The sequence below is a fragment of the Chloroflexota bacterium genome (assembly GCA_014360805.1).
Classification (GTDB): domain Bacteria; phylum Chloroflexota; class Anaerolineae; order DTLA01; family DTLA01; genus DTLA01.
In genome coordinates this window covers 1-57,634 of the sequence record JACIWU010000012.1, presented here as the reverse complement: position 1 = coordinate 57,634, position 57,634 = coordinate 1, and the positions used below count along the sequence as shown (strand labels likewise).

The 57,634-nt window shown below is 65.7% G+C and carries 53 protein-coding genes; 29 read left to right on the top strand and 24 right to left on the bottom strand.

Features of this window, described 5'->3' with window-relative positions:
• The first annotated feature begins 88 nt into the window (after window positions 1–88).
• From H5T65_03640 to H5T65_03620, 5 genes are all read left to right on the top strand, one after another.
• Window positions 89–2,479, top strand: coding sequence for a transporter substrate-binding domain-containing protein (locus tag H5T65_03640; protein ID MBC7258318.1), 2,391 nt, complete (start codon window positions 89–91; stop codon window positions 2,477–2,479).
• 74 nt (window positions 2,480–2,553) lie between these two features.
• On the top strand, window positions 2,554–3,633 hold the full coding sequence (locus H5T65_03635; protein MBC7258317.1) for an ABC transporter permease: 1,080 nt from the start codon (window positions 2,554–2,556) through the stop codon (window positions 3,631–3,633).
• A 3-nt stretch (window positions 3,634–3,636) separates the two neighbouring features.
• Window positions 3,637–4,545, top strand: coding sequence for an ABC transporter permease (locus H5T65_03630; GenBank protein MBC7258316.1), 909 nt, complete (start codon window positions 3,637–3,639; stop codon window positions 4,543–4,545).
• A 15-nt stretch (window positions 4,546–4,560) separates the two neighbouring features.
• Window positions 4,561–5,418, top strand: coding sequence for an amino acid ABC transporter permease (locus H5T65_03625; protein ID MBC7258315.1), 858 nt, complete (start codon window positions 4,561–4,563; stop codon window positions 5,416–5,418).
• Window position 5,419: 1 nt separating this feature from the next.
• Window positions 5,420–6,142 carry an amino acid ABC transporter ATP-binding protein gene (locus H5T65_03620; protein MBC7258314.1) on the top strand — a complete coding sequence of 241 codons (723 nt, stop codon included), beginning with the start codon at window positions 5,420–5,422 and terminating at the stop codon, window positions 6,140–6,142.
• Between the two features lie 65 nt (window positions 6,143–6,207).
• On the opposite strand, the gene H5T65_03615 is transcribed toward H5T65_03620, so the two are convergent.
• Window positions 6,208–7,449, bottom strand: coding sequence for an MFS transporter (locus H5T65_03615; GenBank protein ID MBC7258313.1), 1,242 nt, complete (start codon window positions 7,447–7,449; stop codon window positions 6,208–6,210).
• 385 nt (window positions 7,450–7,834) lie between these two features.
• Here H5T65_03615 and H5T65_03610 point away from each other — a divergent pair, with 385 nt between their 5' ends.
• Window positions 7,835–8,227, top strand: a complete 393-nt coding sequence (locus tag H5T65_03610; protein ID MBC7258312.1) for a Neelaredoxin — start codon at window positions 7,835–7,837, stop codon at window positions 8,225–8,227.
• Window positions 8,228–8,322: 95 nt separating this feature from the next.
• Here the strand turns inward: H5T65_03610 and trxB are convergent, their stop codons facing one another.
• Window positions 8,323–9,267 (bottom strand): thioredoxin-disulfide reductase, encoded by a 945-nt coding sequence (gene trxB, locus H5T65_03605; protein MBC7258311.1) that lies wholly within the window; start codon window positions 9,265–9,267, stop codon window positions 8,323–8,325.
• Between the two features lie 79 nt (window positions 9,268–9,346).
• Window positions 9,347–9,580: a 4Fe-4S binding protein gene (locus tag H5T65_03600; GenBank protein MBC7258310.1), complete on the bottom strand. Its 234-nt coding sequence runs from the start codon at window positions 9,578–9,580 to the stop codon at window positions 9,347–9,349.
• Window positions 9,581–9,779: 199 nt separating this feature from the next.
• Here H5T65_03600 and H5T65_03595 point away from each other — a divergent pair, with 199 nt between their 5' ends.
• On the top strand, window positions 9,780–10,145 hold the full coding sequence (locus tag H5T65_03595) for a hydroxymethylglutaryl-CoA reductase (protein ID MBC7258309.1): 366 nt from the start codon (window positions 9,780–9,782) through the stop codon (window positions 10,143–10,145).
• Window positions 10,146–10,343: 198 nt separating this feature from the next.
• Here H5T65_03595 and H5T65_03590 read toward each other — a convergent pair whose 3' ends face one another.
• Entirely contained in the window at window positions 10,344–12,281 is a 1,938-nt protein-coding gene (locus H5T65_03590; protein ID MBC7258308.1) for a hypothetical protein, read from the bottom strand.
• Between the two features lie 225 nt (window positions 12,282–12,506).
• Here H5T65_03590 and H5T65_03585 point away from each other — a divergent pair, with 225 nt between their 5' ends.
• From H5T65_03585 to H5T65_03565, 5 genes are all read left to right on the top strand, one after another.
• Window positions 12,507–13,670, top strand: a complete 1,164-nt coding sequence (locus tag H5T65_03585; GenBank protein ID MBC7258307.1) for a hypothetical protein — start codon at window positions 12,507–12,509, stop codon at window positions 13,668–13,670.
• Window positions 13,671–13,770: 100 nt separating this feature from the next.
• The gene (locus H5T65_03580) at window positions 13,771–14,490 is read left to right on the top strand and encodes a hypothetical protein (protein ID MBC7258306.1); all 720 of its coding nucleotides are present in this window, start codon (window positions 13,771–13,773) and stop codon (window positions 14,488–14,490) included.
• Between the two features lie 362 nt (window positions 14,491–14,852).
• Window positions 14,853–15,131 carry a metal-sensitive transcriptional regulator gene (locus tag H5T65_03575; protein ID MBC7258305.1) on the top strand — a complete coding sequence of 93 codons (279 nt, stop codon included), beginning with the start codon at window positions 14,853–14,855 and terminating at the stop codon, window positions 15,129–15,131.
• 15 nt (window positions 15,132–15,146) lie between these two features.
• Complete coding sequence (locus tag H5T65_03570) at window positions 15,147–15,353, top strand: heavy-metal-associated domain-containing protein (protein ID MBC7258304.1); 207 nt, start codon at window positions 15,147–15,149, stop codon at window positions 15,351–15,353.
• 116 nt (window positions 15,354–15,469) lie between these two features.
• On the top strand, window positions 15,470–17,866 hold the full coding sequence (locus tag H5T65_03565; protein MBC7258303.1) for a copper-translocating P-type ATPase: 2,397 nt from the start codon (window positions 15,470–15,472) through the stop codon (window positions 17,864–17,866).
• Window positions 17,867–18,022: 156 nt separating this feature from the next.
• On the opposite strand, the gene H5T65_03560 is transcribed toward H5T65_03565, so the two are convergent.
• The 3 genes from H5T65_03560 to H5T65_03550 form a co-directional block, all read right to left on the bottom strand.
• Window positions 18,023–19,102, bottom strand: coding sequence for a hypothetical protein (locus H5T65_03560; GenBank protein MBC7258302.1), 1,080 nt, complete (start codon window positions 19,100–19,102; stop codon window positions 18,023–18,025).
• Window positions 19,103–19,120: 18 nt separating this feature from the next.
• Window positions 19,121–19,423 (bottom strand): hypothetical protein, encoded by a 303-nt coding sequence (locus tag H5T65_03555; GenBank protein MBC7258301.1) that lies wholly within the window; start codon window positions 19,421–19,423, stop codon window positions 19,121–19,123.
• Between the two features lie 168 nt (window positions 19,424–19,591).
• Complete coding sequence (locus H5T65_03550) at window positions 19,592–20,701, bottom strand: rhodanese-like domain-containing protein (protein ID MBC7258300.1); 1,110 nt, start codon at window positions 20,699–20,701, stop codon at window positions 19,592–19,594.
• Between the two features lie 511 nt (window positions 20,702–21,212).
• Here H5T65_03550 and H5T65_03545 point away from each other — a divergent pair.
• The 14 genes from H5T65_03545 to H5T65_03480 all read left to right on the top strand — a co-directional run bounded on the left by H5T65_03545 (window position 21,213) and on the right by H5T65_03480 (window position 32,396).
• Window positions 21,213–22,160 (top strand): zinc ribbon domain-containing protein, encoded by a 948-nt coding sequence (locus tag H5T65_03545; GenBank protein MBC7258299.1) that lies wholly within the window; start codon window positions 21,213–21,215, stop codon window positions 22,158–22,160.
• A gap of 126 nt (window positions 22,161–22,286) precedes the next feature.
• The gene (locus tag H5T65_03540) at window positions 22,287–22,733 is read left to right on the top strand and encodes a cytochrome c maturation protein CcmE (protein ID MBC7258298.1); all 447 of its coding nucleotides are present in this window, start codon (window positions 22,287–22,289) and stop codon (window positions 22,731–22,733) included.
• Between the two features lie 78 nt (window positions 22,734–22,811).
• Window positions 22,812–24,779: a heme lyase CcmF/NrfE family subunit gene (locus H5T65_03535; protein ID MBC7258297.1), complete on the top strand. Its 1,968-nt coding sequence runs from the start codon at window positions 22,812–22,814 to the stop codon at window positions 24,777–24,779.
• Complete coding sequence (locus tag H5T65_03530; protein MBC7258296.1) at window positions 24,776–25,225, top strand: zinc-ribbon domain-containing protein; 450 nt, start codon at window positions 24,776–24,778, stop codon at window positions 25,223–25,225. Before H5T65_03535 ends, H5T65_03530 begins: the two co-directional genes overlap by 4 nt.
• A 414-nt stretch (window positions 25,226–25,639) precedes the next feature.
• A complete protein-coding gene (locus H5T65_03525; protein MBC7258295.1) occupies window positions 25,640–26,848 on the top strand; it encodes a hypothetical protein in 1,209 nt (402 codons plus the stop codon).
• 7 nt (window positions 26,849–26,855) lie between these two features.
• Window positions 26,856–27,554 carry a heme ABC exporter ATP-binding protein CcmA gene (ccmA, locus tag H5T65_03520; protein ID MBC7258294.1) on the top strand — a complete coding sequence of 233 codons (699 nt, stop codon included), beginning with the start codon at window positions 26,856–26,858 and terminating at the stop codon, window positions 27,552–27,554.
• A gap of 3 nt (window positions 27,555–27,557) precedes the next feature.
• A complete protein-coding gene (locus tag H5T65_03515) occupies window positions 27,558–28,232 on the top strand; it encodes a heme exporter protein CcmB (protein ID MBC7258293.1) in 675 nt (224 codons plus the stop codon).
• A gap of 3 nt (window positions 28,233–28,235) precedes the next feature.
• Window positions 28,236–28,934, top strand: coding sequence for a cytochrome c biogenesis protein CcsA (ccsA, locus tag H5T65_03510; GenBank protein MBC7258292.1), 699 nt, complete (start codon window positions 28,236–28,238; stop codon window positions 28,932–28,934).
• 166 nt (window positions 28,935–29,100) lie between these two features.
• Window positions 29,101–29,238: a CcmD family protein gene (locus H5T65_03505; GenBank protein MBC7258291.1), complete on the top strand. Its 138-nt coding sequence runs from the start codon at window positions 29,101–29,103 to the stop codon at window positions 29,236–29,238.
• Entirely contained in the window at window positions 29,238–29,954 is a 717-nt protein-coding gene (locus H5T65_03500) for a sulfite exporter TauE/SafE family protein (GenBank protein ID MBC7258290.1), read from the top strand. The genes H5T65_03505 and H5T65_03500 overlap by 1 nt, the downstream gene beginning before the upstream one ends.
• Before the next feature lie 8 nt (window positions 29,955–29,962).
• Window positions 29,963–30,529: a TlpA family protein disulfide reductase gene (locus H5T65_03495; protein MBC7258289.1), complete on the top strand. Its 567-nt coding sequence runs from the start codon at window positions 29,963–29,965 to the stop codon at window positions 30,527–30,529.
• Window positions 30,530–30,541: 12 nt separating this feature from the next.
• Window positions 30,542–31,135, top strand: a complete 594-nt coding sequence (locus H5T65_03490; protein MBC7258288.1) for a DUF2085 domain-containing protein — start codon at window positions 30,542–30,544, stop codon at window positions 31,133–31,135.
• A gap of 63 nt (window positions 31,136–31,198) precedes the next feature.
• Entirely contained in the window at window positions 31,199–31,480 is a 282-nt protein-coding gene (locus H5T65_03485; GenBank protein ID MBC7258287.1) for a 30S ribosomal protein S20, read from the top strand.
• Window positions 31,481–31,595: 115 nt separating this feature from the next.
• On the top strand, window positions 31,596–32,396 hold the full coding sequence (locus H5T65_03480) for a biotin--[acetyl-CoA-carboxylase] ligase (protein MBC7258286.1): 801 nt from the start codon (window positions 31,596–31,598) through the stop codon (window positions 32,394–32,396).
• A gap of 10 nt (window positions 32,397–32,406) precedes the next feature.
• Here the strand turns inward: H5T65_03480 and H5T65_03475 are convergent, their stop codons facing one another.
• The 12 genes from H5T65_03475 to H5T65_03420 form a co-directional block, all read right to left on the bottom strand.
• The gene (locus H5T65_03475; GenBank protein MBC7258285.1) at window positions 32,407–33,390 is read right to left on the bottom strand and encodes a sodium:calcium antiporter; all 984 of its coding nucleotides are present in this window, start codon (window positions 33,388–33,390) and stop codon (window positions 32,407–32,409) included.
• Window positions 33,390–33,752, bottom strand: a complete 363-nt coding sequence (locus H5T65_03470; protein ID MBC7258284.1) for a hypothetical protein — start codon at window positions 33,750–33,752, stop codon at window positions 33,390–33,392. Before H5T65_03470 ends, H5T65_03475 begins: the two co-directional genes overlap by 1 nt.
• Window positions 33,753–34,043: 291 nt before the next feature.
• The gene (locus H5T65_03465; protein MBC7258283.1) at window positions 34,044–35,024 is read right to left on the bottom strand and encodes a glycosyltransferase; all 981 of its coding nucleotides are present in this window, start codon (window positions 35,022–35,024) and stop codon (window positions 34,044–34,046) included.
• Between the two features lies 1 nt (window position 35,025).
• A complete protein-coding gene (locus H5T65_03460; protein ID MBC7258282.1) occupies window positions 35,026–37,416 on the bottom strand; it encodes a glycosyltransferase family 39 protein in 2,391 nt (796 codons plus the stop codon).
• Window positions 37,413–39,137, bottom strand: coding sequence for a cellulase family glycosylhydrolase (locus tag H5T65_03455; protein MBC7258281.1), 1,725 nt, complete (start codon window positions 39,135–39,137; stop codon window positions 37,413–37,415). Before H5T65_03455 ends, H5T65_03460 begins: the two co-directional genes overlap by 4 nt.
• A gap of 151 nt (window positions 39,138–39,288) precedes the next feature.
• Window positions 39,289–40,692: an ATP-binding protein gene (locus H5T65_03450; protein MBC7258280.1), complete on the bottom strand. Its 1,404-nt coding sequence runs from the start codon at window positions 40,690–40,692 to the stop codon at window positions 39,289–39,291.
• Window positions 40,679–41,353, bottom strand: a complete 675-nt coding sequence (locus tag H5T65_03445; protein ID MBC7258279.1) for a DnaD domain protein — start codon at window positions 41,351–41,353, stop codon at window positions 40,679–40,681. Before H5T65_03445 ends, H5T65_03450 begins: the two co-directional genes overlap by 14 nt.
• Window positions 41,350–42,726: a replicative DNA helicase gene (gene dnaB / locus H5T65_03440; GenBank protein MBC7258278.1), complete on the bottom strand. Its 1,377-nt coding sequence runs from the start codon at window positions 42,724–42,726 to the stop codon at window positions 41,350–41,352. The genes H5T65_03445 and dnaB overlap by 4 nt, the downstream gene beginning before the upstream one ends.
• Window positions 42,723–43,238, bottom strand: coding sequence for a bifunctional nuclease family protein (locus H5T65_03435; protein ID MBC7258277.1), 516 nt, complete (start codon window positions 43,236–43,238; stop codon window positions 42,723–42,725). Before H5T65_03435 ends, dnaB begins: the two co-directional genes overlap by 4 nt.
• Window positions 43,239–43,476: 238 nt before the next feature.
• A complete protein-coding gene (gene ade / locus H5T65_03430) occupies window positions 43,477–45,183 on the bottom strand; it encodes an adenine deaminase (protein MBC7258276.1) in 1,707 nt (568 codons plus the stop codon).
• Window positions 45,184–45,284: 101 nt separating this feature from the next.
• Entirely contained in the window at window positions 45,285–46,166 is an 882-nt protein-coding gene (locus tag H5T65_03425; protein ID MBC7258275.1) for a hypothetical protein, read from the bottom strand.
• Between the two features lie 17 nt (window positions 46,167–46,183).
• Window positions 46,184–47,182 (bottom strand): NADH:flavin oxidoreductase, encoded by a 999-nt coding sequence (locus H5T65_03420; protein ID MBC7258274.1) that lies wholly within the window; start codon window positions 47,180–47,182, stop codon window positions 46,184–46,186.
• A gap of 480 nt (window positions 47,183–47,662) precedes the next feature.
• On the opposite strand from H5T65_03420, the gene fusA reads away from it, so the two are divergent.
• Window positions 47,663–49,732: an elongation factor G gene (gene fusA, locus H5T65_03415; protein ID MBC7258273.1), complete on the top strand. Its 2,070-nt coding sequence runs from the start codon at window positions 47,663–47,665 to the stop codon at window positions 49,730–49,732.
• 54 nt (window positions 49,733–49,786) lie between these two features.
• On the opposite strand, the gene H5T65_03410 is transcribed toward fusA, so the two are convergent.
• Both H5T65_03410 and H5T65_03405 read right to left on the bottom strand, forming a co-directional pair.
• Window positions 49,787–51,433 carry a GAF domain-containing protein gene (locus tag H5T65_03410; GenBank protein ID MBC7258272.1) on the bottom strand — a complete coding sequence of 549 codons (1,647 nt, stop codon included), beginning with the start codon at window positions 51,431–51,433 and terminating at the stop codon, window positions 49,787–49,789.
• Window positions 51,434–51,479: 46 nt separating this feature from the next.
• Window positions 51,480–52,154: a helix-turn-helix transcriptional regulator gene (locus tag H5T65_03405; GenBank protein MBC7258271.1), complete on the bottom strand. Its 675-nt coding sequence runs from the start codon at window positions 52,152–52,154 to the stop codon at window positions 51,480–51,482.
• 154 nt (window positions 52,155–52,308) lie between these two features.
• Here H5T65_03405 and H5T65_03400 point away from each other — a divergent pair, with 154 nt between their 5' ends.
• Together H5T65_03400 and H5T65_03395 are read left to right on the top strand one after the other, a co-directional pair.
• Window positions 52,309–52,491 (top strand): hypothetical protein, encoded by a 183-nt coding sequence (locus H5T65_03400; protein MBC7258270.1) that lies wholly within the window; start codon window positions 52,309–52,311, stop codon window positions 52,489–52,491.
• Between the two features lie 48 nt (window positions 52,492–52,539).
• Window positions 52,540–53,265 (top strand): hypothetical protein, encoded by a 726-nt coding sequence (locus tag H5T65_03395; protein MBC7258269.1) that lies wholly within the window; start codon window positions 52,540–52,542, stop codon window positions 53,263–53,265.
• A gap of 10 nt (window positions 53,266–53,275) precedes the next feature.
• Here the strand turns inward: H5T65_03395 and H5T65_03390 are convergent, their stop codons facing one another.
• The 3 genes from H5T65_03390 to H5T65_03380 all read right to left on the bottom strand — a co-directional run bounded on the left by H5T65_03390 (window position 53,276) and on the right by H5T65_03380 (window position 57,356).
• Window positions 53,276–54,664, bottom strand: coding sequence for an L-seryl-tRNA(Sec) selenium transferase (locus tag H5T65_03390; protein MBC7258268.1), 1,389 nt, complete (start codon window positions 54,662–54,664; stop codon window positions 53,276–53,278).
• A gap of 1 nt (window position 54,665) precedes the next feature.
• Complete coding sequence (locus H5T65_03385) at window positions 54,666–55,037, bottom strand: hypothetical protein (protein ID MBC7258267.1); 372 nt, start codon at window positions 55,035–55,037, stop codon at window positions 54,666–54,668.
• A gap of 240 nt (window positions 55,038–55,277) precedes the next feature.
• A complete protein-coding gene (locus H5T65_03380; GenBank protein MBC7258266.1) occupies window positions 55,278–57,356 on the bottom strand; it encodes a hypothetical protein in 2,079 nt (692 codons plus the stop codon).
• Window positions 57,357–57,634 lie beyond the last annotated feature (278 nt).

Below are 57,634 nucleotides of genomic sequence, written 5' to 3'. Positions count from 1 at the left end.
TTGTGGGAAGGAGGTGATGCCCGGAAGTTACCGCGATGTCTCAACGCAACAGGTACACCCGTTCAGATTGTAGAGGAGGAGAGACAGCATGTTCGGCAAACACAAATGGCTAACCATTCTGATTGTCGTCGCCACGGTCGCGACCATGATCGGAGCCTGCGGCGCGAAGCCGACGCCGACGGCGCCCCCGCCGTACCAGGCCAAGCCCACGCCGACCCCAGAGCCGACGACGCCACCCGAGCCGACGACGCCGCCAGAGCCAACCAAAGCGCCCATGAAGATCACCGTGGCGACCGACGCAACCTGGCCCCCGTTTGAGTTCGTGGACGAGCAGACCAAAGAGTTCGTCGGGTTTGACATTGACCTGATGAAGGCCATCGCCGCCGAGGCCGGGTTTGAGGTGGAGTTCGTCAACGTGGCGTGGGACTCGCTGCTGGCGGGCATGGCCACAGGCCAGTACGACGCGGCCTGCTCGGCGATGACCATCACCGAGGAGCGCAAGAAGCAGTTTGACTTCTCGGATCCGTACTACAACGCCGGCCAACTCATCGCCGTGCGCGTGGACGAGACCCGCATCAACGGCCCGGCCGACTTGGCGGGCAAGGTCGTGGGCGCCCAACTGGGCACCACTGGCGCCATTGAGGTAGGGAAGATTCAGGGCGCCACGCTGAAGAACTACGACACCGTGGACCTGGCCTTCCTGGACCTCATCAATGGTCAGATTGATGCCGTCGTGGCCGACAACCCGCTGGTAACCGGCTACGTGGCCAAGTATGCGGGCAAGATCAAGTCCGTGGGCAAGCCCTTCACCGACGAGTACTACGGCATCGCCGTGCGGAAGGGCGCTCCGGAAATCCTGGAGGCTATCAACAAAGGGCTGAAGGCCGTCATGGACAAGGGGATCATCGCCCAGTTGGAGCAGAAGTGGCTGGCTGCGGCTCCCGCAGCGGAAATCCCCGCGCCTGATCCCACGAAGAAGAGCCTGGTCCGGTACATTGAGAAGGTAGACGACTACACGGTCAAGATCTACCTGAACCAGCCGGATGTGGCCTTCACCCAGAAACTGGCCTTCAACGCCTTCTCGTTCCTCAGCCCCGAGGTCATCAAGAAGTACGAGGGCGGCGGAGACCTGTTCAAGAACCCCGTCGGCACCGGCCCGTTCATGCTCAAGGAGTGGCTGCCCGACGACAAGATCACCCTGGTGGCCAACCCCAACTACTGGGGCGGCGCGCCGAAACTCAAGAACCTGGTCTTCCGCGTGGTGAAGGAAGCGCCGGCTCGCCTCCTGGAACTCCAGGCGGGCACCGTGGATGGGCTGGACAACCTGGCGCCGGACGATTTCCCGACCGCCCAGGCCGACCCGAACCTCCAGGTGTTCGCACGCCCGCCGTTCAACATCGGCTACCTGGGCATCAACCGCGCACGTCCGCCGTTTGACAAACTGGAAGTGCGCCAGGCCATCGCCCACGCCATCAACAAGGAAGCCATCGTGAAGGCCCTGTATCCGCCGACGGCGATGGTCGCCACGCAGTTCGTGCCGCCTCCGGTCTTCGGGCACTCGCCGAACCTCCAGGATTACCCGTATGATCCGGACAAGGCCAAAGAACTGCTGGCAAAGGCGGGCCTCCCCAACGGCTTCAAGACCACGCTGTGGGTCATGCCCGTGTCCCGCGGCTACTACCCAACCCCCAGCAAGGTGGGCGAGGCGATCCAGGCCGACCTGAAGAAAGTCGGCATTGAGACCGAGATCGTAACCTACGACTGGGGCGTCTATCTGGACAAGGTGGCCGCCGGCGAGGCCGACCTGTTCATGCTGGGCTGGATGGCCGACTACGCCGACGCGACCAACTTCCTGGACGTCTTCTTCGGCAAGGGCGCGGACATGTCCTTTGGCCCCACGTTCCCGGAGGTCGTGGAGATTCTGAACAAGGGCGCCAGCACCATGGATCCCGCCGAGCGCCAGAAGATCTACGATCAGGCCAATCAACTGATCCACGATCTGGTGCCCGCGGTGCCGGTGGTGCACAACAGCAGCGGCCTGGTGTTCAGCAAGGCCGTCAAGGGCGTGCTCCCCAGCCCGCTGTCCCTGGAAGACTTCTCCACTGCCGAGGTGGCCGGCAAGGACACGCTCATCTTCGCCCGCAGCGGCGACTCCGTCGGGCTTGATCCCGCCGACGAGACCGATGGCGAGTCCTTCATGGTCTGCCAGCAGATTCTCCAGGGGCTGCTTGGCTTCAAGCCCGGCACCGTGGAAGTCGTGCCCGTCCTCGCCGAAAAGTACGAAGTCTCGGCGGACGGCCTGGAGTGGACCTTCCACCTGCGCAAGGGTGTGAAGTTCACCGATGGCACCGACTTCAACGCCGACGCCGTCATCTTCAACTTTGAGCGCTGGTGGGACAAGGCCAACCCGTATCACAAGGGCCACACGGGCGACTTCTTCTACTGGGGCTACTTCTTCGGTGGCTTCAAGGGAGAATAACCCTGCCCTGTAGACCCGACCTCCGAGGCTCCCCGCGAGCCTCGGAGGTCCACTATCGGAACCTGGAGGCATGAGTGACACGGTATATTGCGCAGCGCCTGGTGCTTCTCATTCCCGTCCTGCTGGGCATCCTCGTGATTACGTTCTCCATGCTGCGCCTCATTCCGGGGGACCCCGCGCGGATCATGCTGGGCGAACACGCCACCGAGGAGTCCATCGCGCGGTTCCGTGAGGCAATGGGCCTGAACGACCCCATCCACGTGCAGTTCTGGCGGTACCTCACGAACATCCTCCACGGCGACCTGGGCCGGGCCATCCGCACCAACGAGAAGGTAACGGTGGAACTGATGCAGCGGCTGCCTGCCACCATAGAACTGACCTTCGGGGCCATGTTCCTGGCGTGCCTCATCGGCATCATCGCCGGCATCATCTCGGCCTACTACCACAACACCGCCATTGATTTGGGCACCATGGTGGGGGCGCTCGTGGGGGTGTCCATGCCGGTGTTCTGGCTGGGCCTCATCTTGATGTACATCTTCGGATTCAAACTCAAGTGGCTGCCGCCGTCGGGCCGCCTCACGGTGGGCGTGGAACTCCAGAGCCTGACGGACTTTTTCCTGGCAGGCGCGGCCGAGGGCACCTGGCTCTTCAAACTCAAGCCGCTTACGGATTTCCTGTCCAACTTCTACATCCTGACCGCCGTCCTTACCGGCAACGGCAAGGCGCTGTGGGATGCGCTGAAGCACCTGATTCTCCCGTCGCTGGCGCTGGGGAGCATCCCGGCGGCCATCATCGCGCGCATGACACGCTCCAGCCTGCTGGAAGTCCTGGGCGAGGACTACATCCGCACCGCGCGGGCCAAGGGCCTCAGCGAGCGCGTCGTCCTCTTCGGCCACGCCATGAAGAACGCCTTCTTGCCCATTATCACCGTCGTCGGACTTCAATTCGGGTCGCTGCTGGGCGGCGCGATCCTCACCGAGACCATCTTCTCGTGGCCGGGGATGGGGCGGCTGGTAGTGGACCGCATCTTGGCGCGGGATTACCCCGTCGTGCAAGGGGCCGTCCTGGTGATTGCCCTCATCTTCGTCTTCGTGAACCTGCTGGTGGATATTTCGTATGCATACCTGGATCCGCGCATCCGGTACGGGAGTTAGGCCATGGCTGACCGGTCCGAACCCATCGCAACCGCAAAACCCCGCGCCGCGGAATTGCAACTGCCACCGCAGACGACCCTGTACCTGGATGCGCTGCGCCGCCTGGTGCGCAACCGGCTGGCCATCGCCGGCATGGTCATCCTGGGCATCCTGCTCCTCTGCGCCATCTTCGCCGAGCAACTGGCCCCGTACGATCCGATTGAGCAAGAACTTCTGCTGCGCCGCCAGCCCCCTTCGGCCCAGCACTGGATGGGCATGGACGAGGTGGGCCGCGACATCCTGAGTCGCATCATCTTCGGTGCTCGCATCTCGCTGCAGATCGGCGTCGTGTCGGTGTCGCTGGCCATCATCGTGGGGGCGCTGCTGGGGGCCGTGGCCGGCTACAAGGGCGGCTGGGTGGACGACTTCATCATGCGCCTGATGGACATCCTGCTGGCCTTCCCGAGCCTGCTGTTGGCCATCGCGGTGGTGGCCATCCTGGGGCCGGGCTTGATGAACATGCTGTACGCCATCGCGTTTGTGTCCATTCCGGTGTACGCCCGCATCGTGCGCGCGTCGGTGCTGTCGGTGAAGGAGCAGGACTACGTGCTGGCGGCGAGGGCCATCGGCGTCCCGCCAACGCGCATCCTGTTCCGCAACGTCCTGCCCAATTGCCTGACGCCCCTCATCGTGCAGGGCACGCTGGGCATCGCCACGGCGATTCTGGACGCCGCGGGGTTGAGTTTCCTGGGGCTGGGCGCGAGGCCCCCGACGCCCGAATGGGGCGCCATGCTGGGACAGGGGCGCGGGTCCGTCTTCACCGCGCCGCACATCGTCATCTTCCCGGGTCTGGCCATCATGATGACCGTCCTCGGATTCAACCTGCTGGGCGACGGCCTCCGCGACGCCCTGGATCCCCGACTGCGCATATAGTCTAGTTGAGGAGGAATGCGCGTGCCAGATGTAGAACGGCTAGAAAAGGTGATAGAGAAGAAGGCAGCCGTCGCGCCGGCCGAGCGGGAGCGCTTTGATACCTGGTGGTTTCTGGTCCTGGCGGTTGTGCTCGTCGTCGCTCTGCTCGTGTTCCTGAAGCCCGATCCGTTTCAGCGTATCGTTCTGTTCCTGCGCGATGGCATCTGGGTAACCATCCGCATCACCGCGATTTCGTTCGTCTTCATCCTCATCGTCGGCCTCATCGGCGGGTTGGGGAGGCTGGCGAAGAACTGGCTCATTCACGGCATCGCGTCGCTGTACGTGGAGATCATCCGCGGGATTCCTCTGCTGGTGCAACTGCTGTTCCTGTACTTCGCGTTCCCGCAGGTGCTGGATACGGTGGGCCTGTGGCTGATGAAACTATCGCCGTCGCTGCACGGGGCCGGCCAGTACCTGGTGGACGTGAAGCCGGATCCATTCGTGATGGCGGTGGCGGGCCTCACCATTTGCTATGGGGCCTACATGTCGGAAATCTACCGCGCCGGCATCCAGAGCATCTCCAAAGGCCAGATGGAAGCGGCCCGCTCGCTGGGCATGTCCTACTTCCAGGCCATGCGCTACGTCATCCTGCCCCAGGCGGTGCGGGTCATCCTGCCTCCCGTGGGCAACGAGTTCGTCGCGCTGCTCAAGGACTCGTCGCTGGTGTCGGTGGTGGCCGTGTCCGACATGACCCGCCGGGGGCGCGAATTCATGTCCAGTTCGTTCATGTCGCTGGAAACCTGGACGATGGTAGCCTTGCTCTACCTGGTCATGACGCTGTTCGCGTCGCGGGTGGTGGCGTACATAGAAAGGAAGACAGCCTTTGCAAAGTGAGATTATCGTCATTCAGGGAGCCGTAAAACGATTTGGGCGTGTGGAAGCCCTGCGCGGGGTGGACCTCACCGTGCGCCGAGGCGAGGTGGTCGTCATCATCGGCCCCAGCGGTTCGGGCAAGTCCACACTCCTGCGCTGCATCAACCACCTGGAAAGCCTGGACGAAGGGTGCATCATCGTGGACGGCATCCCGCTGACCCAGGCCGAGAACATCAACCGGGTGCGCGCCGAGGTGGGCATCGTGTTCCAGCAGTTCAACCTGTTCCCGCACCTCACGGCGCTGGAGAACATCACGCTGGCCCAGCGCGTAGTGCGCAAGCGCACACGCGAGGAGTCGGAGCGCATCGGGATGGAACTCCTGAAGAAAGTGGGCATTCCCGAGAAAGCCCACGCCTACCCGGCCCAACTGTCCGGCGGGCAGCAGCAGCGGGTGGCCATTGCCCGCGCCCTGGCCATGCAGCCCAAGATCATGCTGTTTGACGAGCCGACGTCGGCGCTGGACCCGGAGATGATCAAAGAAGTGCTGGATGTGATGCTGGCGCTGGCGAAAGAGGGGATGACGATGGTGGTGGTGTCGCACGAGATGGGGTTTGCGCGCGCCGCCGCCGACCGCATCATCTTCATGGACGAGGGCGTCATCGTGGAGGAGACCACGCCCGAACTCCTGTTCACCGCGCCAAAGCACGAGCGAACGAAACTGTTCCTGAGCAAGATTCTGCACTAGGCCAAGATTCTGCATTCGGCATGGACCTGCTCCGCAGGGGCGACCATCGCGTTGCCCCTGCGGATTCATCCCTCTGTCTTGCCCGACGGGGCCGCGCTGTTCTGGCCCTTTGTGCTGGCCGCGATGACCCACACCGCCACCAGCGCCAGCAGTCCCCCCGTCGTGGCAAAGGATGCCCGCAGCCCAAGGCTGGTCGCCACCGCAGCGCCGATCATCGGGCCGAGCGCCCTGCCGGCGGCATTCACGGAAGTGCTGAGGCCATAGACCGCGCCCTGTTGTTCTCGGGGTACCGTGCCGGCAAGGATGGCGTTGGCCACGGGCGTCAGCCCGCCAGCGAACAGGCCGGTGGCAAAGGCGATGCCGATGAGCGCGCTCGCGCTGGGCGCCAACGCTTGGCCCACATAGGCCAGTGCCGCCGCCAGCGCGCACACCGCCAGCATGGCCCGATGGCCCACCTTGTCGGAGATGCGCCCAATCACCGCAGCGGAGATGGCGCCGGCAACGGCGTTGGCCCCGTAGGTGAAGCCCACTACAGTGTTCACCGTGGTGGGATCGGGCTGGAGCATCTCCACCAGCAACGGCAGGAGAGGACGCGACGCCTGATTGGCCATGTACACCCCGCCGAGCGCAACCACCGCCGCCAGCACCGGCGCGGAGTGGAGCACCGTTCGCGCACCTGCTACCAGCCCCGAGTTAGCCGGGCGCTCCTTGGGTGGCGTGTACCCCTCGCGCACGAAGAGGTACACGAGAAACCCCGCAATCAGCAGCACCGCGCCGGTAACCATGAACGCCCAGCGGTACCCGAACCGGTCGGCAACCAGCCCGCCGATGAGCGGCCCCACCGACGCCCCGCTGAACACTGCCATTTGCATCATCCCCAGGGCAAACCCCGCCTCGGACGCGGGCGCAAACGAGGCCACCAGCGTGATGAACGCCGGTATCGTGCCGGTCAGCGTGCCTTGAATGAGGCGGAGCAGGAACAGTTGCTGCACGTTGCCCGCGAAGGCCATAAGCGCGAGGATAACCGCCCCGCCAAAGGTGGCCCGCTCCACCATGAGTTTCCGGCCGCGGCGGTCAGCCAGCACACCCCAGATGGGCGACACCAGCGCCATGGAGATCGGCCCGGCCGACGCAATCATCCCTGTCCACAGTTTCACCTGATCAGGGTCCGACACGCCCAGGTCGCGGATGTAAAAGGGCATAAACGGGAAGGCCGCGTTAAACCCAACAATGCACAGGAATTGCGCCACCCAGGCGGCAGCCAGGTTCCACTTCCAGTTCGCCGTGATCGTTCCGCGCACCCTCATGGTCGCAAGTATACACGGCGCTGCACACGTTGTCAATGGCTGCTTGCCCGCACATCCCAGACCCGTGGGGCGGATTCCCCTACCCGCCGCCCCTGCCCGACAGATGCGCCCCGACCGCCTGCGTGCCGGACGGCGGCGTAGGTGGTGTAATGCCAAGACACGCAGAGCGGCTTTCCATAGCCGCCCAAGGCAGAGGTCAGGCATGGAAACCTGCTCTACGCTCTCCGCGCTCCCCCGGTCGCAGACGACAACACACCGGGCACGCGCGTGTCAAGTCCTCTGCGCCACTTGCGCCAAAACGCCTCTTGTGCTATGATAGGCTTACGGAAAACAAAACAAACCTACTCTCAAAAGGCGTATTTCACACAAAGCAAGGAGGTGCAGGATGAAACTGGCGGACATTGTAAAGCAGGCAGACTGGAAGACCGAGAAGCATGTGCCGGTCATTGAGGCGCCGGCCGCAGTCAAAGCGGGCGAGTTCTTTGACGTAACCGTTACCATCGGCAAGGAGATCGCCCACCCCAACACCACCGAGCATCACATCCGGTGGATCAGCGTGTACTTCATGCCCCAGGGCGCCAAGTTCCCGTTCCACGTGGGCACCTTTGAGTTCACGGCCCACGGCGAGTCCACCGATGGCCCCAACCAGGGCCCCGTGTACACGCACCACAAGGCCACGTTCGGGATGAAGATTTCCCAGCCCGGGACGCTCATCGCCATGTCCTACTGCAACATCCACGGCATTTGGGAGAACGCGCAGGAGATCGCCCTCGCCTGATGCCGTCGGCGAACAGGCCAACAAAAAACGGGCGAGGCGTGGGGCCCCGGGTTTTCCCCAGGGACCGATGCCTCGCCCGTTGTTGCGCGCAGACGCTATCCGTGCTTGCGTTCGGGGTATGGCTCGCCTTCCAGTTGCGCCAGGAAGCGTTCGGCTTCCATGGCGGCGATGGCCCCGCTGCCAGCCGCGGTAACCACCTGCGCCAGTACGCGATCCTGCACGTCGCCCGCCGCGAACACGCCGGGGACGTTCGTGCGCATGCGCCGGTCCGTAATGATGAACCCTGCCTCGTCCATCTCCACCTGCCCCACGAACAGGTCGGTCTTGGGCACCTGGCCGATGTACACGAAGACCCCGTCCACGGGCAGGAGCGACTCCTCGCCCGTCTCCACGTTGCGAATCTTGAGACCGGTTACCTTGTCGTCGCCGACCACCTCGGTAACGACCGAGTTCCAGATGAACGCCATCTTCTCGTTCTGCTCGGCGCGCTTCTGGGCGCTGGGGTTGGCCCGCAGGCGATTGCGGCGGTGGATGAGGTAAACCTTTTTCGCGAAGCGGGTTAGGTATAGCCCCTCCTCTACGGCTGCGTCGCCGCCGCCGATGACTGCCACGACCTTGTCGCGGTAGAAGAACCCGTCGCAGGTGGCGCAGTAGGACACGCCCCGGCCCGTGAACTCCTTTTCGCCCGGGACGTCCAGTTTCCGCGGGGAGACGCCCGTGCAGATGATAACCGTCTTCGCCTCAATCTCGCCGCCGTAGGTGGTGATTTTGAACGGGTGGCGGCTGAAATCCACGGCTGTAACGATGTCGTACTCAATCCGCGCGCCGAACTTCTCGGCCTGGCGCTGGAACAACTGGGCCAATTCGGGGCCGCCGATGCCGTCGGGGAAGCCCGGGTAGTTCTCAATCTCGGCGGTAAGGGCCGCCTGTCCTCCCATGGCATGCCCCGCGATGACGAGCGGGTTGAGCAGCGACCTGCCGGCGTAGATGGCCGCGGTCAGCCCCGCAGGCCCCGAACCAATGATGACCACATTCTCCATGCGAATCCCTCCCAGGCAATCGGTGTTGACGCGGCCGCGCCCAAAGCCCGGCCGCGTTGGGGAAAGTGCGACGCTATCCCTACAATGCAGACTCTCGTCGCACAATAGCACCAAACGGGCAGGCCGTCAAGCACGCCGCGCATCCGTAGCACTTGCTCGGGTCAATGACGGGCGGCTCGCCCGGGTCAATCTGCACGATGGCCTTGGATCGGCAGACAGCCCGCGCCGCGCACTTACGGCAGGCGTGGCAGGCCGCCTCGTCAATGCGTGGGACGGCCGTTACCTGCGCTTTGGTGTACTCCACGATGCCCATAGTCTGCTCCTGTATATACCCCTATAGGGTATTATAGCGCATTGAGGGCGTCATGTCAAGTTGTGATGCGCTGGGCGCGGGTCAATACGCGTGCGCACATGCGCCTTGACGCGCCAGCGCGGGGCGACAAGGCGGCGTTTGCCATGCGCGCGCACTTCTGCTACACTGGGCGCGCACGATTCCTTTCGGGAGGGATACAATGCCGACCATACCCGGCACGCTGCTGAAGAAACTATACGTCAAAGGCAGCCTGAAGAACACCGAGAGCGGGTTTGAGTTCGCGCTCAAGAATACCCTGGCCCCGGGCGCCATCGTGGGCATCCGCACCCTCGTCGTGGACGGCGAGAAGGTGGACGGCTCGCGGGTGGAAGTGGCCTTCGGCGGCAAGACCTGGACGCTGGATCAGATCTCGGTTCAGAACCCGCTGGACTTCGCCGTAAACCTGGTGGTAACGGTGCGGGTCAAGGGGGGACCCCTGGCGGCGGGGCAGCACAGAATCCTCATCGTGCCCAACACGAAGGAAGTGGGCGAGTTGGACATAGAGATCGCCGACGCCGTGGCGTGAGGGACGGGCCATCGCCTGTTGGCGCATGCGCGCGGAGCACCTCGCCCGATGCTGATGCATCGGGCTGAAGGGGCGAAGCCCTGCGGTCTGGCGTTTGCGGGGGAATAGATTGCAAGTGCGACGCACCCCCAAGGTGCGTCGCACATGTGCGCCTTACCCTGGCCCTCTTCTAGAGCGCGAGGGGACAGTCTCTCATGCCTACCCCTGGGCCTGGAAATTCGGGTTGAAGAACATCTCGCGGAACGTTTTGTCCGGCCCGCTGAGATACTTCAGATACCACATCTTGGCCTTCTCGTAGCGGGTCTTGTAGAACGAGAACAGTTGATAGAACTCCACGAAGAAGATATCCGCCAGGCGCGGATCTTGGAGGATCAACATGTTCTCGTCGTTCTCGCGTCCCGCGGCATCGGTGAAGTTACGCGAGCCGGTGATCACCGTCGCACCCACCGCGCCCACGTCCAACACGAAGAACTTGTGATGCACCACGTAGTCGGCGTTGACGCGGACATCAGTGATGTGGAAAGGAACCAGGCCCGGATTCAGACTTCCCTCAACAATCTCCCCTTTGTGCCACATGGTGAAGTGGTATTCGCTGTACTGGCTGCCTGCGCCCTCGTTGTCGCTGATGCCGCTCACCACCACACCCTCGGCCATCCGCGCCCGCACCGCCTCGCCCACCGCGTCGTCGGTGAAGTAGAAGGCCGCGAAGTGGATGCTGTTGCGCGCCCGCTGCACGAAGTCCACCACGCGGTTGGTGTCGTGGGTAACCTGGCGCGTCGGGTTGTTGATGGCCGGCTCTAGCGGCGACGGCGAGAACAGAATCTCCACCACCATCGGCGATTCGCCCGGGAAGCGGGCCGGCACCAGCACCACGCGCGACAGATCGGTGTAGTTCGCCCAGAACTTCGCGCCGCCGCGCGACCGCAATTGCGACCGGGTGCGGTCAAACTCAAACCCATCGCTCCCCCACAGTTGGTTGAACTGCTCCAGGTACACCTGGGCCACCTCCGGCGCGCGGATGATGAGCAGCGTGTTGTTCTGGCGCTCGGTAGCGTTGTCGGTGAGGTTGTAGGAGCCGGTGGCGACGGCCAGTGGGTTGCCCGCCGCGTCGGAGATGACGGCGAATTTGTTGTGCGACTGCCAGTTGCCCCCGAACCCCGCCGAGCGGTCCGATTCCAGACGGATGTTGGGATGCTCCTCCAATGGCTTGTAGAAGACATCGTAGTACTTGGCGCGGTTGATGAGAAAGGCCAGCAGGGCAGCACGGTAGGAGCGCAGTTGCTCCAGCGCCTCGGCGTCGGCCTGGTACGCCGGCAGGAGCACGGCGTTGGCAACGGCTTCCAGCCCTTGCGCGCTGAGCGAGTCCACCAGTTGCTGGAGTTCCAGATGCGTTACGGGCAGGTCGGCGGGCAGGGGCAGGGCGGGGAGTTGCATGTGGTCGGCGAAGTCCTCCCACAGTTCGGGGCGGGCTTTGCCCTTCAACTTGCGCGGCTTGGGCACCCAGGAGACCTTCTTGCTGTAGTACTCGCTGTCGGTGAGGAAGCGGATTTTCACGCCGCGGTCCGCAGCCCGCAAGAAGGCGTCGCGGATGTTGGCGCGGTTGCACTGATAGAAGTGGGTGCTGATGGAACCGCCCGCCGGCGCCGAGTCAATGAACTCCACAAAGTGGCGGTCTATGCCGTTGGTGGTGTCCCAGTTGGGGATGCCGGTGTCAATGGCCTTGGTGAAGTGGACGGAGATGGTGCGATTGGCGTTGGAGTGGGTGGTTACCTGTGCCTGCGCTCGGAGAAACGGCGCGGCGTCGGCGAACTTGGCGTACTCGCCGGGCTTGAACCGCTTGCCCCTCTTGTAGCGGGCGAGAATCTCATACGTGTACGTCTGGCCCTGGGCGCACGCGAAGTCTATCCACGAGAAGCGACGGATGGGGTCCGACTCCGAGTCCGTTTTCCAGTCAAAACTGCGGAGGGGCGCTCGTGTGCCATTGGGGTCGGTGCGGAAGATGGTGAACCCTTCCAGGCCAGCGAGAAACGCTTCGCCGATGGTCCAGTGCAGCACGACGGCTTCTAGGCCGGGCGTGGCGTGCATCTGGAGGCGGTGCTGCCGGTAGAACTCCAACCTCTGGGCGTCGGTGGACATCGTGCACCCCCTTTCTTGCCGCGAAAGCACAACAGCGGGAAGGCGAAGGCAGGATGCGGCGCTCGGCGCGGCGGCATGTGCGCCGGCGCAGCCCGTGCGCCCAGTATAGCACCGGTGGCAGGCGGGCGCAAGGGTCGCCGCAGGCACCATCCCACGCGCCTCTCCCTTATCAACCCCCCGTCGCCGTGATATGCAGCCTCCGACAACTCGCGCAGGAGGTGTGCCATGCGTTTGCCGTTCCGCATCGTCCGCGTCAGGGAAGCCGAGGCCGAAGAGGACGACGACCTGCTGTTCCGCGCCATCGGCCCGTGGCCGTCGGACAAGGACCTGACGCCCGCCACGTACCAGGAACTCCACGCCGCCGCCTACGAAGCCTACACCGGCAACCCTCTGGCCTTTCGCATCATTGAGATTCTCACGGCGTACCTGTGGGGACGTGGGCCAACCGTAACGGCGTCGGATCCCGCCGTGCAGGCCGTGCTGGACGAGTTCTGGGCCGCCAACGATATGACTCGCAGGGGTCGCGCCATTGTCCGCGAACTCCACCTCTACGGCGAGCAGTTCATCCGCTGGCTGCCCGACGACACCATCTGGCAGATGGACCCGTCCACCATTGACGAACTCCAGACCGACCCCGCCAATGCGCAGGTGGTGGTGCGCGTCCATCAGATGGGCCACGAAGGCGGGCCTGGCGTCTGGTACGCCGTCCCCGATGAGGTGCAGCACTTCGCCATCCACAAGGTGTCCAATGCGCTGCGGGGCCGCTCTACGCTGTGGGTTCTGCTCCCCTGGCTTCGCCGATACCGCCAGTGGCTGGCCGACCGCGTGATGCTCAACCGGGGGCGGTCGTCGTGGATGTGGACGGTGGCCGTGCGCAGCGCCACGCCGCAGAAACTTCGGGCCAAGGCCAATCAGTACGCCCATGCGCCCGAACCGGGCTCGGTGCTGTTCCACGCCGACGACGAGGAATGGCGGGCCGCGGCGCCCAACCTGCAGGCCGATGACGCCCGCTGGGACGGCCACGCCATCAAACTGATGATCGCGGCGGGCGCGGGCATCCCCATCCACTGGCTCAGCGAGGTGGAAAGCGGCACGCGGGCCGTCGCCGCCGAGATGGGCGGGCCGTCGCTCCGCACCTTTGAGGCCATGCGCGAGGAGGTCGCCGCGCTCGTGCGCGATGTGCTCAATCGGGCCCTGGTGCGACGGCTGGGGCACGTGGCGCCCTACACCCTCTCGTTCCCCGACCTGACGCCGTCGGACAACCGCGAACAGGCGCAGGCGCTGGCGGCGCTGGTGCCTGCCCTGGGGACGGCGGTGGATCGCGGGTGGCTAGACGATGCCACGGCGCGCGCCTGGCTGTTCCAGTTCGCGGGGGAGAAAGAAGCGTAACGCCCACGCTGGGCTGGGTTTTGACACCACGGCTGAGGGTGGTACACTGCGCGCATTCGGCGCAGGCGGCCAACGCCCCGCCGGGAAAGGAGGGCATCCCATGCCCAACCGCACCTTGACCCGCAAGGAGGAGAAGGAAAAGAAGAAAAAGGCCCGCGGGGCTTTCCTCCTCTTCCTCAAGCGTCTCCGCGCCGCCTGCAAGGCCCTGGGTTCGGCCGACGAATGGTATGGCCTCATGCGAGACCTGGCTGACCTGCTACAGGAGTACGCGCCGGTGATTCCCCCCGACTGCTACGAGCGGATTCAGAACGCCATGCGTCCCGTGGACACGACCCGCAAGGGCCTGAAGCAGGCCTGCAAGGTGCTGGACGTGGAGATTGAGAACCTGATCCGCTGCCTGCCAACGGGCCGCTCCCTGGGCAAGATTCTAGGCGGCGGGCTCATCGCAGCGGCAGTCCTCGTGGGCGCAGCGGTCATCTACGCCGAGGCGACCGCCGTGGACATCGCCATCCTCAACCAGGGGTGCGATCCCATCCGCCTGCCCGCCAGCCTGCCCTTCCCGGTGCCGGGGGTCAGCCTGCCTTCGGCGCCCATCCCGCCGGGCGGATCGGCCACCGTGTCGCTTCCGCGCCTCGCGGTGGAAGTGGACGCCAGCCAGCCGGGCCGGGTGTCGGTGCGCGTGCTGGGCATCGCGGTACCCTACACGCTCGGCGGAGACATCGTCAGCATCCGCCTGGACGGGCAGGAGATTCTGGGGCAGAAGATGCGCGCGAACCTCGGCGACCGCCGCTCGCATGAACTGGTGGTAACATGCCGGTAGCAGGCCAGAAGCGAGTTGTGAGTCGCCCTTGCGCGCAAACCCGTTGTTCTCCGCGGTCTCGGCGCGCTCGGCGGTGGAACCGCGCGTAGGGGCGTCTGGAGCGCGAAGGACGCGAAAGGGCGCGAAAGGCACGACCGCACATGCGCGTGCCGCGCGGGGCTAAACCCCCGCGCTGAACGAACGAAGCCCCTTCGGGGCTTCGTTCGTTCAGCCCGATGCTTGAGCGTCGGGCGAACCCGTATCCTCTGCGCCCTCGGTGCCCTCGGCGGTGAAATCCGTCGCCCGTCCACTTGACAAATCGGACAAAATCGGGTATATTATAGGCAAGACCCCCACCCCATAGGGGAGGGGTAGGAGGCGCTATGGACACTCAACTCAAGACCGAGGTCAAGGCCAGGCTCGCCACCGCCGAGGGCCACATCCGAGGCATCGCACGGATGGTGGGCGAGGATGCCTACTGCGTGGACATCATCAAGCAGATTCTCGCCGTGCAGCGCGCCCTGGACCGGGTCAGCGCCATGGTGCTCAACGGCCACCTGCACACGTGCGTTACCACCGCCATCCGCGGCGAGAACCCCGACGAGCGCGAGCGCGTCATCGGCGAACTTATGGACATCTTTGAGTTGTCCCGAAAACTCTAGCAAGGAGTGTATACCATGATTGCCAAGGTGCTGAATGTTCCGAACATCTCCTGTCCCCACTGCGCCCACACCATCCAGCGCGAACTGGGCCAGGTGAAGGGCGTGGCCGAGGTGCAGGCCGACGTGCAGACCAAGCGCGTGTCCGTGAAGGTGGACACGCCCGAGACCCTGGATGCCGTCTTGAAGACGCTTCAGGAGATCGGCTATCCCGCCGAGGAGTAGCGATAGGGCAAGGTTCACCGCAGAGACCCCAGAGCGCGCAGGGACAACTGGAATCTCCTTGACCTCTGCGTGCTCCGCGTTCTCCGCGGTGAAGATGGAAGATAAGGAAGGTATCCATGCCCGAGAAGAAGCAACTGACCATCCCCGTAACAGGGATGACGTGCGCCAACTGCGCGCTGACCATAGAGCGCGGGCTGAAGAAGATGGAGGGCGTCCACAGCGCCACCGTGAACTTCGCGGCCGAACGCGTAACGCTGGAATACGATCCGTCTGTGGTGGACGAGAAGCGGGTCGTCGCGACCATTGACGTCCTGGGCTATCACGCGACGACGGCGAAGGCGGAACTGCCCATCCGCGGCATGACGTGCGCCAACTGCGCGCTGACCATAGAGCGGGCGCTGCGCAAACTGGACGGCGTGGTGGAGGCCAACGTGAACCTGGCCAACGAGCGCGCCACGGTGGAATACATCCCCACGGCGTTAACCCTGGCCGACATCAAGCGGGCCATCGTGGACGTGGGCTACGAAGTCGTGGAGGCGGGCGCGGGCGAAGAGGTGGAGGACGCCGAGCGTGCCGCGCGCGAGCGGGAAATTCGCTCCCAGCGGCGCAAACTCATCGCGGGCGTGGCGCTGAGCCTCATCATCTCCATCTTTAGCATGGGCGTGGACGGCGGGCTGATCCCCGACTTCGCTTGGCGGCCCTACCTATTGCTGGCGCTGACCGTCCCGGTGCAGTTCGTCATCGGGTGGCAGTTCTACCGCGGGGGGTACAAGGCCCTGCGCGCAGGCTCGGCCAACATGGATGTGCTCATCGCCATGGGGTCGTCGGCGGCGTTCCTGTACAGCGTGGCCAGCACGTTCTTCATCAAGGGCCCCTTGTACTACGACACCGCTGCGGTGATCATCACGCTCATCATCCTGGGCAAGTACCTGGAGGCGCGGGCCAAGGGCCGCACGTCCGAGGCCATCAAGCGGCTCATGGGCCTGGCGCCGAAGACGGCGCGGGTCATCCGCGATGGCGCCGAGGTAGAAGTGCCGGTCGGCGAGGTGCGCGTGGGCGACCTGGTCGTCGTGCGGCCGGGCGAACGCATCCCCGTGGACGGCGTCGTGGTGGAGGGGCAGTCGGCCGTGGACGAGTCCATGCTCACGGGCGAGAGCCTGCCCGTGGAGAAGGGGCCGGGGTCGCCCGTGGTGGGCGCCACGGTCAACAAGCAGGGCCTGCTCAAGTTCCAGGCGACGCAGGTGGGCAAGGGGACGGTCCTGGCGCAAATCGTCCGCCTGGTGGAGCAGGCGCAGGGTTCCAAGGCGCCCATCCAGCGGCTGGCGGACCGCGTGTCAGCGGTCTTCGTGCCGGTGGTGATCGGCATCGCCGTGCTCACATTCCTGGGCTGGTACTTCATCGGCGACGCGGGGTTCACCCGCTCGCTGCTGAACATGGTAGCGGTGCTGGTGATCGCGTGCCCGTGCGCCTTGGGCCTTGCCACGCCCACGGCCATCATGGTGGGCACCGGCAAGGGCGCCGAGAACGGCATCCTCATCAAGAGCAGCGAGAGTCTGGAACGCACCGGCGACGTGGATGTGGTCGTGCTGGACAAGACCGGCACCATCACCGAAGGGAAGCCGTCGGTTACGGATGTAGTGGCCCTGGATGGCGAGGAGGCCGAAGTACTACGACTGGCGGCGTCGGTGGAGCAGGGGTCCGAGCATCCCATCGGCGAGGCCATTGTGCAGGCGGCGCGCGAGCGGCAATTGCCCCTTGCGGCGGTTTCGGATTTCCAGGCCATCGGCGGCAAGGGCGTGGTCGGACGGGTGGACGGGAAGCGCGTCCTGCTCGGCACGCTGAAACTCATGGAGGAGAACGGCGTGCGGCTGAACGGGCTGCACCGGGAAGTGGAGCGGTTGCAAGGGGAGGCCAAGACGACGCTGGCGGTGGCCGTCGGGGATTCGGCTGTCGGCGTCGTGGCCGTGGCCGACACGGTCAAGCCAGGCTCGGCCGAAGGCGTGCGCATGTTGCACGACCTGGGCCTGGAAGTGGCGATGATCACCGGCGACAATCGGCGCACGGCGCAAGCCATTGCGGCGCTCGTGGGCATAGACCGCGTGCTGGCCGAGGTGCTGCCCCAGGACAAGGCGCTGGAGGTGAAGCGCCTGCAAGACGAGGGGCGCGTGGTGGCCATGGTGGGCGACGGTATCAACGACGCGCCTGCGCTGGCCCAGGCCGATGTGGGCATCGCCATCGGCACCGGCACCGACATCGCCATGGAGGCCGCCGACATCACGCTGATGAGCGGGGACCTGCGGGGCGTGGCGCGGGCGGTGGCGCTGTCCAGAGGCACCATGCGCACCATCAAGCAGAACCTGTTCTGGGCGTTCTTCTACAACACGATTCTGATTCCGGCGGCAGCCGCCGGGTTCCTGAACCCCATGCTGGCGGCAGGCGCTATGGCGATGAGTTCTGTTTTCGTGGTAACGAACTCGCTGCGCCTGCGGGGGTTCAAGGTGCGGGAGACGTAACCCACGCGCGGATTCGGCACAAAGTGCGACGCACCTCGGAGGTGCGTCGCACTTTGTCTGGTGAAGTAGTGGAAAACCCCTTCATCACAGAGACCACAGAGGAGTCCGGAATCTCGTTTCCCTCTGTGGTCTCTGTGTCCTCTGCGGTGAACCAGGCTACTTCGGGATCTCCGTAACGATCACGGCGCGGTTGGCTTCCAGTTCGGCCGGGTCCACGTCCTTTTCCGTCAGGAACAGTTCCGGATGGCCGTGGCAGTTCTTGCAATCCTTGTTCTGCGGCGTGATCTTCTGGATGTTGTGCACGGTGGCGTACTTCCAGGTGGGTACCGAGGCCCAGTTCGGGAGCATGTTGTCGCCGTAGTATCCGAAGATGTCGGCGGGCACCGGGATGTGCCGCACCAGGACATACTCCCATGGGCGGTCGGGCGTCGGGTTCGGGTTCTTGCCGATCTTGAACGTCAAAACCGACGGATCCAGTTTGCGGTAGGGCAGCCCTTCTTTGTCCAGCCCCACGTGGCAGTTCCAACAGGACTTGTACGCGCCTGCCGAGTGGCACACGCGGCAGTCCAGTTTGTCGCCGTGGATGTTGTGCTGCATGACCTGGCCCTTGCCGGGGGCCGCGTCCGGGTGGCAATCCAGGCACGAGGGCGCCGGCTTGCCATCGTACCGATGGGCGTACTGGGTGCCGTCGCCGTGGAACTGGGTCATGTTGTGGCACTTGAAGCAGTTGACGCCCTTGGTCCAGTGGACATCGCCAGGGATGCCTGGGTTCTTGCCCATGAATTCAGGGCCGACGCGCCCGCCGTGGCAGCCCAGGCACGTGTCGCTGAGCGAGACGATGCTCTTGACCTGGTGCTCCTTGACGAGCCCGCCGTCGGCTGAAGTGGGCCGGGAGATGTGGCACTGGCCGCAGGTAGCGTGGCAACTGGTGCAGTGCCGGTCAAAGATTTCGGCCTTCTTCGGGTCATTGAAGTCAAACCCGCGCTGGCCCAGGATCGTGTAGTAGCCGTTGATGGTGTAGTGCAGCGAAGTCGCCGAGGTCTTGGCGATTTCGCCGTGGCAGTTGGCGCAGACGCCGCCCTTGTCGGCGGACGGGTCGCGCACGACGCCCTGGTGGGCCGACGCCTTGTCATCGGTGTCGGGCTGGCCGCCGTGGCAGCCGATGCAGTTGGGCGTGTTATGGACGTCTTTGAGGAAGGTGTCGCTGCCGATGAAGACCTTCTCCCATGCCTCCAACGGAGGCAACTCGCCCGCTCAGCCTTCCCCTTCGGTTTCGGCGGAGCCGGTCTTCTTGGTTTCGGCGAGTTTCTGGAGGGTCTCGGCGCTGGTATGACACGCCACGCAGTTATCGGCGCTCGGGATGGGCGTGGGTGTCGGGGGGACCGGGGTATCTGTGGGCGCCGGCGTGTTGGTAGGTGGTGGGACCGGCGTGTTGGTCGGCGGTGCTTTTGTGGGCGCTGTGGTCGGCGTAGGCGTCGCCGCGGCTCCACAGGCCGCCAGGATCAGCACCGTGATCCCGATCAGACCCACCACCCAGGCAATGGTCCGGGTTCTCATGGGCCACCTCCATCGTCTTTGTGAGTCGGTTGTTCGGTCCGAAAAACCACTCTCCGTTCCGAAAAGCACTACAAGGGCTTCGGGAGTCGTTCGGAGCGGACTCCCGAAGCCCTCCCCTGCCGCATCAAGATGCCCGGAGGCCAACCGACGTCTCAGCGGCAAAGGGTGCTAGCGGGTCGCTCGCCTTGCGTACAGGGCGCTGCCCGCGAACAGGGCGGCGATGCCGGCCACCAGCACGACCCAGGTGAGGTCAGTCTCCCCACCGGTAACGGGCAGTGTGGTGGGAGCGGCGGTGCCTTCAACCGGGTAATCGGGCGCGGTGTTGACATCGTACCTTGGCTGCGCGAGGACCTTGTCGTCCTTGGTCCAGCCCATCATGCCGTACTTGATGTTGCCCGCGTCGTAGCCCAGGAGACCCAGGATCGTCGCCGCGACCATGCCAGTGTGGCCGGTGTAGCAGTAGGCCACAATGCGCTTGTCGGGGGGCAACTTGGCCAGGTTCTCGGGCTTGGCGATTTCCTTCCACGGGATGTTGATGGCACCGGGGACGTGGCCCAGGGCGTAGTGCTCCGCCGTCCGCACGGACACGATGACCGGGTCGTTGCTCGCGTCGCCGTCGTTCAGGTTCTCAAAGATGGAGTCGGCGCTTACGATGGGAGCCTTGGCGGTGTTCAGCCACTCGTCGGCGGCGGTGCGAATGATCTCAAAGTCGCCGGTCGCGCCCGTGGACACGGTCGGATACGGATAGGTGGCCGTCGCTTCATTGACCGTGGTCTCCAGCGAATAGTCGCGCTGGTCGGTGTCGGGGCCAAAGCGCTTGAGTGCCAAGACGGTGTCGTTCTTCGTCCAGCCCATGATCCCGAACTTGAGGTTGACAGCGTTGTAGCCCAGCAGGTTCAGGATGGTGGTCGCGATCTGCCCGGTGTGGCCGGTGTAGCAGTACACCACGATCTGCTTGTCCTTGGGCAGTTTGGCCAGGTTCTCGGGCTTGGCGATAGTCTTGTAGGGGATGTTGATAGCGCCGGGAATGTGGCCAAGCGCGTAATGCTCGGGAGAGCGCACGCTGACGATGAACGGGTCGTTGCTGGCGTCGCCGTCGTTGAGCAGCGTGAACAGCGCGTCGGCGGTGATGACGGGCGACTTGACGGTGGTGAGGTACTTCTCTGCGGCCGCGCGGATGACTTCAAAGTCGCCGCTGGGGCCTTCGGCGAAGACGGGAGATACGGCGATGGCCAAGAGGGACACTGCGATCAGTAGAGACAGAATCTTGTTCCGCATAGAACCTTCATTCCTCCTTGCATGCAGTTTGGGTAAAGCAGACTCTCAAAGTGCTGGCCTCCGGTAACGCCTGATGGGCGCAGTCCGCACAAGCGGCTTGTGCCTATTGTAACGAGGTGATACTTATCTGTCAAATCTATAGCGACGCTGGGCTGTCTAAATTCTGGCAATAAGTTGGATTTATCTATGTTCTAATCCATGGCAATAATCCCTGGCACGACGGGGCGCTTAATCTCACCTAACCGGCCGGGGTGGGAATGGGATGATGTGAACCTTGCTTGGCGACCGCCAACGCCCGGTGATTCGCGCCCCAGAACCGAAATGCGCCCTCCACGCGGTGTCAGTTCCGTCTTGCGTTGGCAACCGAGGTGCAACACATTTCCGGAGGCGCGTCGCGCCTGCGCCCATGGCGCGGCCAACAAACTTCGGAACCGAGACACGGCGTGGGGCCAGTTTGTCAAATAGGTGGGTTCGGGTATAATTCGCGCCTAGACTGATACCTGGGGGATGTATGGGAGGTTATATCCAGAAGCGCTGTCTCGCGGCGGTCATCCTGGCCGTGCTTACCCTGGCGCTCGGCGTGTGGCCCGCCTCGGCGCAGGGCGATGTTCGCCTGAAGAGCCTGACGGTCTCGCTATGGCCCGAATACGATCAGGAGGGCGTCCTGGTCATCTACCGCGGCGTCATCGCCGACGACGTGGCATTGCCCGTTACGCTGCGCTTTCAGATTCCCAAGGAGGCGGGCAAGCCCGCGGCCACCGCGGGCGTGGACGCCACCGGCGAGTTCCGCTACCGCAGTTACCAACTCGCGGATGCGGGGGAGTTCCTTGAGGTAATCTATACGAACCCGTACCGCGAGTTCCAGATGGAGTACTACTACAACCCGCTGGTGATGACGGACACGCAGCGGTCTTTCGCCTACCAGTTCCAGGCTGACTACGCGGTGGACGACCTGACCGTTGAGGTCAAGGAGCCTGCGGGCGCTCAGAGCCTGCGCCTCACGCCGGTGGCCACCGGCACGGGGACAGACTTTGACAACCTGCCGCTCCAGAAGTACGCGCTGGGGGCATTCGCGGCGGGGCAGGTCTTCCAGTTCACAGCGGCCTACGAGAAGACCGACCCGCGCCTGACATCCGAGATTCTGGGCCTGGCGCCGCCCGGCACCGCGCAATTTGAGGACGTGGCGCAGCCAAGCGGCTCGCAGAACGTGGTGGCCTACATCCTGCTGGGCGCTGCCGGCACGCTCCTGCTGGGCGCGGCGGTGTACGCCATCGCGCAGAGCCGCAAGCGGCCGAAGCCCGCGGCCGTTCGTCCCGCGCAGGGGAAGCCGAAGCCGCGCCGCGCTGCCCCGCCCAGGGCCGGAGCAACCGCGGCGGGTTTCTGCCATCAGTGCGGGGCCAAACTCAAGCCCGGCGCCCTGTTCTGTGCCAACTGCGGCGCAAAGGTGAAACGCAGATAGGCAAGAAAGTTGACAGTCTTTGTCCGAAATGGTAAAGTAGGGCCGCGGAGACGGAGTGTGCCGTTCCTCCGCAACTGCCACAGTGAACGATAAGCGCATTGACCGACACTATGGGTGGGTAGCAGAATGACAGAGAACCGAACGGACATTTCAGCGAAGCCGAGGCGTTCGGCCAAGCAGGTGAAGTTTTTGGCAGGCGGGGCGGTGGTGGTGTTGATCATCGCCTACCTCATCTTTTCCAGCATGCAGGGCGCGACGGCGGCCTACCTGACGGTGCGAGAGGTCAAGGCGGCTGCCCCATCCGACCGCCTGGTGCGGGTGAGCGGTACCGTCGTGGGCGATACCATTGACTGGGACGCGCACAACGTGGTGCTGCGGTTTGAACTGGCCGACGACACGGGGCGGCTCCTCGTCGTGTACAAGGGCGTGCGCCCCGACATGCTCCGCGATGGGGCCACGGCCACGGCCGAGGGGAAGATGGGGCCTGATGGCACCTTTCAGGCGACCCAGATTCTCCTGAAGTGCCCGTCCAAGTACGAGGAAAAGGCAACCGAGCAGGCCGCGTCCCGATGACGCAAGCATCCGAAAGGATTTGCGATTCCCCTTTGATACACTGAGGATACGCCACTCTATAGCAAGGGAGATATCTCATTGACCGCAGTTACGGTTGGCCAGTGGACTCTTTGGATCGCCCTGGCGATTGCCCTGTACGGGATGATCGCCTCTATTCTTGGAGCGCGCCAGCGGGTGCCCGAACTGGTGGAAAGCGGGCGCAACGCGGTTATTGCCCTCGGCGCGCTCGCCGTGATTTCCTCCGCTTGCCTGCTGTACCTCCTGCTGACCCGCAACTTCCAGGTGGCCTATGTGTACCAGCACGTGAGCACGTACCTGGCTGTGCCCTATGTAATCTCGGCGTTCTACGCCGGGCAGGAAGGCTCGCTCCTGTTGTGGCTTCTCCTGCTGACGGTGGCAGGGGCCATCGCCGTCTTGCGAAGGCAGGATTGGAACGAGGACCTGCTGCCGTATGTGGGCGCGGTGGTGGCCGGGGTGGCGGCCTTTTTCTTGTTGCTCCTCACGACGCTCTCCAATCCGTTCAAACTCCTGCCCGCCAACCCGGGGCAGGGGATCGGCCTCAACCCGCTGCTGGAGAACCCTGGGATGATTTACCACCCGCCGACGCTGTTCATCGGCTACGCGGTGTACACCATCCCCTTCGCCTACGCCATTGCCGCGCTGGCGACGGGGCGCGTTGGCTCCGGCTGGGTGCGGGGCATCCGCCTGTGGAGCCTGTTCGCGTGGCTGTTCCTGGGCGTCGGCATTCTGCTGGGCGCGCAGTGGGCCTACGTGGAACTGGGCTGGGGCGGCTACTGGGCCTGGGATCCGGTGGAGAACTCGTCGCTCATCCCGTGGCTTGTGGGGACGGCCTTCCTGCACTCGGTGATGATGCAGGAGCGGCGCGGGATGTTCAAGCGCTGGAACATCGCGCTGGCCACGTTGACCTTCGCGCTGTGCGTGTTCGCCACATTCGTAACGCGCAGCGGGCTGATTGAGTCGGTGCATGCCTTCGGACGCTCGCCGCTGGGCTACTACTTCCTGGCCTTCCTGGCGGTCGTCGTGGCTGTTACAACGGCCCTGGTCATCTGGCGCAGGGAAGAACTGAAATCCAAGCGCGAGATGGAATCCTTCCTGTCTCGCGAGTTTAGTTTGCTCGTTACGGTTCTCGGCATGGTGGGCATCGGCCTGGCCGTGCTCCTGGGCACGCTTTATCCCACCATCGCCGAGAGCCTGAGCGGGCGACAACTGTCGGTAGGCCCGTCGTTCTACAGCCGCGTGTTCACCCCCCTGGGCGCGGTGGTCATCGTCATCATCGCCATCTGCCCGCTGCTGGCGTGGGGGAAGTCGTCGCCCCAGCGGGTGCTGCGGGCCATGCTGTGGCCGGGCGTCATGGCGGCCGTCTTCGGCGTCGCCCTGGCTTTGGCCGGGATTCGCCCGCTTTACGCCGTGCTCGGCTTCGCGCTGTGCGTGTTCGTGTTCACATCCGTCCTGGTGGAATTTGGGCGCGGGTGGCTCGCCCGCAAGCGCATGACAGGCGAATCGTACCCCGTGGCCTTCCTGCGGCTGGTGAACAAGAACCACCGTCGGTACGGCGGCTACCTGGTGCACCTGGGCGTCGTCATCCTGGCCGCAGGGGTCATCGGCTCGTCGGTGTACAAGACCGATACGACCATTTCGCTGCGCCCAGGCGAGTCCATGCAGGTGCAGGGCTATACCCTGAAGTACGCCGAGTACACCATCCAGCCCACCGAAGCCAAGCAGCGCTTCGCCGTAACACTGGACGTGAGCAAGGGCGACCGTTCGCTGGGCCGCATGACGGCAGAGAAGAACTTCCACTGGAACGTGGAGCAGTGGGTTACAGAGGTCGCCATTCGGCCGGGGCTGGTGGAGGATTTGTACGTGATCCTCTCCGGGCTGGAACAAAGCGGCCTGGCGACACTTGCCGTCCAGACGCATCCGATGGTAACCTGGCTCTGGATCGGCGGCGGCCTGGTGTTGCTGGGCACGCTGTGGGCCATGTGGCCGCGCTCCGAAAAGAAGCGCGCCGCGGGGAGGGCTGAATGATGGGGATCGCGCTGGTTGTGCTGATCACGCTGGCGGCGGTTGCCTTCGTCGCCTATCCACTGCTGGGTGGGATGCGTCGCAAGCAGATCCCGCCGATACCCGACCTGGAGACCCAGGCGGCCTACGCCGACGCCGAGGAGATTGAACTGGACTTCCGCACGGGGAAACTGGATGAGGCCGAATACCAGTCGCTCACCCAGAAGGCGACGGCTGCCGCCGACGACGAACTGGAGCGGCGTATCCAGGCGCTGCGGAAGGCCCGCAAGCGGATGGCGAAGCCCGCAGCGGGCGGCAAGTGCCCGCGGTGTGGCGCGCCCTACGATGCGGGCGACCGCTTCTGCGCCAAGTGCGGGGCCAGCCTGGTTTCGGCGCGCGTGTGCCCCAACTGCGGCACGCCCTACGACGCGGGCGACCGCTTCTGCGTCAAGTGCGGCAAGCCGCTGTGAGGGCCCGCCGGGTGAGGGTTGGGTGAGGGGCGCGCGTGGCGCGGGGCTGAACCCCCGCGCTGAAGGAACCAAGCCCCTTCGGGGCTAACATCGGCCCACGCTCCCTCGCCCGCCGGGTGAGGGTTGGGGTGAGGGGCGGCTGGATCGCGAAGGGCACGAAAGGGCGCGAAAGCCACGAAAGCGGGGCCGCGTATGCCGCGGGGCTAAAGCCCCCGCGCTCAAGGAGCGAAGCCCCCTTCGGGGGCTGAGGATAGCCCGCAGGGCTTCGCCCCTTCAGCCCGACGGTTCACCGTCGGGCCGGGCCCCCGCGCCCGCAGGCAACGGGCGGGGTGAGGGGCGTGCTGCAAAGGGTACACCATGTAGGAGCGCACCCGTGTGCGTCTTGCAATCTTCATACTTTCTGGAAGGCATGACATGAAGCGAATTCTCGCCAGCCTCGCGCTGGCAACGTTGTTTCTGGTGAGCCTGGCCTCGGGCGGGGCCGCGCAGACCCCCCTGCCCCAGGGCGTGATTTCCGGCCAGGTCGTCAACGGCACGGCCGACGCTGCTCTTCCGCCCGCGCTGACGGTTACGCTGCAAGGGTTCAAGGGGACCGATCCCCTAGCCCCGCAGGCGACCGTCGCGGACGCGGAAGGCCGCTTCCGCTTCACGGGGCTGGAGACGGGGAGCGACTATACCTACGTGGTCTATACGGAGTACCTGGGCATTCAGTATGGCACCGACGCGCTGGCGTTTGAAAGCGGCCAGACGGAGATGGAGACGACGCTCTTCATCTACGAGACCACCACCGCCGACGACGCCATCTCCATCTCGCGGATTCACTTCATCATCACCGCTTCCGCCGGCGCGCTGGCGGTGGACGAGGTGCAGTCATTCTCCAACAGCGGCGACCGCACGTACATCGGCGCGGAGCCGACAGCCGGAGCGCAGCGGACCACGGTGCGTTTCGCGCCGCCGCCCCAGGCGCAGGACGTGCAGGTGGATGAGGGGGCCACGCCCGGCCGCTTTGTGCAGACCGCCGACGGGTTCGCAGATACGCTGCCGGTCGTCCCAGGACAGAGCACCCTCCAGGTCATCCTGTCGTATGTCATCCCCTACGACCCCGCGTCCACGACGCTGTCCACTACGTTCCTATACCCGACGAAGGCGGTGAACGTCTTCCTGTCGGATTCGGGCGTGGAGATGTCCAGCGAGCAGATGATGCTCATGGGCAGGATGGGGACCGGACCCCAGGCTTACGTCGGGTACGTGGGCCAGAATTTCGCCAAAGGGGACACGCTGACCCTGGAGTTCAAGGGCGCGGTTCAGGCCGGGGCGCCCTCCACGACCACACCCGCCGGAGGGCTCTCCACCACAGGGTACGCGCTGATTATCGGCGGGCTGTTGCTGATTCTGGTGGCGTTGGCGCTGGCCTATCCGGCGCTACGGCGCGGGCAGCCCCAAGCGGCCCCGGCGGGCGAGTCCGCCGCTCCGTGCGACGACGAGTGCGAAGAACTCCTGGCCGCCATCGCCGACCTGGACGACCTGTTTGAGGCCGGCGAACTGGACGAGGAGACGTATCGTCGGCGCCGCCAGGCCCTGAAGGCGCGCCTGCTGGAGATTCAAGAGAGGGCGCAGGAGTAGCGCAGGCATGATCCAAGTGCGCGGGTTGACCAAGGCCTTCGGGCCGAAAAAGGTGCTGCGGGGGATTGACCTGGACGTGCCCCCCGGCGAGTTCCTGACGTTGGTCGGCCCCAACGGCGCGGGCAAGACGACTTTCCTGCGCATCCTGGCCACCTTGAGCCGCGCCACCGGCGGCGACGCCCTCATCGGTGGCGTGTCCGTGGCCGAGCACCCCGCCCAGGTGCGGCGCAACATCGGGCTTGTGTCCCACCGCACCCTGCTCTACGACGACCTGACGGCGGTGGAGAACTTGCAGTTCTACGGGCGCATGTACGACGTGCCTCATCTGGAGGCGCGCATTGAGGAGGTCCTGCGCCAGGTGGACCTGTACTTCCGCAGGCACGATCCGGTGCGCACCTACTCGCGCGGGATGCAGCAGCGCCTGTCCATCGCCAGGGCCATCCTGCACGACCCGCCGGTGATGCTCATGGACGAGCCGTACACGGGCCTGGACGTGCAGGCCACAGCGATGCTGCGAACGGTGTTGCAGAGTCTGGCGGCCAGCGGGCGTACCGTGGTGATGACGACCCACGATCTGGAACTGGGGCTGGACGTGGCCGATCGGGTGGCCATCCTGTCGGGCGGGAAGATCGGGTTCCAGGCGGCGGCCCGAGACATCAGCATTCACGAGTTTCGGCGCGTGTACGCCGAACAGACGGCGGGGTAGAACATGGGCTTTTTGCGGAAGGTGGCGGCGGTTGCCTGGAAGGACTTGCGGGCCGAGTGGCGCACCCGCGAGGTCTTCAGCGCCATGTTCGTCTTCGCCCTGCTCATTATCATCATCTTCAACTTCGCGCTGGAACTGCGGGCCGAAAACGCGCGCGTGCTGGTTCCGGGGATTCTGTGGGTGGCCTTCACGTTTTCGGGCATGCTGGGCCTCAACCGCTCGTTCATCCAGGAGAAGGACAGGGGTTCGCTGGAGGGGCTGCTCCTTTGCCCGGTGGACCGCAGCGCGATATACTTGGGCAAGATGCTGGCCAACTCGGCGCTGATGGCGCTGGTGGCGGTGTTCATCCTGCCGGTGTCGTTCGTGCTGTTCAACCTGTCCTTCGGGGCGCTGCCGATGATCGTGGTGGTAACGGCGCTGGGCACGGTGGGGTTCGCGGGCGTGGGGACGCTGTTCTCGGCCATGGCGGTGAACACGCGGGCCAGGGAGGTCATGCTGCCGCTGCTGCTGTTTCCGGTGGCCGTGCCGCTCATCATCGCGGCGGTGAAACTCACGGCGGGCATCATGGACGGCGTGCCAGGGGCCGAACTGGCGCGATGGTGGCAATTGCTCGTGGGGTTTGACGCGATTTTCTTCACCCTGTCGTTTATGACGTTTGACTATGTGATAGAGGAGTGAACGATGGCGCTACATAAGGACGCCTGGCTGTGGGTTTTGGGCATTCTGGCCTTCGTGGGCATTCTGGTTGCGGGCTATCTGGCGCTCGTCTACGCGCCGCCGGCCGAGGGGTTCGTCGGGCAGGCGGAACCGGCCCAGCGGATTTTCTACTTTCACGTGCCCGCCGCCTGGACGGGCTTCCTGGCCTTTTTCGTAACTTTCGTGGCCAGCATCGCCTACTTGTGGAAGGGCGGCAGGAAGTGGGACATCGTCGCGGCGTGCTCGGCGGAAATCGGCCTGGTGTTCACGACGATGGTGGTCGTTACCGGCCCCATCTGGGCCAAGCCGACATGGGGCGTCTGGTGGACCTGGTCCGACCCCAAGTTGGTTACCGCCGCCATCCTTTGGCTCATCTACTTCGGCTACATCATGCTGCGGCGGATGGTGGAGGACGACGCGCGCCGTGCCAGGTTCTCGGCGGTGCTGGGCATCATCGGGTTCGTGGATGTGCCCATCGTGTTCGGCGCGGCGCGGTGGTGGGGGCAGAGCGTGGCGCACCCCATCGTGGTGAGCGGCGGCGGGTTTGACGTGGCGCCGAAGATGCTTACCGCCCTGATGTTCAGCCTGGCCGTGTTCACGATCATGTACGTGGTCATCCTAACGCTGCGGGTGCGGGCCGAGCGCCTGGCCGACGAATTGGACGCGCTCAAGGCGCAGGAGTAGCCGTTGGGGATTAGCCATTAGCCGTCAGCGATCAGCCGTCGGCCATCAGCACACGGGCGAGCGGCCAAAGGCTATAGGCTAAAGGCTGTAGGCTAAAGGTAGAGGCTATTGGTCAAAGGCTATCGGCCAACGGCCCAAACAAGAGAATCACGCGAGGGAGAGAAACATGACCTATCTGATCGCTGCCTATTTCGTGTTCTGGGTGCTGACCTTTGCGCTGGTGTTCGGCGTGTACCGCAAGCAGAAGAGCCTGCAGCGCGAAATTGAGGCGCTGCGCGAGGAGATGGAGCGCCGCAGGGGATAATGATGGAAGGACAGAACGTGAGCCTGGCCCTGGCCTTTATCGGGGGGCTGCTGTCGTTTGCGTCGCCGTGCGTGCTGCCGCTGGTGCCCGCGTACCTGGGCTACCTGGGGGGCGGCACCGTCGCGGGCGTCGTCAGCGACAGGAAGGCGGGCGTCCTCCATTCGCTGGCGTTCGTCGCGGGGTTCAGCCTGGTGTTCGTGGCGCTCGGCGCGTCGGTCGGGGTCATCAGCAGCCTGTTGAGCCGCTACCTGGTGTGGGTGCAGCGCATCGGCGGCATCGCGCTCATCGTGTTCGGCCTGCACACGCTGGGCCTGCTCAAGATTCCGTTTCTGTACTACGACACGCGCGCGCAGGTGCAGCACAGGGGAGTCGGGTACCTGTCGTCGTTCCTGATGGGAGTTTTCTTCTCGGCGGGGTGGGCGCCGTGCGTGGGCCCTATCCTGACGGCCATCCTCCTGCTGGCCAGCAACACCCAGACGGCGGGCCAGGGTGCGTTCCTGCTCTTTGTGTACGCGCTGGGGCTGGGGTTCCCGTTCGTGTTGGCGGGGCTGGCCGTCGGGAGCCTGACCGCCTGGATTCGGCGCATGGGCCGGTACATGCAGTGGGTGTCGTGGATCAGCGGCGTCTTGCTCATCCTCATCGGCGCGGCGATATTCACGGATTCGCTGCAGCTCCTATCGGCCTACGGCAGTTTCTTCAACCTTGGCATTGAGTGAGGACAACCGTGCGGAATCGCATTGTACTGGTTCTGGTACTGGCCGGCATCGTTTGCCTGATTGCGGGGCTGTGGCTGCTCAAGGGCGGGGCGTCGGGGGGAAGCGATGCGCCGGACATCGGCAAGGCGGCGCTCATCCCAGGCACGACCCAGCCGACGCTGCAAAAAGGCTCGCCCGCGCCGGACTTTGAGATTTCGTACCCCAACGGCAAGAAGACCCGCCTGAGCGACCTGAAGGGCAAGCCCGTGCTGGTGAACTTCTGGGCCACGTGGTGCCCGCCGTGCCGCGCCGAGGTGCCGGAGATCCAGAAGGCCTACGAGCGGTACAAGGCGAATGGCTTCGTCGTCGTCGCCGTGAACGTCCAAGAGTCCAGCAAGGACGTGGCCGGATTTATGGAGAAGTACGGGATGACCTTCACCGTAGCCATTGACTCCTCGGGCGCGGTGGGCAGGCTCTATCGGGTCAGCGGCATCCCCGCCAGTTTCTTCGTGGACAGGGCGGGGATCGTGCGCGAGATTTTCGTGGGGTCGTTGACCGCCGCCGACCTGGATCGGCTATACGATCTCATCAAGTAGCAGGGAGCAGCCATGCACGGCGACGCGCAACGCCCCAAGGTGTCGGGCCTGGCAAGAGATCTCGTGATCGCCGCCGATCAGGCCATCTATGTGCTGTCGCGGCACTGGTTGCTGGTGGCGAATCTTCTCGCCGCCATCTACGCGGGGCTTCCGCTCCTGTCACCGTACCTGAAGTCCAGGGGGCTAGAGTTTGCAGGGCAACTCATCTTCGCGGCGTATCGCGTGGCCTGCCACCAGCGGCCCGAGCGGTCGTTCTTCGTCTTCGGCCACCAGATGGCCTACTGCCAGCGGGACACGGCCACGTACACCACCGTGGTGCTGGCGGGTATCGCCTACGCCCTGCTGCGGCCGCGGGTGAAGGGGCTGTCGCTCAAGGCTGCCGCGCTGCTCGTCCTGCCGATGGCGGTGGACGGCGCAGGCCAGTTCTTCGGCTTGTGGGTGAGCACGTGGTGGTCGCGGGTCATCACGGGCGCGCTATTCGGGTTTGCGCTGGTGTGGCTTGTGTATCCGCTCATAGACGAGGGGCTGGCGGAGGCCCGCAAGGAGATAGAGGCGCGGTTCGCGAAGGCAGGGCTTCCGCTGCCGGGCCTCAAGCGAGAAGCCTGAATTTGGAGAAAACCCCATAGTTGATATATAGTATGGTGCTATTGTAACAAGGGAGGAGTATCTTTGGCGAACACGAAGTCTGCAATCAAGCGAATTCGCATCTCGCGCAAGCGCGCACTGCGCAACCGCGTGTATCGGTCCAGCGCCCGCACCTACGTGAAGAAGGCTCGGACAGCCATCCTGGAGGGGGACACCCCGGAACAGCAGATGGAGGCGCTGCGCCAGGCCATTCGCGCGCTGGATGTGGCTGCGGAGCGCGGCGTCCTGCACAAGAACAACGCTGCCCGTCGCAAGTCCAGGCTGATGAAACTGTACAACAAGGCCCAGCAGGAGGCGCAGGCCTAGCCGCTGCGCTGTCGGCTGCCAAAGCCGAGAACTCAGAGCCCAAGCCAGCCCCGACGCGGCAACCCCGCCGAGGGGCTGGTTCTGTTGCGGCGCGCAAGCGATGGGAGGGATGCTCGTGGAAGCCGAACTGTCCCAAGAGGTTGTGGAGAACTCGTTGGCGGACGTGCCCTTCGTATCGCGCGCGCTTTATCTTCCATCCACAACCTCCACCAACGACGTGCTCAAGCGCCTGGCGTCCGAGGGGGCGCCGGAGGGGACGCTCATCCTGGCCGACGAGCAGACCGCCGGGCGCGGGCGGCTGAACCGCCGATGGGTTGCGCCCGCCGGCAGCAGTCTGTTGTTCTCCGTCCTGTTTCGCCCCCCCGCGTCGGCGCAGGCCCATTCGCCCTTGACCTACACGATGCTCTGCTCGCTGGCCGTGCGCGACGCTGTCGCCGAGACCCTGGGGGTCTCCATCGGCATCAAGTGGCCCAACGACCTGGTGCACGCTGGGCGCAAACTGGGCGGCATCCTCACCGAAATCAGCACGGACGCCCGGGGCGGGGGCTATGTCGTCGTGGGCATCGGCCTCAACGTGAACTGGGATCCATCCGCCGCCGAGTTTGACTCCCCCGCCACGAGTATCCGCAACGCCGTCGGCCACCCCGTGGCGCGCGCAGACCTCTTGCGCGTCATCGTGGAGCGAATCGCCGAACGCTATGCGGCGCTGCGCGCGGGCCGGTCGCCGGTGCGCGAATGGGAATCCGCGCTGGATACCATCGGCCGCGCGGTGGCGGTGGAACTTCCCGGCGAGCGCATCACAGGTGTGGCCGTGGGCGTGGACGCCGACGGCGCGCTCCTGGTGCAGGCGGATGATGGCCTGCGCCGCATCATCGCGGGCGACGTGCGCGTGCGAGATTCGGCCGTCGCCCCGTAAGTCGGGCCACCTACCCGATGCCGCGCGCGTACAAGTACCACATCCCCCCAACGTATCCCATCATTAGCAGAAGCGCGTCCACCTCCACGAACAGGATGCGGCGTTCGGCTCGAGCCAGGTTGTTGATGAGGCCCAGCGCGGTCAGCAGAAGCCCCAACAGCCCCGCGATGGCGAAAGCCGAGTCCACCGTGCCCAGAAACCGACCGGGCAGGTAGAAGACGTCCGTCATGCCGAGGATGAAGACGTTGAACAGGTTGCTGCCGAACAAGTTGCCCACGGCCAGGTCATAGGCGCCCAGGCGCGCCGCCGCGATGATGGCGGTCAACTCTGGCAGCGACGTAACGATCGCCACGAGGAGGGCCCCGACGAACCCCGTGCTCAAGCCCGTGATCTCGGCGATGCCTACGCTGCTACGCACCAGGTGTGGCGTGGTGAGCACCAGCACGCCGCTGGCCGCGGCGAACCCCACGAGCGCCCACGGCAGGGTGGGCACGCCCGTAACGTCGGCCTCTGCGGCGCCGGTGGCGGCTCTGGGCGCGTCGCCTTGAAGCAGCCGCACGGCGACGACGTAGGTAACGATGATCAGAAGGCTGTCCAGCCCCACCCAGCCTATGCGCACGTCAATGTCGGCCAGGATGAAAAAGATGGACAGCGCCGCGATGAAGACGGCCAGGCTGGCCGTGAGCGCGTGCTTCGTGGCCACCCGCCGCAGGATGCGGGCCTGCCAGAAGACGGCGTCCAGCGCGGCCAGCAGAAACATGTTGAACATGTTGCTGCCGAACACATTGCCCACCGCCAGACTGGGCACGTTCTGGTCCAGCGAGTTGATCGTGGTGAGCAGTTCGGGGAGCGATGTGGCCCCCGCCATCAGCAAAGTTCCGATGAACATGCCGCCCAGCCGCGTGCGAACGGAGATGGCATCGCCGTACTCGGCGAGTTTGATGGCCGCGACCACGACGACGGCGGCGCTGACGATGAACTGTATCCAGACCATCAACGTCCCTCCGCGCTCCGTGGCTGCTTGGGCAACCCCCTCACCGTGGCCAGGGGCCAGGCCGCCAGAATCCCCGTGTCCGGCTGGCCCAGATCCCCCACGACGCTCTCCGTGGCCTCAATGCACCGCTGCACCAGGCGCTCGTCCTCCACGATGGCGAACAGGGTGTAGTGGTAGCAGTCCACGCATTCGCTGGCCCCGAGGCCGAAACTGAAACGCATGGGGATGTGGGCTTTGGCCTTGCGGCGTTGCCGCCCCGTGCTCTCCACGATGGTCGCGCCGCTGATGCCGATGGCATCCCACGCATCCAGCAGCGCATCCAGTTTGTTCGGCTCATTCAGCACGTAAAAGATCATGTACATGGCAGGCTCTCCTTATCCTGTGGGTAGCCCTTGAACTACTCGGGCGTACTGCCAGTATACCCAGCCGCGCGTTGAGGGTCAATCGGGGTCGCCCGTGAGTAGTGGATACACTTCGGTGGAAACCTGTCAGACCGATGAGCGGCAGCACGAAACGTACAGAACATAGGGCAGGCTTCCAGACCTGCCCCCTGCCTCCGACGGCTATGGAAAGCCGCCCTGCTCGCTGCCCGCGAAGACCCCAAGGGTCTCGCAGACCTTTGGGGTCTCCTTGTAAGAGATTCTCCCCCACCATCAGGGGCGGTGGGGGTGGGGCGGAATCTCCTTGCGGTGCCGCAAGCGCCACAGCGCGCCCACGGGATACCCCACCATCTTGGCCCAGTCGCCGGTAACGCGGATGACGGGCACCCACAGGATGGCCCTGGCCTTGTCGGCGGCGGAGAGTCCCGCCAGGCGCGGGAGAAGCCGCCGGTACGGCGTGCGCAGCATGGCCGCCGCCCCCAGCAGGTACAGGAGCCAGACGGCAGGATGAAGCGCCAGCCCCGCCACCGCAATCAACGGCACGGCGACGAAATAGGTCCCATAGCGGGCCGCCTGGCGCTCCCGCCACAGGTCGGCCTTGCCATCGCCGCGAGCGTAGCGATAGTACTGCCGCGCGAAGGCGCGCAGGTTCGGCCTGGGGCGAAAGTGGGCGATGGCCCTGGGCGCGAAGGCGAAGGCCCCGTAGCGCCGGCGGAGCGCAAAGTCAAAGATCAAGTCCTCGCAATAGTCCAGCCATTCGGGGTAGCCGCCCACTTCTTCCCATGCGCGCTTGAGGAACGCCACCGAGCGGCTGGATGGCAGAAATCGGTCCGGGCGGATGTCCCGCAGGTCGGGGAGCGTCGTGGCCCCGAGCGCGAGTTCAAAGACCGTCCGCGGATCCGACACGAAGAACCCTGCGCTGACAGGCGCCTCGCCGCGCTCAATGGGCGCGACAATCTCGGCGAGCCACTCGGGAACCAGCCGCGTGCCCGCGTCGGTGGAAGCGATAATCTCGCCGGTGGCGTTGCGAATGGCGTAGTTGCGCCCCTGCGAGATGTTGGCCCCCGGCTGAAACAGCAACCGCAGCGGCAGCCGCTCCAGATAGCGGCCGAGAATGTCCAGCGTGCCGTCGGTGGAGCCGCCATCCACGATGACGATCTCATCCGGCGGGCGCGTCTGAGCCGCGAGGGAATCCAGCAGCGCGCCGATGCTTTCGCGCTCGTTCAAGACCGTGGCGATCACCGACACTTTCATCTTATCGCACCACCTTGAGCGTACACAGGAACATCGCCTCGCTCCATTTGCCGTCGGGGAGCGCGCGCGCCGACAGGTACAGGTCGTAGCGCCCCGCCGGCAGGTCCGCAGGGATCAACATAAAGCGGTCGTCGCGCACCACCTCGCCCTCGGCCCAGAGCGACGTGGGATAGCGGCCCTCGGCGGGCTGGCCCGTGCTGGAAAGCGCCGCGCCTCGGTCGCCGATGGTCATCTCGTAGTCCGCGCCAGGGGCGGTGGCCGCCCGCCAGAATAGCGTGAGGTGCACCACGTCGCCTGGCCGAATGTCCACCCGCTGGCCCTCAAACCCCAACTTGTGCACGTCCACGCCGCCCAGTTCCAGCGGGCCGAAGCGGGCCGAGAGGCGCTTCTGCATCGGGATGGCCGACAGCGGCGGTTGGCGCGGCGCTCTGGACACGCGAATCGGGTCAAGAAGCAGGTGGTCGCCTGCGTCGGCCCCGTTCAGGGAGATGGGCAGGCGCGCCCCATCGCTCATCCGATACATCCCGATTTCCAGCCGGTATTCGCCGGGCGGGGCCCCGGGCGGCACGGGCACGCCATAGTTGTCGGCGATTTGGTCGCCAACCTTCCACGTCGTCGTCATGGCGGCCCCGCCCACGGGTTCGGCGTCGCGCTGGCCCACCACGTGGCCGCCCGCGTCCAGCAGATGCACGAAGACCTTGTACCGCTCGGATATGGCGTCCAGCGCCTCCCAGAACAGCGTGATCTGCACGATGCCGCCCGAGGGCACGTCCTCGCTCAGCAGGCTGTAGCCGCGCAGGCGGATGCTATCCCCCAGGCGGGCGTCCAGCGGGTGGGCAATCTGGGCCATCGGCTTCGTGGGCACGGCGTACACGACGAACCGCACGTTGCCGAACCAGTCGTCCGACGCCTTGAACGCATGACTGTCCATCCAGGACTCAACGAACCATTCCGGGTCGCTCTCGTCGGTGGCCCAGAAGATGGCGAAGACGCGCTCCCTGCCGGCAATCATCTGCTGGAGGTCGCCCTCGGTCGCGGCCCTGTCCAGCGGGCGTTGACGGGGCAGTGGATAGACCGGGCTGGCGCCCTTGTAGTACAGGGTGAACGTTTCCACCTGGCTTGGCGCGTTGATGAGCACCGCGTCGTCCGGCCCGCCGAAGGCTTCCACATAGCGGGCGATGGCGCGGTAGTCATCGCGGGCGTATGCGGGGTCAAAGTAGTAGTTTTGCAGCGCCTGGGCGCCGGTGCTCGCCAGCGCGACAACCGCCAGCAGCAGCCACGCCTGCGCCCAGACCTTGCCCAACCCCCGCGGCCGGCGCTGTGCGGGCCACAGCGCACCGCGCGCCACCAGGAGCGCAAACGCGGGCGCGCAGATCAGGAAGAACTTGGGCCTGTAGGCCGGCTTCAGCAGCGACAGCGCCCACTGCGCCAGGACGGGCACCGCCAGCCACGTGCCGACTAGCCCTGTTCGCCACCACCAGGGCAGGTCGGCTCGCCCGTTCGCCGCGCGGCGCAGCGGTAGGAGGCCCACCAGCGCGACCACGCCCAGCGCCGCCGCCAGGACAAGGAGATCGGAGCGGCTCAGGGTCAGCGAGTGCCCGCCCACCAGCAGGACGAACGCATCCTTGACGAAGAACGCCAGCGAATGAGGTTCGCTGATGGCGGGCCACTGCGTCATCTGGCGCAAGCCCGTGGGCAGCCACGGGATGTACAGGGCGAACGCCGCCGCTTGAATCGCGGCCCATCGGAGCAGGCGGCCTGTCCCGCCGCGGTGCCACAGCCAAAACGCGAGATACGCCAGGTTCCACACGCCCCACAGCATGGGGAACGAGTAGTGGGTGTACAGCCCCATGACCACCGCCAGGGCGTAGAGGACGGAGAACCCCTTCACCCCAGAGACGGCGGAGAGGTCTCCGTGCGCTCCACGGTGAGAGGCTTCAGCCCTCACGTAGCGCACGAGGGCGTAGGTGCCCAGGCAGACGACGGCAGCCAGGAGCATGTACATGCGCGTCTCCTGGGAGTAGTACACCTGGAACGGCGAAATCGCCGCCAGGAACGCAGCCAGAAGCCCCACGCCCGCGCCGAACAGGCTGTCGCCGATGAGGAAGACGAGGGCCACGGTCGCGACGCCCAACAATGCCGACAGCGACCGCAGGGCCAGTTCGCCCGTGCCCCACAGGCGCACCCAAAAGTGCAGCAGCCAGTAGTACAGCGGCGGGTGGATGTCATGCGCCGCGTCGCGCGTGATGGTGGCCAGGTCGCGCAGGGCCAGCGCCGCGCTGGTGCCCTCGTCGTTCCACAGGCTTTGCGCGCCGATGCGGTAGAAGCGCAGGAACGCCGCCAGCGCCAGCACAAGCGCCAGGAGCAGCCACACCGAACGCCGTCGCGTCATGCGCGCCTCCTGGCCTGGAAGGGCACCGCCAGCAGCCCCAGCGCGCCTGCGGCCAGCGCCAGCAGCCCCAGCGCCTTGCGCGCGGCGAACGCGCCCGGCCGATTCCGCACGATGAGCCCGTCCAGCGCCGCGCCGTCGGTCGCGTACACGGCCACATCGTGCAGGCCCGCGCGCAGGCCGTGCGCCACAGGGACAACAACTCCCGGCATGGCGGCATCCGCGCGGAGATTCAGCGTCGCGGCGGCGCGGCCGTCCACGAAGACCTCCATCGCGCCGCCCTCCGGCCCTCTCACGAGCACCAAATCCAGGTCGGTGCCCGCGAACCGAAAATGCACCTGGCCCTCCCCCTGGCTTCGGCGGTAGCCGCCCAGGACGGCGCGGGAGTCGGCCACGTCCACCCACCGGCCGACATAGGAGAGCGCCCAGTGGTCCTCCTGGTGCCAGCCAGTGTACACCGTCGGCACCTCGGCGGTGAGTTGCCGCATGGCCTCGTACACCGGCATGGGGGTGAAATCGGGCTCCACCATGCGGAAGTAGTAGAAGACCTCGCCGGTCTCGGTGTCGGTGGCGCGCTTGAAGAACCAGTAGTTCATGACGCCCATCCAGGGCCATTCGGCTTGGGCACGGCGATAGGCTTCCACGGCGTAGCGCGCCTGCTGTTCGGGCGTAACGCGGCCATAGATGGCGGGCTTGGGGAAGTCGGGCGGCACGGCGTTCCAGCCCACCTCGGTGGCCCAGATGGGCTTGTCGGCGTCGGCGTTGCGCACCATAATCTCGCGGATGAGTTGAGGGCGCGCGAAGTTGGTGCGGTCGGGTGTGGCGCGCCGGTCCGTCGGGCCGGTCCACAGGCCGTAGGCCATGACGCTCATGATGTCAAAGTAGCCCCGCACGCCGGCGTCATACATGCGCTGCAAGAAGACCAGGTCGTTCATGTTCCGCCCGCCGGGCTCCAGCGTCTGGGCCAGCCCCGCGCACAGGATGACGCAGTCGGGGTCGGCGGCCTTGGCGCGCGTGTAGGCCACCTTCAGCAGCGCCACGTAGCCTTCGGGGCTGACCGGCTGCTCGCCCCATTCGGGGTAGATGTTCGGCTCGTTCCAAATCTGATAGTAGCGGATGCGGCCCTTGTAGCGGCGCACCACGGCTTCCACGAAGTTGCCGAAATCGTTCAGGTCGTCGGGAGGGGCCAGCGTGCCGCGCGCGTCGCCGTCGGCGCGGGACCAGGCGGGCGGGTTGTCCAGCCGCGCGATGATCTCCAGCCCGTACCGTTCCGCCAGGTCCACGATGCGGTCGTACTTCTCCCACGCCGAACGGGGCGGCTCGTTGCGGCGGTCGGTGAAATCGCCGCGCCCGTGAATTTCAATGTCCTCCCACGGGAACTCCTGCCGAATCCAGTGGAAGCCCGCGTCGCGAATCATGCGAATCGCCTGCTCCACCTTGGCAGGTTCCACCTCCTGCTCCAGGAAGACGTTCACGCCGTAAGGGTTCACCCCCGCGTGGGCGATAGGGGTCATGGGCGAGGTCTGGAGAGGGGGACGGGTGAGTTGGATGAGCGCCCAGGCGACCGTGCCCTTGATCTGCTCGCGCAGGTCCTCTTCGCCGGTAACGCCGTACATGCCCGCGCGCAGCGCGTCGCGGCACAGGAATGTCCCAACGACCGCAAGTGCGATGAGCGCGCCGAGCACGATGAACCAGGCGACTCGCCGTTTGGGGCGTCTCCGCAAGGGTTCCCTCCACAGCAGCGTTTTGCAGATTATACGTTGGGGGCGGGCCCCTGCCAAACGTATGCCCCGATGCGATACGCTCTGCGCCAGCAAACCCTGGGGCCGAGTCCCGTATCTGGGGCGGCGGAGAGGGCGGTTCGTGCCGCCTCTGCTAGGGTCGGGTGCGCGAGCGCGGTCGGCCGGGGCTGTCGCTCCTGGCCTGCCCCCGGTAGGCGGGCGCCTTGATCTGCACCACCGTGCAGCGGGTCTTGTCCAGCATGCGAATGCGCAGGCGCGGGTCCAGTTTGTCCATGTCTTGGCTGGTGGTGAAGACGGTAGGCAGGCGCGCCAGATAGCGGTAGTTGCAGATTTGGTACAGTTTCTCGCGGGCCCAGGGCGTCGCGCTCTCGGTCCCCAGGTCGTCCAGCACCAGGAACTTGGCCATCTTCACCTCTTCCAGGCGGCGGTCGTAGGACACGGGACTCAACGGGCTGAACGTGGCCCGCAGGTGGTCCAGCAGGTCGGGCACGACGACGAACACCACCGGCTCGCCCTGGGCGTGGCGATAGTTGGCGATGGCCGCGGCCAGGTGGGTCTTGCCGCACCCGTACACGCCCTGAAACACCACCCAGCCGTCGGGGCTTTGCGCGTATTGCTTGGCGAAGGCGAAGGCCTCTCGCAGATTCTCCCGCTGCTCGGCCGTGAGGCCCTGCTCGTTCTGGCGCAGGTCAAATCGCTCAAAGGTCATCTCTGTGTAGAGGGCCAGCGCGTCTAGTTCGGCTATTCCGCCGGGTTCCGCGCCGCGGTAGTCGGGCACCTGCAGCACCACATGCTCCACCAGGTCCAGGTCCAGCAGGCGCGAGCGCAGGCGCAGGTCTATCTCGTCCAGTTCGCAGTTCATGGTGATGACCGTGGGCTGTCGCCGATTATAGCGGTGGTTGAGAATCTGGAAGAGTTTTTCCTGCGCCCAGGGCGTGGAACTCTGGGTGCCCAGGTCGTCCAGCACCAGGAGCGGCGTGTCCAGGATGCTCTGGAAGCGCTCGTCAAACGGCGCCTCGCTGGTGGGGCTGAAACTGGCGCGCAGGTAGTCCAGCAGGTCGGGCACCACGGCGAAGACGACCGCTTCCCCAAGCGCCAGGCGGTAGTTGGCGATGGCGGCGGCCAGATGGGTCTTGCCCGACCCGAACCCGCCGCGGAACACCAGCCAGCCCTGGGGGTTCTCGGCGAAGGCGCGCGCCCGCTCGTAGGCCATCTGCAAGTTGCGCTGCTGGGCCGGCGTGTGCTGGCGGCCGCCTGGTGTGAAGTTCTCAAAGGTCATGTGGGACAGGGCGCCCAGGTCGCTCCACTTGCGGAGGTGTTCCTGCCTGCGCTCTTCCAGTTTGCGGAGCGCGCACTGGCACGGGACCGCGTGGCCGAAATCGGGGTGATCCACGGGCAGGTCGGGCAGGAGCAGGCCCGTGCCGCCGCAGATGGGGCACACGTCCTCGTCGGAGCGCTCCGTCGGCCGAGTGTCGCCCGTGCCTCGGGGCGCGGAGTCTGGGGTCATCCCTTTGAGAATCTCGTCAATTCGCCTCATCGTCTTTGCCCTCGCTGGCCCACCGTTCCAGAATCGCCCGCACGTACCGCCAGTTGCGAACGTTGCGCTCGGCGGCGATGCGGAAGGCGTCCTCAATCCAGGCGGCGGGATACGTCTCCTCGGCCTCTATCAACTCCTGCGCGATGATGGGCTGCACCAGCCCCACGTTCTGCTCGTACAGGGCGAAGATGCTGGGGCGAGAAGGGGGCGTGCCCTCAAACGTCTCGCCGACCGAAGGCTCAAACCCCTGCTCGCCGCGCGTGAGTTGCTCCACGGCATGGCGCCCCTTGGGGCTATTGGCGAAAAACCAGGTTTCTTCCTGGCCCGCGCGGCGCCCTCGCACGCGCAGCAGCGAACCCCGCGCCACGGCCCTTTGGAGCGCGCGCTCTAACATGTCGGCCGGGTCGCCGCCCAGGATGCTGAGGCTATGGCGCAGCAGCGGGTCGCGCCTGAGTTCGTCCAGCCGCATCCCTGGGAATCGGCGCGGCCGCCGCGCCAGCGTCCAGAAGATGTGAAAGGTAACCTTCAGTTCTGCCAGGTCGTCGCAATCCGCCAGGAGTTCGGAGAAAAGCACGTTGGGCAGGGCCGTCGTGGCGATACGGCCATCGGGCAGCCCTGCGAACGGGCGTATGCGCTTCTCCTCACGCTCGGAACCGCTCATTGATTCAACTGCACGCTCTCGCGCTTCAGGTCGCGGAAGACGGCCAGATGCTCCTCAAAGTACAGGTCAACCTTCTTGCCCGCGGGTCCGTTGCGCTGCTTGCTGACCCAGATTTCCGACAGGCCGGGATAGTAGGGCTTGTCCGGAAAGGCGCGCGCCCACTCCTCTTCGGTTTTGTAGTACATGGAGTCGCGGTAGATGAACAGCACCACGTCGGCGTCCTGCTCAATGGAGCCCGACTCGCGCAGGTCCGACAGTTGCGGCCGCTTGTCCTGCCGTGCCTCCACCGCACGCGACAGTTGCGACAGGGCCAGCACGGGCACGTTGAGTTCGCGGGCCAGGCCCTTGAGGCCGCGGGAGATGTTGGAAATCTCCTGCACGCGGTTTTCGGAGCGGCGGTCGCCCTCCATCAGTTGCAGGTAGTCCACGATGATGAGGTCAAGGCCATATTGGGCATGGATTCGCCGTGCCTTGGAGCGCATGGAGAGCACCGTGAGCGACGGCGAGTCGTCTATGAAGATGTTGGTTTCTGACAGCGTGCTGGCGGCCTGGACGATGAGCGGCCACTCGTCTTCGCGCACGTCGCCGATGCGCAGGCGCTGGGCATCAATGCCGGTCTCGGCTGCCAGCAGGCGCTGTACCAACTGCTCGGCCGACATCTCCAGGCTGAAGATGGCGACGCGCGCGCGATGGCGCTTGGCGGCGTGGGTGGCGATGGTCAGCGCCAGGGCGGTCTTGCCCATGCTGGGGCGCGCCGCCAGGATGATGAGATCCGACGGCTGAAGCCCGCCCAGGAGTTTGTCCAGCATGGTGAACCCCGTGGGCACGCCGAGGGGTTCCCCCTTGTGCTCGGCCAGCATCTGGATGCGGTCGTAGTAGCGGGCGATCACCTGCGAGATGGGCGTGAGGTCGCGGGCGTGCCTGCGCTCGGCCACGGCGAACAGAATCTGCTCGGCGCGGTCAATAGCCTCTTCGGCGTCGTCCACCGGCTCGTGGGCGATGCCGGTAATCTGGGTGGCGGCGTCAATGAGGCGGCGCAGGATAGCCGTGCGCTGCACGATTTGCGCGTAGTACTCCGCGTGAGCCGAGGTGGGCACGGCGTTGACCAGGGTGCTCAAGTAAGCCGTCCCGCCCACCAACTCCAACTGATTGCGCTGCTGGAGGGCGTCGCGCAGGGTTACGAAGTCGGCGGGCTGGTGGCGCTCGTGCAGTTCCAGAGCAGCGGCGTAGATGATGGCATGGGTCTCACGGTAGAAGTCCTCGGGCCGCACGATGGGCGAGACCCGAATGATGGCCTCGGGGTCAATCAGGATGCTGCCCAGAAGCGACTGCTCGGCCTCTATGTTCTGAGGGGGAAGGCGGTCCGTGCTCATTCCTCGTCCTCATCCTTCTCGGCGTCCTCGTCGCCAGGGAGATGCAGGTCCAGGCTCTCCACGAAGTCGCGATAAGGGGCGAGTTTGTCCTCTTCATCCAGGCTGATGCCTGGGTCAGGCTCCAGGCCCGCCTGGGCCAGCACCTCTTCGGCAACGTAGATGGGCGACTGGGTGCGCACCGCGAGGGCGATGGCGTCGCTGGGGCGCGAGTCAATGTCGGTGATCTGGCCCCCGACGTCCAGGAAGATGCGGGCGTAGAACGTATCCCCTCGCAGACTGGTAATGATTACGTGGGTAACATGCGCTCCCAGGTGGGCCAACACGTTCTTGAGCAGGTCGTGGGTCATGGGCCGCGGAGCGCGCACGCCTTGCAACTCGGCGGCGATGGCCTCGGCCTCAAACGGGCCGATCCAGATGGGAAGGTAGCGTGGCGATGCAATGTCCCGCAGGACCACCACCCGATGCGCCGATACCAAACTTACCCGAATGCTGTCCACTCTCACCTCAATCATAACGCTCCGCTCCTTTCCGTGGGCCGAAACCAGGCCGCGGCAATGGAATTATACCACCGCACGGGGGACATACCAAAACGGCGCGCCGCGGGCGTCTCGGCTCCAAAGTCTGGCGATCACGCCATGGGCATAGGAGCGACGCACTTCTGAAAGTGCGTCGCACCTCCGGCGCCAGACCCTTGGGGTCTATTCGCGTGCATCCGCGCGATTCGTGGATGACACTCCGCCTCCGTGGGGCCTACTGGACAAACAGGGGCACGAAGCGGAATTGCGTAACGTCCACCAGGCCGCGGTCCGTGAGTTTCAGTGTCGGGATGACGGGCAGGGCCAGGAAACTCAGCGCCGTGAACGGATCGCGCAGGGCGGAACCCATGTCGGCGGCGGCCTGCAGCAACTCCCGAAACGCCGCGCCCACTTCCTCCAGCGGTCGGTCCGACATGAGGCCCGCGATGGGCAGCGGCAACTCCGCCCGCACTTGACCGTCCTGCACGGCCACCAACCCACCGCGCATCTCCACCATCCGCCCCAGCGCCACCTTCATGTCGTCGTCGCTGGTGCCGACCAGGATGATGTTGTGGGAATCGTGCGCCACCGACGAGGCCAGCGCGCCGCGCCTCAGCCCGAAGCCGTGCACGAAGCCCAGCCCCACGTTGCCCGTGGCCTGGTGTCGCTCTACCACCGCAATCTTCAGAACGTCGCGCTCGGTATCCGAGACGACGAACTCCCCGTCCGTTTTCGGCTCCATGATGAGTTGCTGCGTAACGATCTGTCCGGGGACCAGGCCGATGACGCGGACGCGGTTGCCGCGCGCGGGGACCGCGAAGGAGATGCTGGGCGGGTGCACGTTCATGGAACTGCGCACGATGGCGGGGTTGTGGGGCGACAGGGAGCCGACGAACCGCCCCCGCTCGGCGACAATCTGCCCGCCGCGCAGCACCTTGAGAATGCGGAAGTCCATGAAGTTGTCAAAAACCACCAGATCGGCCCGCCACCCTGGGCGGATGCCGCCCCGGTCCAGAAGGCCGAAGTACTCCGCGGGGTTCAGCGTCGCCATCTGGATGGCGGTGATGGGGTCCAGCCCGCTGGCGATGGCCGTGCGGATGATGCTGTCCAGGTGTCCCTCCTCCAGCAACTCCAGCGGGTGGCGGTCGTCGGTAACGAACATGCAGCGGCGCGCCGTGGCGGGCGTAACCAGCGGCAGCAGGTCGCGCAGGTTGCGGGCGGTGGAACCCTCGCGAATCATGATGTACATGCCCATGCGCAGTTTCTCTTTGGCCTCCTCCACCCGCGTGCACTCGTGGTCCGAGCCGACGCCGGCGGCGATGTAGGCCATGAGGTCGCGGCCCGAAAGGCCGGGCGCGTGGCCGTCAATCCGTTTGCCCGCGGCCGCCCGCACCTTGGCCATCACCGACGGCTCGCGGAACAGGACGCCCGGGTAGTTCATCATCTCGCCCACGCCCTGCACCCAGTTCTCCTTCAGCAGCAGCGCCAGGTCCGACGGCAGGATGCGCGCGCCCGAAGTCTCCATGTCCGTCGCGGGCACGCACGACGGCACCATGACATAGACGCTGAAGGGGTTGCGCTTGCTGGATTCCAGCATGTACCGAATGCCGTCAAACCCCAGCACGTTGGCGATCTCGTGGGGGTCAATGACCACCGACGTAGTCCCGTGGGGCAACACGGCCCGCGCGAACTCGGGCACCCGCAGCATGGAACTCTCAATGTGCACATGGCCGTCAATGAACCCAGGGCAGACGTAGGCTCCGTCCAGGTCTATCTCCACCTTGCCGCGATAGTCGCCCAGGCCGGCGATGCGCGTGCTGGCGATGGCCACACTGGTAACGTGAATGTCGCCCGAGAAGACGTTGACCACGCGGGCGTTCTTCAGCACCAGGTCGGCCTCATCTTCCCCCCGCGCAATGCGTATCAAATCCTCAAGCGTGATGGCCATTCCAACCCTCCTGATTAGCACAAAGCGACCTTGTGGGGTCGCCTTGTTGTATCCTGCTCGCACCCCAGCGTGCGACTGAACGGACCATGCATTCCCTACCGACGCCGGCCGAAGAGGCGCTGCCAGAACCCCCTCGGCGCGGCACGGCGCGTCGGTTCCCGCTCCGGCGGCGACAGGCCGGGGAGATAATCGGCCGCAGGCGCGTTGGGAATCAGGCGCACCTTCCCGGATTCCAGCGCGCACGCGGGCGTATCTCGCACGATGTGCTCCAGCGGCATCGGGGGGTACGGGTCGTGGTAGATTCCCCTCGCCACGAGAGCGGGCATGAGCCGGAACAGGGGGCAGGGCCTGCGCTTGCGCGCCAGGGCCTGCTGCACCGCCTGGGCCACCTGCGCGTTTCGCTTCGCCGTCCGCTCCACATCTCGGCTTTCAGCCGGCTCCAGGAACACGTGGTAGATGCCTTCCTCGCCGTCGGTTACCTCAAAGAGCAAACTATCGCCAGGGCGGCAGCCCATCGCGCTGAACCAATCCGCCAGCGCATGGGACGGGGCAATCCCCGCCGCGCCCTCGTCAAACCACAGGATGGGCTGCGAGAAGAGCGGCCCCTGCTCTAAGTACAGATGGCAGGGGCGCGAGGCGGCGTGGCGTGGCGCGTACAGGAACGGGAACAGCACGAAACAGGCATCCGGCCCGAGCCGCAGGGAGCCTTCGTCCAACTCCTTTTGCGACAGGACATGGCGAACCGTCGCGCCCTTGATGAACCACAGGGCCCAGGCGTAGCGGTTGTCGTCCACGGGAACCACGAGCGGACTGTTGCGGAGCGTGTTGCGCACGGTGCGGGCGGTGTCCCGAACGGGGCGCACGGGCATCTGCGCGACGGCGGCGAGGACATCGGCGAAGGGCAGCGGGCCATCGGCCCGGCGCAGGGTTTCGCACACCGCCCGGGCGTAGGAGATTCGCCGCTCCGCCTGTGCCATCTAGCGCCTCCGATGCCTTACTCGCGCGACGCCAGCAGCCGCCGAGCCTTCGCCACCCAGTCGGGATCGGCCAGTTGCGCCCGTCCCACGGCGATGAGGTCCACCAAGCCATCCCGTATCACCCGGTCGGCGTACTCCGGATCGCGCACGTTGCCCACGCCAATGGTTGGAATTCCGGCGGCGCGCCGCACCCTCGCCGCCAGAAGCACGAAGTAGCCCTGCTCGGTGAATCGGTCGCGGCCCGATCCCCCAAGCCCGCCCGAAACGTCCAGGATGTCCACCCCGGCCCCGGCCAGGATCGGCGCGATGCGTTCGGCGTCATCGGCGGTGATGCCGCCCGGGGTGAGGTCGTCGGCCCCGAATCGGTACAGCACCAGCAGGTCGCGCCCGACGGCTTCCCGCACGGCGCGGATGACCTCGCAGGGGAAGCGCAAGCGGTTTTCCAGCGGCCCGCCGTAGTCATCGGTGCGGCGGTTGGTAACGGGCGAGACGAACTGCCCCAGCAAGTAGCCATGAGCGCCGTGAATCTCCACGGCGTCAAACCCGGCCGCCTGGGCGCGCCGCGCGGCTTCGGCGTAGTCGCGGGCCAGTTGCTGAATCTCCTCCCGCCGAAGCGCCCTTGGCGCCTCTGGATCTCCGGGGACGGGGAGAGTCCAGGCGCTGATAGGCTGCGCGCCGATGAGGTCGCGGGTCGTGCGCGCGCCGGCGTGGGTGATCTGCAAGCAGGCCGCTGCGCCCGCCGCCTTGATGGTTTGCGCCAGCCGAGCCAGGCCCGGAATCAGCGCGTCGTCATGGATGCCCAACTGGCGGTCCGACACGCGACCGTCGCGGCGGATGTACGTGTGCTCCACGATGAGCAGCCCCGGCCCGTCGGTGGCGATGGCTTCGTAGTGCGCCAAATGCCAGTCGGTAACCTCGCCCCGCGGGGTGGCGCGTTCCGTGGCGATGGGCGGCATGACGATGCGGTTCCGCAGCCGGACGCCTCGCACCTCTAGGGAGTCAAACAGGTTCGCCATCGCGTCCCTCCTTACATCTATTATAGCGCCACCTGCGCGCGGCGTCAATGCCCCCGCGATGCGCGCCTTCGTGGGAAAGGAGCATCGCACAGAGGCACAAAGAAAACCCTTTGTGTCTTTATGCCTCCGTGTGAAAGATTATTCTCACACAAAGACACGAAGGACACAAAGAAAACCCTTTGTGCCTCCGTGTGAAAGATTATTCTCACACAAAGACACGAAGGACACAAAGAAAACCCTTTGTGCCTCTGTGTGAAACATGATTCTCGCGCAAGGTTGGTAGGGCGGCTTGCCGTAGCCGGCGGGGGCAGGGGCAGGTTTTGACATGGCGCTTACGCGGGCGGGGCGGCTTTGACACAACCGCCTGATTCAGATAGAATAACCGTACATGTGGGCCTGCGTGGAGGAATCCCCAGGCCCGCCATTCATGTTTGATGAAGCGAATACACCTGGACGGAACGTCCTAGACGAGGAGGATTCATGGCCGGTTACGACATCAGCAAGTTGCGCAATGTTGCCTTGCTGGGACATGGCAACAGCGGGAAGACCACACTGTCCGAGGTCATGCTCTTTGACGCAGGTGCCATCTCGCGCCTCGGTAAGGTGGACGACGGGAACACCACATCGGACTTTGACCCCGAAGAGCAGCGGAGGAAGATCTCGGTCAACACCTCTATCCTTCCACTGGAGTGGGGGGATTGCCGCATCACGATTCTGGACACCCCGGGGTACACGGACTTCGTGGGCGAAGTGCGCAGCGCCGTGCGGGTCGTGGAGGGGGCTGTCGTGCTGCTGGATGCCGTCGCCGGCGTGGAGGTCGGCACGGAACTGGTCTGGCAGCACGCCAATGACTACAAGTTGCCCCGCCTCGTCTTCGTCAACAAGATGGACCGCGAAAACGCCGACTTCCAGAAGGCGGTCGCCAGCCTGGCCGAGATTTTCGGCGTGCGGCCTGCCATCATGCAGTTGCCCATCGGCAGCCAGGCCACCTTCAAGGGCGTGGTGGACCTGGTGTCGCGCACGGCGTATCTGGGCCCCAAGGCCGAAAAAAGCCCCATCCCCGCCGACATGGCGAGCCAGGTGGAAGAGGCGCGGACGCAACTGATAGAAGTCGCCGCCGAGGGCGATGACGAACTCATCATGAAATACCTGGACGGCGAAGAACTCACCGAGGACGAAATCTACCGAGGGCTACGGTTGGGCGTCAAGGGCGGCAAGATCGTCCCCGTCCTGTGCGGCGCGTCCCTGGCCAACATCGGCATCCAGCCGCTGCTCAGCGCCATCGTCGCCCTGCTGCCCTCGCCAGCCGAAGGGGGCGAGATTCTCGCCAAGAACTCTGCCACCGGCGAGACCGAAACCCTGGCAGCCACCGACAACGGGCCTCTGGCCGCGCTGGCGTTCAAAACGACGGCAGACCCCTTCGTGGGGCGACTCACCTACCTGCGCGTGTACTCAGGCATTCTGGAGTCGGACTCCCGCGCGTTCAACTCCCGCTCCCAGAGCGAGGAGCGCATCGGCCAGTTGTTCCTTATCCGCGGCAAGGAGCAGACCCCCGTCAAGCAGTTGCGCGCGGGCGAAATCGGCGGCGTGGCCAAGTTGAGCAGCACCATCACCGGGGACACCCTGTGCGACAAGGGCCGGCCCCTGGTGCTGGATCCGGTAACCTACCCGAAGCCCATCTTCTCGGCGGCCATCTCGCCCAAGACCAAGGCCGACCTGGACAAGATGAGCACGGCTCTGACGCGGTTGGTGGAAGAAGATCCCACCCTGGAAGTTACCCGCGACGCCGAAACCAACGAGACGATTCTGTCGGGCATGGGCGAGTCCCATGTGGACATCGCGGCCCGCAAACTCCAGCAGAAGTTCGGCGTGGAGATCACCGTGGGCACGCCCAAGGTTCCCTACCGCGAAACGATCACCCGGACGGCCAGCGCCCAGGGACGCCACAAGAAGCAGACGGGCGGCCACGGGCAGTTTGGCGATGTGTGGCTGCGGCTGGAGCCCCTACCGCGCGGCGCTGGATTTGAGTTCGTGGATGAGGTGTTCGGCGGGGCCGTGCCGCGCCAGTACATCCCGGCGGTGGAAAAGGGCGTGCGCGAGACAATGACCAAGGGCATCCTGGCAGGCTATCCGGTGGTGGACGTGCGCGTCGCGCTCTACGACGGCTCGTACCATCCGGTGGACTCGTCGGAAATGGCGTTCAAGATCGCCGCGAACCTGGGGTTCAAGAAGGCGATGGAGGAAGCCGGCCCGGTGCTGCTGGAACCCATCATGCAGGTGGTCATCACCATTCCCGAGCAGTACATGGGCGACGTGCTGGGCGACCTGAACACCCGACGGGCGCGCGTGCAGGGCATGGAACAGTCCCACGGGCGCAGCGTCGTAACGGCGCAGGTCCCACTGGCCGAGATGCTCCACTATGCCACCACCCTGCGCTCCATCACCCAGGGGCGCGGCGTGTACACCATGGAGTTCTCGCACTACGAGGAAGTCCCCTCGCACATCGCGCAGCAGATCATCCAGGCGGCGAAGGCAGCAGAGTCCAAGTAGCGCCACGTGTGGGGAGTTGCGAGCGGGCTTGCGAGAGCAGGCCCGCTCTTTGTTTTACGCCTGCCGCGCCCCTAGCGGGATGCGAATCTGCACCGTCGGCCCTTGTCCGGCGGAGGCTTCCCGCAGGTCCAGGGTGCCCCCCAGCGGCGTGAGTTGCTCGCCGATGGCGGCCACGCATCCGATTCCCACTTCGCCTCGCGTGCAGCGGCGTTCGCCATGGGGCTTGCCGTTGTCCTCAAGCGTGAGCGTGAGCGCCTCGTCATCGGCGGCCAGCGTCAACCCAATCTCCGTGGCCTGGCCATGCAGTCGGGCGTGACGGATGCCCTGCGCGGCCGCGTGGAATGCCGCCTCGGACACCGGCAACGGAATCTCGCCGGCGAGGCCGCTAGCATCAAGGCGGATGCGGACGCTTTCCTCGGGCAACTGCTGGATGTACGCGGACAGGGTGCCGGCCAGTCCCTCGGTCTCCAGCAGCGTGGGGTGCAGTTCAAACAGGAGGAGGCGCGCCTCGCGGGTGGCCTCGCGGGTCAACGCCTTGAGCGACTTGATCTCCTCGCTGGCGGCGTCGGGCTGGGCCGCCAGGAGATGCTCCACGTGGTCCAGCCCCATGGCGACCGCGGCCAGCACCTGGATCGGGCCCTGGTGCAGCGTCCCTGCAATCTCCGTGCGGATGGAGCGGGGGAGCGCCCCCCATTGCTCCCGCGTCTCGTCCACCGCCTGGCGCAGCCACGCGGTCTCCAGAATCGCCGACACAAGGGCGGCCACGCCCGCGATCAGGCTGGCGTCGGCGGGGCGGAACCCCGACGTGCCCATGCGGTTGAAGATGGCGAGCACGCCGCGCCGCCCTCCTGGCGTGCGTATCGGCACGGCCACCAGCGACCGAAGCGACGCCACCAGCGCGCCTTCCACATCCGGCGCGTAGCGCGGGTCTTTGTCCGGCTCGTTGCAGACGACGGTCTCCCCCGAAACGCAGGCGTGGTGCAACATGCCAGCGGGCCTGAGGCGCGCGCCCGTCCAGTCCAACGCTTCGTTGGGGATGTACGCCCCCAGACAATGCAGCACGCCCGCCTCGTCGTCCAGGGCCGCGATCAGGCCACCCTGCGCGCCGAAGAGCGTCGCCAGGACTTGAAGCGCCGCGCGCAGGGCCGCACGGGTGTCGGGTTCCGCCGTCCACGCCTGGGCCTGGCGGAGGATGGTGCCGAGCGCGGCCACCTGCAGGTGTGCGGTCTCCCGCGCCTGGGCCAGGTGCAGCACGCCGCCCAGCCACGGGGCCATGTCGCGCAAGCGTTGGGCCGCCCGCACCTCGTCGCCCGGCGCGACGCACAACGACAGTAGGCCCGCGACCTGTTGGCCCGCGACGAGCGGCGCCGCGCATAGGACCCAGTCCGCGCCCCGCGCCATGCTGATGGGCAGCGGGCCTTCCGGCAGCGTTGTCGCGCCCCGCCTCGCCTGCGCGGCCAGCGCCCGCTCCCACGAATCCACCTTGGGCGTGGCGTCGTCGGGCCAGGTTCCCGCGCGCGCCCGCGCCTCCCCTTCCCCCACGCAGGCCAGCGAGACCGCCCGCGCCTCGGTGTATGCGACCACCTGTTGCGCCACCGCGCCGAGAGCCGCGCGGAAGTCCTTCGCAACCAGGTGCGCGACTACCTCGGCCACCGGCGGGCCAGACGGCTTTGCGTGGGCTGGATTCGTCCCCTGCTTCACGAACAATGTCTCCTGGGAGCGCATGGATGGGCCGCAGACGAGGCGTTCACAGCGTGATGTCCAACAGCGTCTCGGCGATTTCGCGCAGGGTGTCGGCGGAAAGGGCGCTGATCTGCTTGGCGATCTTCAGGTACAGCGCGTTGGACGGCTTGAGCACGAACTCGCGCAGGTCGGGCGGAAGTTCGTCCAGGCGGTGCAGGTCGCGCATTCGGCGTTCCTCCTCGCTGGGCGCGAACAGGTCCTCGTCAAAGAACTGGGCGATGGGCACGCCACACGCCTCGGCGGCGAGTTCCAATTGGGCCACCGACAGTTCCTTCGTGCCCGCCTCGCACGCCTCCAGATACTCCGGCGTTACGCCGATTTCCTGCGCCAGGTCTTCCAGCGAGCGCGCCGCAATCAGGCGGGACTGGCGCAGCAGGACACCCACCATCTTGCGGCGAATCTGCATGATGGGCTGCACCGGCTCCTCAACCTCTCGTCGTTGGGGCAGCGCGTGGTCGTTCCAGAAGAACGAGAGGGGCACGCCGCTCAAGTGAGCCCAGACCTCCAGTTGGGACAGCGTGATGGGCGTCTCGCCGCTCTCCCAGCGGAGGATGTCAGCCTCGGTGCAGCCGAACACCTGCGCGTATTCATCGGGAAGCCTGCCGGCGCGAAGGCGCGCGTGCTTCAGGAGCGCCCCCAGTATCTTGTTCCGAATAGCGAGTGCCGGAGCGGCTTGCATGGCCCCCTCCCTTTTCGCAAGATTGTTTCACTCTGCCTACCCTGCAGCCCGCCCCATTATAACACAATCGTTGCGCGAATTCAACAAGGTTGACATCCGCGCCCCGCTGGCGTATAGTTGGACGCACAAAATCCTGGCGAGGGGGAAAGCCAACTTGCATAGAACACCACTTCGCATCCTTGCGCTCTTTGCTGTTGCAGTCCTGGTGCTGTCGGGCTGCGGGGGCGAGTCCACGCCGCCCACCCCCACGCCCACGTCGGCCCCTTCGCCCCAGGCGTTTGACCTCGTCATCCTGCACACCAACGACGTTCGCGGCTTCACCGAGCCGTGCGGCTGAAGGCCGCCAAAGGGCGGGTTGGCCCGTCGGGCCACCTTCATCCGTCAGATGCGGGAGCAGTACCCGCACGTCCTGCTGCTGGACGCCGGCAACGCGCTCACCACGGATCAGTGGCTGACATCCTCCACCAAAGGCGCGGTGATGATTGAGGCCATGAACCGCCTGGGGTACGACGCCATGACCCTGGGAGACCAGGACTTCCGCTGGGGGCTTGAGGTGCTCAAGGCGCGCATGGGCGAGGCGGCTTTCGCCGTGCTGTCGGCCAACGTGTACGTGGGCAGCGCCAGCACATTGTTCGCGCGCCCCTACGTCATCAAGGAGATGGCGGGGCACCGCGTCGCCGTCATCGGGGTTACCAGCAAGAACGTGCTGGCGTTCCTCCCGCCCGAAGGCAGAGGGGCGGTGTTCGTCGCCGACCCGGTAGAGGCCGTGCGGCGGGTGATGTCGGAATTGCAGGGCCAGGCCGACATCTTCATCGTCTGCTCCAACCTGGGCTTCCAACAGGACCGGGAACTGGCCGCGAGTGTGCCTGGCATCGCCGCCATTGTGGGGGGCAATCCGGGCGTCCTGATGCCCGAACCGTTCCGCGACGCCACCCACGGCACGGTGATCGTCCAGGCGGGGTATCAGGGCGAGTGGATCGGCCAGTTGATTCTCCGTATCAACGAGGCGGGCGAAGTCGTGTCCCACAGCGGCAAGACGATCACGCTGGGCGCCGATTTCGCCGACGCCCCCGACATCCGCGCGTGGCTGGACGGGTTGGCAAAGCGCTAGCCCCGCCGCGCTAAGCGACGCCAGCCGCCGCGAGAATGCCCTTCAGCAGTGCCGCATCCTCGTCGGGCAGCACGGTGCGCGGGTCAAACAGCAGGCGGTCTTCCTCAATGCGCGGCACGATGGCAGGCCTGCCCATGCGGAGCGCGCGCGCGAACGCATCGGGCGAGGGCACCGTCAGGGCCAGCAGCCACGTGGGGAGCGTCTCGCCGGGGAGGGAGCCGCCCCCGACGGTGGACTGTCCGGGGATTACGGCAGCCTCCACGCCGGCGGTTGCCAGTCGCCGCGCCCAGGCGCGCGCCCGTTTGCGGAGCGCGTCGGCAGGCGTTGAGATCATGCGCCAGACGGGAATCTCGCGGGTGGCCTCGCCCAGCAGGTAGTGCCGCAGGGTGGCCTCAATGCCGGCGATGGCCACCTTGTCCACGCGCAAGGCGCGGGTGAGGGGGTGCGTCCGCATACGGGCGACGAGTTCTCTCCTGCCGACGATGTAGCCCGCCTGCGGCCCTCCCAGCAGTTTGTCGCCGCTAAAGGTTACCACATCCGCCCCCGCCGCGAGGCTCTCCTGCACCATCGGCTCGTGCGCCAGGCCGAATTGGGCTGTGTCCAGCAATGTGCCGCTGCCCAGGTCATCCATGACGAGCAAGCCGCGGCTGCGCGCCAATTCCACCAGTTCGTCCAGGCCGGGCTGGTGCGTGAACCCGATGATGCGGAAGTTGCTGGTGTGGACGCGAAGGAGCAAGACCGTCTCCGCCGAGATGGCTGCCGCGTAGTCCTTCAGCGCGGTGCGGTTGGTGGTGCCGACCTCCATCAGGCGCGCGCCGCTCTGCCGCATCACGTCGGGGATGCGGAAGCCCCCGCCGATTTCCACCAGTTGGCCGCGCGAGATGACCACCTCCCGCCCCGCGGCCAGCGTGCTCAGCGCCAGCAGCACTGCGCCGGCGTTATTGTTGACCACCAGCGCGTCTTCGGCTCCGGTCAGCCGTTTGAGCAGGTTGACGGCATGGACGTACCGAGAGCCGCGCACGCCGGCCTCCAGGTCAAACTCCAGGTTCGTGTACCCTCGCGCCGCCAGTTCCATCGCCTCGCGCGCGGCCTGGCTCAACGGTGCGCGGCCCAGGTTCGTGTGGATGATGACGCCCGTGGCATTGATGGCGCGCCGCAGCGTCGGCGTAACCAGGGCTTCTAGCCGCGCCTGCGCCAACGTCAGGACATCGGCCAGGGAGGGCACATCCTCCCCCGCCAGCACGCGGCTGCGCGCTTCGCCCACGGCCTCGCGTATGGCTTCGGCGGCCAGGTCGTGGCCGAACGCCGCGGCCCACTCCTGTCCTTCCGGCGTCTGGAGCAGGCGGTCCACGCTGGGAAGTCGGCGCAAACGTTCTTCCGGTGCGCTCTTGTCGGCCATGTTATCCCTCCGTCCTGGATGGGCGCAGAATGACCAGTTCCACCAGCGCGACGATGCAAACGCCCAGCAGGAGCGCGGGCGCACTCAGCGCGCGCAGGCTGTTGAGCCACAGGTAGAAGGCTGCCAGCACGCCGATCCACAGGCTCTGACGGATGTAGCGAAACCAGCGGGGGTTCTCCCTGGCATCGCCGAAGCGGAGGTGCAGGAAGTACACGAGGGGCATCAGGGTGCTGCTCACGCCGAGCGCCAGAAGGCCGTAGAAAAGGTAGATGAGCGGCTCTTCGGGCGAGAACCCCGTAACCAGCGCCGCCAACGTCAGCCAGCAGATGAGGGCGAACACGATGGCGCCCACCGCGAATTGTCTCCCGTCCACGGCAACCCTCCTCGCCGAGTTGGGAGTATTATAGCCACGCCGCTGCGGTTGTACAAGGCGAGGGTTTTCTCACACAAAAACGCGAAGGCGCAAAGAAAACCTTTGTGTGAGAGAAACTATCTCACACAAAGGCACGGAGACACAAAGAAAACCCTTTGTGCCTTGGTGTCTTTGTGTGAGAATCATGTTTCACACCGCAGGCGGGCGGGAAGAGCGCGCGGGATGAGGAGGCACCCGTCGCTATGGCGCGTAGTCCCGGAAGGCGAGCGGCAGATACAGGAAGTGGGTGCGTTCCGCCGCGCCGCCCAACTCCCGCGCCCAGGCCATGCCGCCCGTGGTGCCGGCGAAGAGGAATCCCTCCGCCGTGGCGCCAAAGGACAGCGAGCGCACCCGCTCGTTCCACAGGCCGTCGTTGAGGGCCGTCCACGACTGGCCCGCGTCGCGCGACATGTACACGCCGTCGGAACACGTGCCCGCAAACAGGGTCTGGTCGGTGAGGAACGTCGGGGACATCTCCAGCGCGCAGACGGTTACCACGTAGGTTCCAGGGAGGCCGTTGTTGAACTGCGCCCAGGTCTGCCCACCGTCGGTGGAGCGGAATATGCCGCCCCAACTGCTGCCCGCGTACATCGTCTTGTCGGTGTTGAACTGGGGCGAGATGGCGAGCGCGTTCACCCGCAGGCTGATAAGCCCCCGATTGGCGGGGCTCCACGAGCCGCCGGCGTTCGTCGTAACAAACACGCCGTTGTCATACGTGGCGGCAAATACCGTGCTGTCGCTGAAGTAGAACGGCGATATGGCGAGGTCCATGATGCGGGTGCTTTCCAGGCCGGTATTCACGGCCTTCCACTGGTTGCCGCCGTCGGTGGTCTTGTACACGCCGCCCCCATCGGTGCCGGCGTAAAGCGTGCGGTCCACGCCGAAGTAGGGCGAGATGGCGAGCGCGCTTACCCGCAGCGAGCCGAGGCCCGAGTTCACGCGTGCCCACGTGCGACCCGCATCCGTTGATTTGTACACGCCGCTGCCGAGCGACCCCGCATAGATTACGCGGTCCTCGCGGAATTCGGGCGAGATGGCCATGGCAGCGGGGGTCGGGGGTGTGTTGATGAGCCGCTCCCACGTAACGCCTCTGTCCGTGGACTTGTAGATGCCGCCACCAGCGGTTCCCACGAACACCAGTCGGTCGGTGGCGAACTCGGGCGAGGCTTGCACGAAGTTTGCGGTGCCCAGGCCGGTGAGTAACTCGTTCACAGGCTGCCAAGTTGCGCCTGCGTCGGTGGACATCCAGACGCCGCCTTTGTCGGTGCCGACGTACAGGCGGCCATCGGCAGCGAAGTTGGGCGACAGCGCGATGGCGCGCACGGGCACGAAGGGGATGAGGCCCTGGTTCGCGTCCTCCCAGGTGGCGCCGCCGTCGGTGGACTTGAACACGCCGCCCGGAGAGCCGAGGAACAGGGTCTGGTCTGCCGCGAAATTCGGCGAGAGGGCAAGGGCCAACACCTGAAGACCGGCGGCGGGGAGATTGCCGTTGCGCTCATGCCACGTGGCGCCGCCATCGGTGGAGCGGAAGACGCCATGGTTGAACGTACCGGCGAAGAGGGTTCTGTCGTCCGCAAAGGCAGGGGACACGGCCAGCGCGCGCACATCCTCGCCCAACGCCAGGCCGACGTTGGCGGCGACCCACGAATCCCCACCGTCGCGCGACACGAACACACCGCCCGAGAAGGTGCCCGCGAAGACCGTGCGGTCCTGGGCGTAGTCGGGGGAGACGGCCAGCGCCTGGACGCTGAGGCTGGTCAGGCCGACGCCGGATGGATCCCAGGCCATGCCGCCGTTCACGGACTTGAACACGCCAGCGGCAAAGGTTCCCACGAACACGGTGTTGTCGGCGGCGAAGGTGGGCGTCGCGGCAATGGCTTGGATTCGGGGGGCCGCGCCAAGGCCCGCGTTGGCCGCGCTCCACGTGCGGCCCTTGTTGGCGGAGATGAAGAACCCGTCCGTGGCGCCGGCGAAGACCAGGGAACTCACGGCGAAGTTAGGCGGCGCGGCCAGCGCGACGATGGAGTGGTCGGTGAGGCTACCGGGTTCCCACGTCTGGCCCCGGTTGGTGGAGCGGAACACGCCGGCCTCCCACGTTCCGGCCAGCACAATCGCGTCCGACGCAAAGGTCGGGGCGACCCACAGGGCCTGCACCTGCGCGCCGAAGGGGCCTGTGGTCGTCCACACCCCCACACCGCTCAGCGCAGCCGTGCCCGACGAACCGACGCCCAGAAGCGCCACCAGAAGGGCCGCCGTCCCCAGGAGACGTATCTTTGCCATCCGCAAACCTCCCCGAAAGCGACGCCAGAGTCGCGTGATTGCTCGCAGCCGCCGTTTGCGCGGAGGGACGTTCCCCCGCCCACGCATTATAGCATAACAAGCAGGCGGGTCAAGCATGCGCGGCGCGGAGACGCAATTCGGTTCCGGGGCAAGGGCGCAGGGCGGGTCTCCATACCGGCCCCCTGCCCCTGTAACCGCGAATCACGCCAATCCACGCGAATAGGGAACGCGAGTTTGCTTTGCGTGGGGCAAGTTTCCATACCTGCCAGACCTGCGAC

Coding starts and splice junctions, on each gene's coding strand:
- H5T65_03640 (MBC7258318.1), top strand. CDS start 89: ATGTTCGGCAAACACAAATGGCTAACCATTCTGATTGTCGTCGCCACG.
- H5T65_03630 (MBC7258316.1), top strand. CDS start 3,637: ATGGCTGACCGGTCCGAACCCATCGCAACCGCAAAACCCCGCGCCGCG.
- H5T65_03625 (MBC7258315.1), top strand. CDS start 4,561: ATGCGCGTGCCAGATGTAGAACGGCTAGAAAAGGTGATAGAGAAGAAG.
- H5T65_03615 (MBC7258313.1), bottom strand. CDS start 7,449: ATGAGGGTGCGCGGAACGATCACGGCGAACTGGAAGTGGAACCTGGCT.
- H5T65_03610 (MBC7258312.1), top strand. CDS start 7,835: ATGAAACTGGCGGACATTGTAAAGCAGGCAGACTGGAAGACCGAGAAG.
- trxB (MBC7258311.1), bottom strand. CDS start 9,267: ATGGAGAATGTGGTCATCATTGGTTCGGGGCCTGCGGGGCTGACCGCG.
- H5T65_03600 (MBC7258310.1), bottom strand. CDS start 9,580: ATGGGCATCGTGGAGTACACCAAAGCGCAGGTAACGGCCGTCCCACGC.
- H5T65_03595 (MBC7258309.1), top strand. CDS start 9,780: ATGCCGACCATACCCGGCACGCTGCTGAAGAAACTATACGTCAAAGGC.
- H5T65_03590 (MBC7258308.1), bottom strand. CDS start 12,281: ATGTCCACCGACGCCCAGAGGTTGGAGTTCTACCGGCAGCACCGCCTC.
- H5T65_03585 (MBC7258307.1), top strand. CDS start 12,507: ATGCGTTTGCCGTTCCGCATCGTCCGCGTCAGGGAAGCCGAGGCCGAA.
- H5T65_03580 (MBC7258306.1), top strand. CDS start 13,771: ATGCCCAACCGCACCTTGACCCGCAAGGAGGAGAAGGAAAAGAAGAAA.
- H5T65_03575 (MBC7258305.1), top strand. CDS start 14,853: ATGGACACTCAACTCAAGACCGAGGTCAAGGCCAGGCTCGCCACCGCC.
- H5T65_03570 (MBC7258304.1), top strand. CDS start 15,147: ATGATTGCCAAGGTGCTGAATGTTCCGAACATCTCCTGTCCCCACTGC.
- H5T65_03565 (MBC7258303.1), top strand. CDS start 15,470: ATGCCCGAGAAGAAGCAACTGACCATCCCCGTAACAGGGATGACGTGC.
- H5T65_03555 (MBC7258301.1), bottom strand. CDS start 19,423: ATGAGAACCCGGACCATTGCCTGGGTGGTGGGTCTGATCGGGATCACG.
- H5T65_03550 (MBC7258300.1), bottom strand. CDS start 20,701: ATGCGGAACAAGATTCTGTCTCTACTGATCGCAGTGTCCCTCTTGGCC.
- H5T65_03545 (MBC7258299.1), top strand. CDS start 21,213: ATGGGAGGTTATATCCAGAAGCGCTGTCTCGCGGCGGTCATCCTGGCC.
- H5T65_03540 (MBC7258298.1), top strand. CDS start 22,287: ATGACAGAGAACCGAACGGACATTTCAGCGAAGCCGAGGCGTTCGGCC.
- H5T65_03530 (MBC7258296.1), top strand. CDS start 24,776: ATGATGGGGATCGCGCTGGTTGTGCTGATCACGCTGGCGGCGGTTGCC.
- H5T65_03525 (MBC7258295.1), top strand. CDS start 25,640: ATGAAGCGAATTCTCGCCAGCCTCGCGCTGGCAACGTTGTTTCTGGTG.
- ccmA (MBC7258294.1), top strand. CDS start 26,856: ATGATCCAAGTGCGCGGGTTGACCAAGGCCTTCGGGCCGAAAAAGGTG.
- H5T65_03515 (MBC7258293.1), top strand. CDS start 27,558: ATGGGCTTTTTGCGGAAGGTGGCGGCGGTTGCCTGGAAGGACTTGCGG.
- ccsA (MBC7258292.1), top strand. CDS start 28,236: ATGGCGCTACATAAGGACGCCTGGCTGTGGGTTTTGGGCATTCTGGCC.
- H5T65_03505 (MBC7258291.1), top strand. CDS start 29,101: ATGACCTATCTGATCGCTGCCTATTTCGTGTTCTGGGTGCTGACCTTT.
- H5T65_03500 (MBC7258290.1), top strand. CDS start 29,238: ATGATGGAAGGACAGAACGTGAGCCTGGCCCTGGCCTTTATCGGGGGG.
- H5T65_03490 (MBC7258288.1), top strand. CDS start 30,542: ATGCACGGCGACGCGCAACGCCCCAAGGTGTCGGGCCTGGCAAGAGAT.
- H5T65_03475 (MBC7258285.1), bottom strand. CDS start 33,390: ATGGTCTGGATACAGTTCATCGTCAGCGCCGCCGTCGTCGTGGTCGCG.
- H5T65_03470 (MBC7258284.1), bottom strand. CDS start 33,752: ATGTACATGATCTTTTACGTGCTGAATGAGCCGAACAAACTGGATGCG.
- H5T65_03465 (MBC7258283.1), bottom strand. CDS start 35,024: ATGAAAGTGTCGGTGATCGCCACGGTCTTGAACGAGCGCGAAAGCATC.
- H5T65_03460 (MBC7258282.1), bottom strand. CDS start 37,416: ATGACGCGACGGCGTTCGGTGTGGCTGCTCCTGGCGCTTGTGCTGGCG.
- H5T65_03450 (MBC7258280.1), bottom strand. CDS start 40,692: ATGAGGCGAATTGACGAGATTCTCAAAGGGATGACCCCAGACTCCGCG.
- H5T65_03445 (MBC7258279.1), bottom strand. CDS start 41,353: ATGAGCGGTTCCGAGCGTGAGGAGAAGCGCATACGCCCGTTCGCAGGG.
- dnaB (MBC7258278.1), bottom strand. CDS start 42,726: ATGAGCACGGACCGCCTTCCCCCTCAGAACATAGAGGCCGAGCAGTCG.
- H5T65_03435 (MBC7258277.1), bottom strand. CDS start 43,238: ATGATTGAGGTGAGAGTGGACAGCATTCGGGTAAGTTTGGTATCGGCG.
- H5T65_03425 (MBC7258275.1), bottom strand. CDS start 46,166: ATGGCACAGGCGGAGCGGCGAATCTCCTACGCCCGGGCGGTGTGCGAA.
- H5T65_03420 (MBC7258274.1), bottom strand. CDS start 47,182: ATGGCGAACCTGTTTGACTCCCTAGAGGTGCGAGGCGTCCGGCTGCGG.
- fusA (MBC7258273.1), top strand. CDS start 47,663: ATGGCCGGTTACGACATCAGCAAGTTGCGCAATGTTGCCTTGCTGGGA.
- H5T65_03405 (MBC7258271.1), bottom strand. CDS start 52,154: ATGCAAGCCGCTCCGGCACTCGCTATTCGGAACAAGATACTGGGGGCG.
- H5T65_03395 (MBC7258269.1), top strand. CDS start 52,540: ATGCGGGAGCAGTACCCGCACGTCCTGCTGCTGGACGCCGGCAACGCG.
- H5T65_03390 (MBC7258268.1), bottom strand. CDS start 54,664: ATGGCCGACAAGAGCGCACCGGAAGAACGTTTGCGCCGACTTCCCAGC.
- H5T65_03380 (MBC7258266.1), bottom strand. CDS start 57,356: ATGGCAAAGATACGTCTCCTGGGGACGGCGGCCCTTCTGGTGGCGCTT.